We start from the raw sequence: 57,671 nt of genomic DNA, 5'->3' as shown, positions 1-57,671 counted from the left end.
TCGAGTAGGTGAGGCGAGACGAAAGTCAGTAGAAAGTCACCCAAGCTATCTGAAACATTATGTATCAAAGGGAGGTAATTCGTGATGAGCATATCGTCAATATTAAAGAAAGATACAAACATTGATATGCAAGAAAATAATATAAATGATTTAGTTGCATCTGCTAGCCGAGTTATTGCGCCACTTTGGCCTATCTCTACGTTTGCAGCTCACCACCCTTGGATGGGACTTGAAAAGCAATCATTTGAACAAGTCGCAAATTGGTTAAAAGAAGCTCGTAATGTGGATATCTATCCTAGTGCCTCCATGATTCATTCGGCAAAAGCGAAAGGTGAGATTGAGGAATCACTTTTACAAATGAGTTTGTCTCGTTGGCTGGATTCACAATCTTTTCATATTCCGCGAGAGAAAGCAGAGCGATTTTGCCAAGCAGCTTTAAAGTTAGAAAAATTACCTTCTAGTCTATTATCATCGCCAGAAGTAAATAAATTGGCAGAAGAAATGAATTATATAAATACAGCAAGTATGCAAGCCTCTGTTATGCAGCCAATAAGTTCGCTTATAGAGAGTCAAAATAGTGAAAACCTATCTGATGTTCTTAATTATCATATCATTAAATGGTGTAAATTATATCTTGATGAATCCGGATCAAATTGGACGATGCCAAATCGAGAGAAAGGTTTTTATCGCGCATGGCAACACCTTATTAAATTTGATCCAGCGCTCAGTAAAAATGAGCGTAAAGTTTTAAAAAATTGGCCACAAGATGCCGAAGTAGCTTTAGCGAGAGCATTATCTGAACTAGGAATTTCTGAATCTAACATACAATCTTACCTTGAAGGGCACTTACTTTCTTTGCCTGGGTGGGCAGGAATGATACGATGGCGCTCACAACAATCAATTCAGGAACAGGAACTTCTCATAGAATATTTAGCAGTTCGAATTTCTATGGAGCTGGCTATTGTAAAACCTTATTTACCTTTAAAAAATCAAAAGGTTGAGAAAAAAGTTTCGATCGTCCCACTTATAGCTTCTTGGATTTATTGGGGGAATATTTCAACACGGGAATGGTTACAAATGCCTGCTACTGAACAAAGTGAATTATTAGTATTCGCTTATCGTTTTGATGAAAATATTCGCAAGAAACTTTGGCTGGAAGCTTGGGAACAAACGCATGCAGAGCAATTAAGGGAGAAGATTGCTTCTACACAACGTGCAACCAATGATAAAAAGCGTGTAGTAGCTCAATTAGCATTCTGTATTGATGTACGTTCAGAACCGTTTCGTCGCCACCTTGAAAAATTAGGTCCGTTTGAAACATTTGGAATAGCTGGTTTCTTTGGGTTACCAATTGCAACTAGTGAACTAGGTAGTAATAACAACCATCCTTCTTTGCCAGTTATACTCAAACCGAAACATCAAATAAAAGAGCTCACAAATGAAAATGAACTTAAATCTTATGAGCAACGTAAGAGGGTAGGCAGTTCGGTACGTTATACTTTTAAAACGATGAAACAGAACGTACTGACAAGTATGGCGCTACCTGAGTTAAGTGGTCCTTTACTTGGTCTACAGATGGTGACAAGATGCTTTGTCCCAAGAGGAGTTGGTGGTTTCATTCGTAACCTTCGTAAAACTATGTTACAAAAACCTGATACAACATTCTCGCTTAATCATGTTCATGACACAAAGGGCGAGATACCTATCGGTTTTACGAAAGAAGAAAAAGTGAACTATGTGCGTCAAGCTTTAAAAATGGTGGGACTGACAGAAAAATTTGCTCCTTTAGTTGTAATGTGCGGACATAGTAGTCAAAGTACGAACAACCCTTATGCTGCAGCACTTGAGTGTGGTGCTTGTGGCGGAGCAGCAGGAGGATTCAATGCAAGAGTTTTTGCTACTTTATGTAATCTTCCAGAAGTGAGAGAGGCGTTGTTTGCTGAAGGTATTAAAATTCCTGAGGATACCATTTTTGCAGCAGCTGAACATAAAACAACAGTGGACGAATTGGAATGGATTTACGTCCCAGAACTTTCGGAAACTGCGCAAGAAGCATTTGATTGTATCGAATCGATTATGCCAAATGTGAGCCAACATGCAAATAGAGAGCGTTTAACGCAATTACCAAATTTTAAAACGAAAATAAAAAATGCGAGTAAAGAGGCACATCGATTTGCAGAAGATTGGAGTGAAATACGTCCAGAATGGGGATTAGCTCGTAATGCATCTTTTATTATCGGGCAACGAGAATTAACTCAGGATTGTGACTTAGAAGGTAGGGCTTTCCTTCATAATTATGATTGGAAACAGGATGAAAGTGGCGATATATTAGCTAACATTATTGCAGGACCAGGAACAGTAGCTCAGTGGATAAATCTACAATATTACGCTTCAACTGTAGCTCCTCATTATTATGGTAGTGGAAACAAAACAACCCAAACTGTAACGGCGGGTCTTGGTGTTATGCAGGGAAATGCAAGTGATTTGTTGCCAGGCTTACCTTGGCAATCCGTTATGCAGTCAGATAGTGAGACGTATCATTCACCACTTCGTTTACTAATTGTAATTCAAGCGCCTAGTCAATATATAGAACGTTTGCTAAATAATGATTTCACATTTCGAGAAAAAGTTCAAAATGGATGGGTTAGACTTGCAAGTGTTGATCCAAAGGGACGCTGGAAAAACTGGTAACAATCATGTAATGAATTATCAACTATTGTTACTAGCTTAAAAGTTTCATAAATACAATAATGAAGAAGGAGTGCTCCATATGAATTCAAAGAATAAAAAAGTTTTATTGTTAACAGACATTAAACATGAAATAGAGCCTATTATCCAACAAGTAACTAACATTCAACAAGAAAACATGTTGACTATACACAGCTACGATTCTGTAATTGTACATCCTTATGGAGATATAATGAGATCTATTATTATTGCTATTTATCAAGAAAATGTTGAAGAAATTTTTGTTGTAGGAATAGAGGATAAAGAAACTGATGTAGTTAATCTACAAATTCAACGTGATTCCATAAAAAATAACAGGGAACTAGACTATCTCTTTGAAAATTGCATGCCTGAATTTTCAAGTGGTAGCCTTGATGAATGGCTAAGTGGAAAAGAAAATGTTAGTGAAAATATTGAGAAGAGTATAGATATGATTTGTCATCATCCACTAGTACCGTCTGATGTTAAAGTTCATGGTTTCAAGATTGATAGAACAGGGGAAAAAGAAACGGTTGTTAAAGTTTCTGTTAATAAAGTAGTGAAACAAATGCATTCTTATGTGTAAGTTATCGATAGATAAGCAACTTTTATTTAGTAGATACTGTAATATGTTAAATATTTGGAGTTGTTTCCTTTAAAAGAGTAAAAGAAATCTTCTATAAATGGAGATCTTTTGCTCTTTTTATAATAAAAATAAAAAATTATTTGACGTTTTTTCGAAAAAATTTTTAAGACAAGGCTTTTAGGTTTATGAAAACCTTTATTCATGATAGCAAGATAATTTTGATAAGAAGTATATAGTAAGAATGATTTGGAGATACCGATGGGGATATAACTATTTTATTTAGGACGGTGCAATTAAAATGGATTTACAGAAAGGGAAATTATATTGGAACACGACTTTTTCTAATACACCTTCTTATCCTCGTTTGGACGAAGATATAAAATGTGACGTACTAATAATAGGAGCAGGAAGTTCGGGTGCTCAATCAGCATACTATTTGAGTGAATCAGATTTAAATATTGTTATCGTTGATAAAAGAAAGGTAGGACATGGAAGTAACCTTACAAATACAGCACTTATTCAATATTTAGGTGATAAGATGTTTTTTGAACTTGTAAATACATTTGGGGAAGAGTATGCAGTTAAGCATATGAAATTATGTGAACAAGCTATTAATGATATTGAATATGCTGATCAAAACTTGCCTTATTGCTCTGACTTTAAACGACGCGACAGCTTATATTATGCAAGTTATGAAGAGGATATAAAGAAATTAGAAAAGGAACTGTATTATTTACATAAGCATGATTTTAAAGCGGCTTGGTTATCAGAAAAACAAATTGGACAGAGATATCCATTTAAAAAACGTGCAGCTATTTATACGTATAATGATGGTGAAATAAATCCTTATAAATTTACACATAGTTTATTAGAACAAGCCTCTAATAAAGGAGTTCACATTTATGAAGATACAGAGATTGTTGGCAAAAAGTTAGAGAAAGAATGTGCTATCTTTTATACAAAGGAGGGCAATTCTATTACTGCCAATAAAGTAATTGTGGCTGCAGGATATGAAGGATTGGAATTTAAAAAGGAAAAGAATGCTACACTGATTAGCTCATATGCAATTGTTACTAATCCTGTGGAAGATTTATCTTCTTGGTATAAACGCACTCTCATTTGGGAAACTGCGAGACCATATATTTATATGAGGACTACTGCAGATAATAGGATTATTATAGGTGGATTAGATGAAGATACAAACATTGCTCAAGAAAGAGATTCAAAATTAATCCATAAAAAAGAGAAATTAGTGAATGAATTTAATAAGCTCTTTCCTAATATAACAGTTGAACCTGAATTTTATTTAAGTGCTTTTTATGGTGGTACTCATGATGGTTTACCTATAATTGGAATGTATGAAGAGTTTCCAAATTGTCACTTTATCTATGCGTATGGAGATAATGGATTAGTTTATAGTATGGTACTTTCTAAAATTGTTCGAGATATAATTATTAACGGTTCAAGTCCAGATTTGAATTTATATTTACAAACTAGACCAAAACTAAATGAGTAAACTGCATGTATACAAAATCATAGTAGTAAGGAGCTTATTTAGGGTTCCATTATAAAAAAACGCTATTTTAAATGTATTAGTTTCATGTGACTATTTGTTATGTTTATGAATGCTTAAATAAAGCATTCATAAACAATATTATTTGTTAAATCCATTCATTTTACTAAGTTCAGTTATTTGTATAATCCATTCTTTTTTTAGGTAGGGTAGAGTTGCTTGGATATGATGATATTCCCATTCTTCCTCAATGGTAGGGTAAAGATTAAATAAGTATTTTTCTTCATCATTTGTTACACTTGCTTTAGGATTGCCAGTAAGTTTAAAATAAATGTCGCACCATCCGCTATAGTTTGTTAACATGAATAAAAAATTAGGACATGTGAATTCGATGAGGTATATTTCTTTCTCTAATTGAATATCTGATAGTAATTCTCTTGCAGTCTCATAAGTAGGCTTCTTTTGGTAACCATTGCATGAATGCCATGCCCAAATGGGTAAATCTATAATAAAGTCAATACCTTTCTGTTTCATGTGTCTTACAATGTATTTATATGCTGTGCAATCTTCTTTACTAACAAAAATAGGATCGGCTATAAGCTTACCTTCATTCAAAAGTGTATTTATGGCATTTTGGTTTTGAAAAGTCCATAGGATTGTTGAATCTATAGATGTATTTAAGTTTGATTGTTTATAAAATTGTTTTTTCATCTTTCTCTCCATTTTCTTTTTTATTTTATAAGAGTTTAAGATAAGTACAAAGTGCATTATATTTTTATGTTTATTAAGAGTTGGAAAAATCTATTAAAGATAGAAGAGTTTGTTTGCAATTACAAAAAATGATTCTTATAATCATTTAAAAATAACAGAAGTATTTGTTCTAATAAAGAATGAATTTTGCTTTAAGAATGGGAAAGGATAGCCATGCAAAATAAAATTATTGTTATGTTTCAAAAAGATTTTCGTTTATATGATAACCCAGCTCTATTTGAGGCTGTTCAGTCTGGTGAGGTTCTTCCTGTATATATACAAGATGAAACTTTTTCAATAGGAAGTGCGTCAAAGTGGTGGTTGCACCATGCTGTAATAGATGTAAAGAAGCAACTTGAGGCATTGGGCTCTACTTTAATAATTCGTAAAGGACGTACGGAGGAAGAAATACTTTCTCTCATAGAGCAATTAGATATAACGGCTGTATATTGGAATATTTGTTATGATCCGGACAGATTACAATCTAATCAAAAAATGAAAATGATGTTAGAGGATAAAGGTATTATCTGTAAAGAATTTAATTCGCATTTATTATTAGAACCGTGGATTATTAAAAAGAAAGATAACACTGAATATAAGGTGTTTACGCCTTTTTACAATGCATTTCAAAAGCAGGTAATACCTAAACCTTTTAGCAGAGTGCAGAGTATAAAGTGGGGGAACTCTTTACCAGCAAGCTTATCTGTTTCAGAATTACAATTGTTGCCGATTATACCGTGGACATCTCATATGGAAGTAATATGGGATCCGACAGAAGAAGGGGCATATAAAACATTTAAGAAATTTTTCTCTAGCAAATTAGCCTCTTATAGTGAAGGAAGAGATTTTCCAGATCAAAATGTCCATTCGATGTTGGCACCGTATCTTTCATTTGGTCAAATATCAGTAAAGCTAATGTTTCATTACTTAATAAATAAAAGTACCGAAAGACAATGTAGTCTTTTTGAAAAACAAGTTAATAGCTTTATACGTCAATTAATTTGGCGAGAGTTTTCTTATTATTTACTACATCATTATCCATTTACAGTATATAAACCTCTTAATAAGAGCTTTGAAAATTTCCCGTGGGATAAGGAAGAGGCGTTATTAAGAGTATGGCAAAAGGGGAAAACTGGTTATCCGTTTATTGATGCGGGAATGCGAGAACTATGGAAAACAGGTTTTATGCATAATCGGGCAAGAATGGCTGTAGCCTCTTTTCTTGTAAAGCATTTGTTAATTCCGTGGCAAGAAGGAGCAAAATGGTTTATGGATACACTACTAGATGCTGATATTGCAAATAATACAATGGGATGGCAATGGGTTGCTGGAAGTGGAGCAGATGCATCACCGTACTTTCGTATTTTTAACCCAATCACACAAGGAGAAAAGTTTGATAAAAATGGAGAGTATATAAGAAGATGGGTACCAGAATTAAGAGATATCCCAAACAAATATATACATAAGCCTTGGGAAGCACCTGAGCATATTTTACAAAAATCCAATATAAAACTTGGGGATACATATCCTTTTCCGATTGTTGATCATAAGGCAGCACGGGAGAGAGCCCTTTGTGCATATAAAAGTATGAAAGAATTTGTATGAAATAGGTTAAACAATATGTATTTTGAATTTTAATATTAGAATTTTATCCATTACAAGGACATACTAATCATATAAAGTTTCTATAATCTTCTAGTAAAAAGGAGAATGTTTATGAAAAAATCTAGTATTATAGTATTTTTACTAACATATGGTTTGTTTTATGTTTCTAGTGTTTTATTCCCTATTGATCGTACTTGGTATGATGCGTTAGAAAAGCCGTCTTGGACACCATCTGGTATGACAATCGGAATGATATGGGCTGTATTATTTGGACTTATTGCATTATCAGTTGCAATTATTTACAACAACTATGGATTCAAGTCAAAAACATTTTGGTTTTTATTCCTTTTAAATTATATATGTAATCAAGCGTTCAGCTACTTTCAATTTAGTGAAAAAAATTTATTTTTAGCAACAGTAGATTGTTTACTAGTCGCTATTACTACGTTACTTCTCATTATGTTTTCTTCCAATTTATCTAAAGTATCGGCATGGTTGCTAATCCCATATTTTTTATGGTCTGCATTTGCTACATATTTATCTTGGACAATTTATAGTATAAATTAAAGACGTAAATGAAAACTTGAGCACAATGAAAATGCTCGAGTTTTTATGTTTATTAATGATAATCTAAAGTATAGAATATACACATCTTAGGGAGGTCATATGTGTGAAGAAATGGATAAAAATTGTTCTGTACTCTGTATTAGGTATTTTAATGATTGGAAGTATTACTTTTTTAACTTGGTCTCAGTTTACTTATAAACCAACGAAAGAGGCTTTGTCTTTAGTAGATGATAAAAAAGATGAAGATTATATAGTTTTTGGAGAGAAAGATGCAAATATAGGAGTTATTTTTTATCAAGGAGCTAAAGTAGAAGCCGAGGCTTATAGTTACTTAGGAGAAGCTCTTGCAAAAGATGGGCATTTTGTAGTAATGCCTAAGTTGCCATTAAATTTAGCGATATTTGGAATAAATGAGGTAGACAGTGTAATTGAACAGTATCCGGAAGTTCAAAAATGGTATGTTGCAGGGCATTCAATGGGAGGAGCTATGATTTCTAAGTATGCCTTCCAACATGAAGACAAGGTAGACGGGATTATTTTCTTAGGTTCGTATCCTGCAGATGACTTCTCTACTAAGTCGATTCCGATGTTATCAATTTACGGGGAAGTAGATGCTTTAGCAACTGTAGAAAAAATAGAGAACAATAAAAAGTTCATGTCAAAGAATACAACTATGCACATGATAAAAGGGGGCAATCATGCTCATTTTGGCATGTATGGTGAGCAAAAAGGTGATAATGCGAGTTTAATTACGGCAAAAGCACAACGAGATGAAACAGTGAAAGTAATTGAAGAATGGTTATTGAAACAATGATAACGAATTTAATAAATCTACCGAAAGAATTATCCAAACGGTAGATGGGAGAGAGAATAAAGAGCCAAATCGTATGAATTGGCTCTTTTATTTATTTGCTATCTCCAATTGTCCCCTTATTTTCTCCGGAATATCCTCTTTAGAAATAATATCGTAAGAATACACATACTTTCCTTTCACATGAATTTTTAAGTAAGTTTTTCTTATAAAATCATTAGGTGTGTTCGTTCCAACATTATATTCTTTTTCATTGCTTAATTCATCAACAGCTTTTAGTGAGTACATAGCTTTTCCTTTTTGATGATAATCCGGAAAACCATATCCTTTCGCAACGGCATATACATTTTTTTCTTCAGCAATCGGATTAAATCTGTCTAAATCCCCGCGTAATATGAAAGGTAGTAAGTATATAGGAAGGCCTATTCCTAATATGCAAATTACAAACTTCTTCATGGTCATTTCTCCTCTTGTTCATTTACAGGATTCAGTATAGAAAAAAATTCTTATAAATATAGAGGGAAATTTCTTAAGGTTTTCTTAATAAAGTTTAACCGTGTGAAAAAAACTAACTTGAGCATTAAGCTTGCGGAATGAATAACCAAATAACTTTTTTCTTTATTTTTTGATATTTCTTAAGAACCTATCAAGAAATAAGTGAGTTTTAGGATTTAGAATAAATGTATCTTACAGTAATAAGAGAATTATCTAAATAAATTAGAGTGAGAACAATTAAAGAAAGTATCTTGTGGGGTGCTGCTTTCTTTTAGAATAGAGAACCCCATGGGTCAGTTACATGTAATGCAGCGCTGCGCTTCTATGTCACTGAAAAATTCAATGATAAAAAAAGAGGGGGAAGGCATTTTTTATTGAAGTTTGTTAATGATAGATTTTTAACTAGTTAGGGGGGATCGTAAAATAGATTATTAATCTCTTTAATAATTTTTATTTTCCTTATAGTTGGCATGTTCTATTAGAAATTTTAAATTTTGGAAGGAGAATCAATAATTATGGGTAAGAAAAGAAGAATAAGTAATAAGCTATTACTTGTCAGTGCAATTTTTACAATAGCAATTCCTTCAGTCTCATATGCGGAGGAAGTAATTTCACCTAAAAATTTTACGAGTTCTTCAAGTTTGTATGAGGGACGGAATACGGAAGTATTGAAAACAAGCTTATATCCTGATACATATAACTATCCGTTTAACTACCAATTTAGTTCGAAATTAAAGGAAGCAAACACAACTATAAAAAAAGTAGACAATAGTGATGATGAAAATCCTATTATATCTACTACTCTTTCATTTATTCGCCATATGAATAGTGAAGATTATAAATCTGCATTTGATTTAACCTCAAGGTCATTACAGAAAATAATATCCGAAGAATGGTTGAAGAGCTATTGGGAGGGACTGCCAGTTCAATTACAAGCAGGTTCTTTTATAGAAATTGGAGAGGTTACACAAAAAGAGACAAATCCTGTTCATACAAATGTGGAGATTCAATTAGTTTTTGAAAAAATGACTGTACCTTTACTAATTAAACTAGATCCATCTGGAAAAATAGACGATTTTCAACTCAGCATGTCGTTTAGTCCTGTTGCAGAGCGTCCATCATATAGTAAGCCTGAGTCATTTGTTGATAAAGAAGTAGTAGTTGGAAGTGGTGCATTTCCATTACCAGGAACATTGTCGGTTCCAAAAGGAAAGGGGCCTTTTCCAGCGGTTATTCTTGTTCAAGGATCAGGAGCAACTGATCAGGATGAAACAGCGTTTGCTTTAAAACCATTTCGCGATTTAGCTGAAGGTCTTGCATCGAAGGGAATTGCTGTCCTTCGCTATAATAAAAGAACGTATGAACATGGGTTGAAAACACAATTCAGTCCCTTTTATACAGTTGATAAAGAGACAACAGATGATGCTCTTCTTGTAACTCAATTTCTTAAAAATGAGCCTCTAATAAATAAGAATCAAATATATATTCTTGGTCATAGTCAAGGTGGAATGATGCTTCCGAAAATGATTGAAAAAGACCAAAATAAAAATATTGCTGGAGCAATTGTAATGGGAGGGCCAGCTCGTACGATCCAAGACGTTGTTTTAGATCAATTTGAGTACCTTTTCTCTATTGGAGCAATGAACCTGAATCAATATAAATTCTACAAATCGCAATTTGAATTATTAAATGATCCCAACTTCTCTGGTCAGAATCCCCCAAAAGATTTTTACTTAGGGTCAGCAGTATTTTGGGATTCTATACGGAAAATTAAAGCGGCAGAAATGTCAAAAGAACAAAAGACACCGCTTCTTATTATTCAAGGAGAAAGAGACTATCAAGTTCAATCAAAAATTGAAATTCCTCTTTGGAAAGAACAATTAAAAGAACGAGATAACGTAGATTATCGACTATATCCAAAGTTAAATCATTTCTTTACAGAGGGTGATGGGGAAATAAGTAAGCCAGATGAATATTATAGTCCTGCTAATATCCCTGAGTATGTTATAAATGATATTGCTGCTTGGGTGCAAGGCAGATCACAATTAAATTAGCAACCATATGTTTTAATAAGGACTTTCTTTCCGTAATCAAAATAGAAATATTTTGATTAGGTTGTATGTTTTTTTTAAGCACTCTTTGAAAAGGAGTGCTTTTTTATTTTGCTATGATTTCTATAAAACAATGGGCTTACCTTCCAAACAAATCGTTATTTGGAGCGCTTTTATCAAAGCAAAGTGCTTGTGACATTTCTTTGATATTAAAAACATGAATAACCTATTGTGTAAAATTTTTTGAAAATTTAGGTTTAACATCTTTAAAATAGGTGTATTACATATTACATAACAACTAAATAAAAAAATAAAAAATCTAAAGGAGGAAAGATACGATGCATACGAATGAAAGAAAAACGGTAGTTTATGAATATCAAAATGAACAGGAAGTAGTTATGAAAGTAAAAGAGCTAGAATTGCAAGGGGTTCGCCACGATGACATTTATGTTTTAGCACATGAAAAACATATAACAAAAAGGATTGCGGATGATACAAACACAAATACTATTGGAGTAAAAGAACAAGGATTGGGAACAAGTATTATCAACTTTTTCTCCAAAAAAGGGGACGAACTTCGAAATCAAATGGAAGAAATGGGGTTGTCGAAGGAGGAAGCTAACTTATATGAAGAAAAACTAGATCAAGGGAAGATTTTACTCCTAGTAACAGCTGAAGTACCAATGGCGAATGCTAGGCAGCCGCAAAACTATCATTCTCTGTAATAGATTGCAACATCTGATAAATAGGTAAGGGAATTATTTTAGTTTGTAGCATGGAAGAAAATAAAAATAGAAAAGGATGAGAAAAATGAAACATACAATATTTAAATATGCTGTGATTGGAATTACGACCGGAGTCATAGTCTCCCTATTAAAAAAAGAAAATCGGAAAGCTATACAAACAAAAGGAAAAAGCGTAAAAGAAAAACTACAAGAAGGAAACATAAAGGAAACATTAGAGAAGGTAACTGAGACAAGTAAACAATTTTCTGTAACTGCAGCTAATGTTGCAAAACAAACATTACCACAACTGCTTACAGCCACACCAGTTGTCATTTCTACCATTAAAGACTTAACAGAAAACGAAAATAATAAAAAGAAAACAGGTGAAAAGGATTACGAAATAAATGAAAATAGTAAGAACTTAGACGGGGAAAAAACGAAAAATGAAAAGAAATATGTGAAAGAAGGGAAAGAAGAGAAAGAAGAGAGTGCCTAGATTTAACTCTAAAAATAGAAAGTGAGGAAAAAAGTATGAAATCTCTGTATGCAATTGATGTAGGAATTGGCTTTACCAAAAGGGCATATCGACAGGATGTAGATTCTGAGATGACAATCAAGAGTGAAGCTTCCACACTAGCCCCTGTACCTAATCATGCTGAAAGTGAAGATTTAACAAAGGTAAGTTTTATAGACTTAGATTTTGCATACTACATGGGAAATGAAGCACATCAATCTGACGCTTCGTTTCTTCCTCCATTTGACGAAGAAATAGAAAATTATTATGAAAGCGAACGATTTAAACAACAAATATTTGGTTGCATTGCAAAGGATTATAAAGAAAATGTCGTGTTACCTCTAGTTGTTACCGGGCTCCCCGTTACTTGTTTTGGTAGTCAGCATGAGCAATTACAACGTGCACTAAAAAAAGAAACTTCCGTACAAATTGATGGGAAATTTATTCATATTACGGTGGAAAATGCTTTGATTCTTCAGCAACCGGTCGCTTTACATGCCTATTTCTTAAAAGAGGGAATCATTCAGGAACGAGATCGCATCTTAATTATTGATGGCGGATTTCGTACAGTAGAAATAACAGATATGAAACAGAATGTCATTTTAAATCATTATGAGGCGGAACTAGGGTGTAGCAAGCCTTTGAGAAATATTAAGAATATCGTGCAGAATCATGAGGGTGAAAGTAATCAATTGCATATTAACGACATGCCAAACATATTAGAAAAAGGATATGAATGTCGAGAAGAAAATCATGAGGCAAGTCAGGTTCATACTTTGATTCAAAAAGAGTTGGATGCACACTTCCAAGACGTCATGCGTGTATTACAAGAACAATTTAAGTTAGAACAGTATAACACTATTATTTGGACAGGAGGAATAGTAGATCTCCACAAAAAACGAATTGAAAAAATGCAAAGTGAAATTTCTTCTTTCCGTATGGTAGACGCTTCGAAAGAGGCTGCACTCCATGGATACTACATTATTGGGAGTCAAGTATTTGAGGACATCACCAATCAATCTGCATATGAATCCAAATTATAATAACGAATGAAATGGAGTTCGTTGAATAGACGTGCCAAATTATGTAGCTTCTTTTCCACATATAATAAATTCTTTATAAGAAAAGATAAAAAGTGCTTGTATAGAGGAAATGTTTAAAATTGAAAATAAAAATAACTAATATATAGGGGGTCTTCCTTTTAAAAGAATAAGACCTCCTATGATATTTATTTTGTAATTTAGATGATCTAAAAACTCTTCCTCCAAGACATGAATACCTACATACAAATTTCGTATTACGGATATGATTCGATCAAACATAAAACTATTTAGAAAGGAAGAATAATATGGAATGCATAAAAATGACGAAATGGAGTTGGTATCATGTGAAAACTAGTGAGCTTGAAAAACTTTCTTCTATAATCCCTCGTGATGTAACATCTTATTTCGCTCAATTTGTAAAGAAAATAAGTTCTCCTTGTGAAAATGGATTATATGTTTATACGTTATCACCAAGTCAAACTTGTGTATATGGTTCGTTTTTATATGATCAAGATAAAAAGGACGCCAAAATTCAAAAATTTCTTCATTATTTCGTAGCTGATGGAATACTGATAACAGTTCAGGAAAAAGAGGAAGAGGATTTCCAAAAATTAATACATAATTTCCCTATGGATACAAAAAATTGTAATAGTTCCGCTGAAGGATTATGTGCTATCTTATCAATGTTTATATCTCATTATTTGCGAAAGGTTGACTACTTTGAAAACAATTTCAGAAATGTATTATGGGATTTTTACCATCATAATAACATAGCAGTTTTAGAAAGGATTTATCATATTCGTCATGAATTATTTATGAACACACATGTGTTTCGCTTAATACAAGAAGTGTTACAAGGCCTAAAAGAAGCTTGGTTAGAAAAACTAACAAACACCCTTTGTTATAAACAAACACACGTAAAATTAGAGCGTGGATTACAACTTGTTAAAGAGTACCAAGAAGAATTAGACACGATGATTCATTTACAAGAAGTTGTTTCTTCTCATCGTGGGAATGAAATTATGAAAGCTCTTACTGTATTAACTGCTGTGAGTACGCCTTTGACAGCCTTAGGAGCATTATGGGGTATGAATTTTAAATACATGCCTGAACTAGAATGGAAATATAGCTATTTAATCGCTCTCTTATTTATTATTTTCACAACAGCGGGTATGTATATGTATATGCGATTCAAAGGATGGACAGGTGACTTATTACGAGTAAAGAAAAAGAAATCTTTTTTTAAATCTAATTAATCCTGTTTATAAAAAATATGATAGATATATGGTTTGTAATATTTATTAACTGAGATAGCACCATATCCCCATCAAGTTAAAGTTTTGATGTCCTCGCAATGATAAAAATGGTGAATATTTATATGAAAGATTAGAGCTCTCCTTCCTGTAGGAGAGCTCTAATCTTTGTTTAAAAACTATATCATATACATGGGGGCAGACTCATCATCTGAAATTTGTCCGGATTCAATTTAGAATATGGCAAAAGAGAACTTGCCATTAAAAACAAGCTCTCTTTAAAAGAAATAACGTAATTGAGATACTTATATAGTAACAATTGTTTTCTTCTAATTCCATATGTCATATGTTGAGAAATAAATTATAAATGGATTGATAAAGCTAAAATGAATGATTGACATAATATTTTGACGATAATATAATGAATCTCGAATTCAAGATAACTTGTAAAGGATTGGTAATTATGAGCGTGATTAACGATGAGAGCTTATCTTTAAAGTTATTTGTTATATTATCAAGGGCAGTACAGTCAATTACTAAGCGTATTGAAGAGGATATAAAAAGTTATGGACTTAATCCAACTGAATTTGCAGTGCTTGAGCTACTGTATAGTAAAGGCGATCAGCCTATACAAAAAATTGGAGACAAAATATTACTTGCAAGTAGTAGTATCACGTATGTAGTGGATAAGTTGGAAAAGAAGAGGTTCTTAATACGAAAACCATGTCCTAAAGACCGCCGTGTCACGTATGCGTCAATTACTTCAGAAGGTATTGAACTAATGGATATTATTTTTCCTCAGCATAAAGAGGCGATTCAGCAAATATTTGGTGGTTTGGACTATACTGAGAAAAAAATGATAATCGAAAAGTTGAAAAAATTAGGGTATTATGCACTCGAACTATAAATCTTTAGAAATATATCTCGAATTAGTAATGTCCTAATTAAATATAATTTAAATAAATAGGAGGAAAAATTAATAAATGGTAGTAAATTTATTATAATACAAAATGAATAAAGCGTGTAATTTCAATCGGTATAATATGAAATAAAGTTGTTATGTTAATGTATACATATCGTCCTTTAAATTATAAATCTTTCATAAAGCGGAGAGTGGGTATCAAGAATGGAATTACGTCATTTAGAGTATTTTATTCAAGTTTGTAATAATAATAGTTTTACTAAAGCTGCGGAAGTTCTAGGTATTTCACAGCCGACTTTAAGTCAACAAATACGAGTTTTAGAAGGTGAACTTGATACACCCTTGTTTCATCGAGTTGGAAGAGGTATCAAAATGACAGAAGCGGGTAAGCTGCTATTTGATAAAGGAAAATTTATCATGCAACAATTTGATGACGTTTATAATGAAATTTTTGAATTAAAGGGTGTAAAAAGAGGTGTGATTACTATAGGAGGTTTATTAGAGGATCTCACTTATTTAACACCTTATATTATGAAGTTTCAACAACATTATCCCAACATTGTAGTAAAGATTATAGAATCCGAAGTTGCTGTAAATCAAATCGTTGACAAAAATATTGATTTCGGGATTACACGTAGTGCTCAAATTCCAGACACATTAACAAACACCCTTTTGTATAGTGAAGAGCTCGTCCTTGTAATTCCAAAAAATCATCCTTTGAATGAAAAATCATTTGTTTCTTTTCGAGAATTAGTAGGGCTCAGTAGAGTAATGGTTTCATGTAGTTGTCGTGAATCTATTAAGATATATTGTGAGAGTTTAGGGTTATCTTTATCTGAAGCAAATATAGAAACAAAATCTTCTATTTCTCTATTGAGCCTTGTATACAATGGACATGGTGTTGCCATAATACCTCTTTCACTGGTTAACTTTGTTAATAATGATACTTTGAGCATAGTTCGTATTACTGATCCAACACCAAGTCAAGATATTAATCTTATACACTTTGATGATAAATTTTTAAGTTTTGCAGCACGCATCTTTATGCAGAAGTTAAATGATTCTCAAAAAGTATCAGTGTAATAGAAATAATAATGATCCTAGTGTAACAATTGAAAAAATTAAAATCTATATTAAAGTCGAAGGACAGTGGATTTATATGTGTGGTGTAGTCGATCAAAAAGGGGGATACCATTGACTTTTAATTAAGGAAAAAAGGACAGACTTTGCAAGGAGAGAAGGCTATCAAAAACAAGTTAAGTTAATCAATCAATTCTTCGGTCTTATCGCATAGTAACAGATTCCATGTAGGGATATACACTGCTATTTTGAATTTATATATCCTTATTGTAGAAAGAAAACCACCGGCATTATACCGGTGGTTTTGATTTAGAAAGCAAAGCAAGTACAACCAATACCCCATTTAGTTCCATCTTTTCCTATTACGGTATGAGTGTGTTGATGGAGAGGGTTACTACAACTATGTAACTTGTTATCATGGGAATCGTGAGAAAGTATAGTGTTGGCTAGGTTAGCACCACCATAACCATAAACGCCCGTCGGTGACCAATCAGGTGATGCTGGCGGCAATTCAGGTGATAAGTTTTTAAATTCATTATTTCCATAAACAACCTGCCCACCCATAATGGTGAGCAATGATTCAAGGTCTTTGATTTCTTCTTCCGGCACAGTAAAGTAGTCAGCAGACAATACAGCAATATCAGCAAACTGACCTACTGCCAGGGTTCCTTTTTTACCTTCATCGCCAGAGAACCACGCACTTCCTTTTGAATATAATTCCAGGGCTACTTTTCTATCAAGTTTATTTTTTTCATCGTATATGGAAAGCCCACCAATGGTTTTTCCAGCAACCATCCAGTAAAGAGCAACCCAAGGGTTATAGCTGGAAACCCTGGTTGCATCACTACCGGCGCCAACAGGTATACCAAGGTCTAACATACGATAAATCGGAGGAGTATGCTTTGCAGCTTCCTTTCCGTATAAGTCAACAAAGTATTCACCTTGAAAAGCCATGCGGTCTTGGATGGCAATACCGCCATTTAAAGCCTTAACACGTTCCATACTACGATCTGAGATTGTTTCTGCATGATCAAACCACCAGCGTAGCCCATTAAAAGGAATTTCTCTGTTAACTTCCTCAAATACATTTAAGAAACGTGTGATTGACTCGTCATAAGTTGCATGTAAACGGAATGGCCAACGGTTTTCCACCAATAGAGAAATTACTTTCTTTAAGTCGGCTTCCATTACTGTAGCTAGTTCGGGCCGTGGCATTTGAAATTTTTCAAAATCGGCTGCCGAGAATACTAACATTTCTCCGGCACCATTCATTTTATACTTATCATTTCCTTGACCGGGAGAAACAATTTTTGCCCATGAAGCAAAGTCTTCATATTCATGATTAGGATTTTGCGTAAATAGATTATAAGCAATACGCAAAGTTAATTGTTCCTTCTCGGCTAAATGTTCAACAACTTTGTAGTCATCAGGGTAATTTTGGAAACCACCACCTGCGTCGATGGCACTTGTAATACCTAATCTATTTAATTCACGCATAAAATGGCGAGTTGAGTTAATCTGGTCGTCAAGATTAAGTACTGGAGCTTTACCCAAACTTGAATAAAGAATAGAAGCGTTAGGGTTAGCAATTAAAAGGCCCGTTGGATTACCTCTTTTATCCCGCTGAATTAAACAGCCTGGAGGGTCTGGGGTATCTTTCGTGTATCCCAGTGCACGTAGCCCTGCACGATTTACAAGTGCTCTATCGTAAAGATGTAGCACAAAGACAGGCGTGTCTTCAGAAACAGCATTAATCTCTTCTAATGTTGGCATCCGTCTCTCTTTAAATTGAAATTCAGACCAACCTCCAACTACTCTTACCCACTGAGGAGCAGGTGTACGCCTTGCCTGTTCTTTGAGCATTTCTAGAGCAATAAAAAGTGATGGCACGCCTTCCCAACGTAATTCCATATTATAATGCAGACCACCACGAATCACGTGTATATGGGAGTCATTCAGGCCTGGAATAGCTCTCTTTCTTTTAAGGTCTATTTTTTTTGTTTTTTCCGTGGCACTATTAAGAAGCTCATCTCCACCTACTGCAGTGACTAAACCATCAGTTATGGCGATAGCAGATACCTCAGGCTGAGAAGGGTCAAGGGTAGTAATTTTTCCGTTATATAAGATCATATCCGGTAAATTCATGTTCACACCTCGTCTACTTTCTATTATTTTGTAACCATGGATGAAATAATTTACCGAAAATCGGCATGACTACCCATGATAGCAAGGACACTATACATACAGAAACAAAAAAAGCTGACATAATAGGATTCATATGTTTTATAATAGGTCCTATCACTTTAGGAACTAACATGCTAAGAGGCCATACACCCAGAAGGGTAATGATAGACATTTTCCATTTTGGCGGTGGAACTGGCGTTTTCGGAGTAACAAACCAATAAGCCAAACTGCTTTCAGTTTTGTAAGTTGGATTAGTGGCTTGAAATTGCTCCGCCGTTTTTAACAAATCCCGGCGAACATCTGATTCTTGCCAAGTACGTAGATGCTCATACGTATCAAAGCGAAAAATAACAGTATACTCTCTGGATTCGTTACTTGGGACTATTAGATTTACACCTAAATGTCCTGGGAATTTAGTAGCCGCAGCCTCAATTTCATGTCTCCATGTTTCAAACTGTTTTTCTCTACCTTCTTGAATTTCCCATGTAACAATCGTTGTTACTGGATTGCCGGCATCCATCGTGTTCCCTGTATAAGTCTCTTCGACAGCTACTCCTTCTTGTTTCATATTTTCCTGCTTGGAAGCGCGCCATGCACCATAGTATATGCGTATTCTACACCTTGACCATAAGCACCAGTGTGTTCCTTTACAATCTCCATTACAGCATCATAAGTGTCTTTGTGTGCCCAGTCACGTTGGTATTCAAGTAAAACTTGAATTGCTGTCACTGGAATTGCACCAGCTTGTTCTACACGACGCATAGCAGCGTTATGTGCTGTCAAACTAGTACCACCTGAAGCATCATCAACTGCATATACCTCATAGCCAGCTTTAATTGCTTCAAGCACAGGGAATGCAAGGCAAACTTCAGTCCAAAGTGCTGCAAATATTAATTTCTTTCTACCGGTTGCTTTAACTGCCTCAACAAATTTCGGATCTTCCCAAGAGTTCATTGAACTACGTTCTATAATTTCATGGTTTGGGAATATATCAAGAATTTGTGGCCAAAAATAACCAGAAAAGCTGCGTGTTTCAACTGTAGTAAGAATAGTAGGTACGTTAAAAGTTTTTGCTGATTTAGCAAGTAGCATAACGTTATTAATCAATGTTTGTCTATCAATACTTGCAACTCCAAAAGTCATTTGAGGTTGAAAATCAATTAAAATTAAGGCACTGTTCTCCGGATTTAACAATTCTAAATTACTCATAATAAAACGCTCCTTTTTCAATTGTTTATTGAAAGTAATGTATCTTCTGTCAATTGAAGCTCTACTATACTTTTTAATTTAAATTTAGTGCTGATTTAATCAGCACTAAATTTATACTATCTACTTTAAAAAAGGTGATTTAAAGCTATTTCCTTGAGATACATTTATGCATTTTGTTTACTAAGATCTCGCTGAGCTCCTCTATAGCTTCCAATTATATTTTGATAGCCTGGAAGATTGCTAGCAAGCAAATTGCCAAAACCTTCGACATCGTTGCGCCAATCGCGTTGTAATTCGCAAGCTACGCTAAACCAGTTCATAAGTTGCACGCCACTATGTGCCATACGTGTATTGGCAGCATCTGCAACTTGTTTACTGAAAGTTCCTGAAGCATCAGTAACAGCAAATACTTCATATCCAGCTTTTATAGCGGAAAGTGCCGGGAAAGCAACACAAACGTCCGTAACTACGCCTGCGATGATAAGTTGTTTTTTTCCAGTTTCTTCGATTGCTTTTACAAAATCATCATTATCCCATGCGTTAATTTGTCCAGGTCGAGCTATTTTTGGTGCATGAGGAAAGAGATCAACCAATTCTTGCATTAAAGGTCCATTAGGCCCGTTTTCAAAACTTGTTGTTAAAATAACTGGTAAATTAAAAAACTTAGCAGTATGAGCAAGAGCTAAAACATTGTTCTTGAATTCATCAACACCATAGTCACGTACTAGTCCGGACATAAGACCAGTTTGATGATCTACTAAAAGCACAACAGCATCATCTTTGTTAATACGAGAATAGAGATCAGTCATTATGTATTCCTCCTAAAAATTAAGTAATCGAAGAAAGTTTAAATAGTCGGATACTATCATAAGTTTCTTCGTTTATAACTAAGCTGACCAATAATATTGGTTATAGCAGCATTCACAGAACATGAAGTGCTATACAAATTTATAGTATTTGAAAACTGATTCGTTAATCAATTCTAAATTATCTATAATTTGTATAGGTCGTAACTATAGTTGTTTTCACTATAAAATAGATTGGTTTTACCTATACATCCTATAGATAGAACGATATTGATAGTCACCTATTTTTGTTATTACAATTGAATAGGAGTAATGTTCAGTAATTATTTTATGATGCAAAAGGTATTAGAGGGGGGATTGTTCCAAAAGGAGAAAATGAATGCATTGGAACAATAGAGTTTCATACTTAGAATTCACAACATAAACGTGCATGAATAGGTTATGACGTTCATCCAGATTATTGAAGAAAAGGATACATATTGGAATATTTTTAGGAGGTAGAAGCATGGCTAAAATTACTGTAGGAACCGAAAAGCAAGAACCAATTGAGATATATTATGAGGATCATGGCACAGGAAAACCAGTTGTACTCATTCATGGTTGGCCGTTAAGTGGTCGATCTTGGGAATACCAAGTTCCCGCTCTTGTTGAGGCTGGATACAGAGTTATAACATATGATCGTCGAGGATTTGGACAATCATCTCAGCCGTGGGAAGGGTATGAATATGATACCTTTACTTCTGATTTACATCAACTATTAGAACATTTAGAGCTTCAAAATGTCACACTTGTTGGTTTTTCTATGGGTGGAGGCGAAGTAGCCCGGTATATTAGTACGTATGGAACAGATCGTATTGAAAAGGCTGTTTTTGCTGGGGCAGTTCCTCCGTATTTATACAAATCAGAGGATCATCCTGAAGGGGCCTTAGATGATGCAACAATTGAAGCATTCAAAAGTGGTGTGATAAATGACCGCCTTGCATTTCTTGATGAATTTACTAAGGGATTTTTCGCGGCTGGTAATCGAACAGATTTAGTTAGTGAGCCATTCCGTTTATATAATTGGGATATTGCAGCCAGTGCATCACCTAAAGGAACACTTGATTGTATTACCGCCTTTAGTAAGACAGATTTTAGAAAAGACTTGGAGAAGTTTAATATACCTACTCTTATTATTCACGGTGATTCTGATGCAACTGTACCATATGAATATAGTGGGAAATTAACACATGAAGCAATTCCTAATTCTAAAGTAGCCTTAATAAAGGGTGGTCCACATGGGCTAAATGCAACGCATGCTAAAGAATTTAATGAAGCACTCCTATTATTTTTAAAGGACTGATTACAACTATATAATTGTTAGTTGATAAATTATAAATAAGTAAAAAATAAAGATTTATAAAAGATGCTCTTGGATAAATCCAGGAGCATCTTTTTAAATGGTGGTATTGATATGTTAGGTTGATAAATCTTCATTAGTTTCGAATTGAATATTCTTCTTAACAGCAAAAATTTATTGTTTAGAGTTTTTTAGGTCTTTTAGATGTATTGCTATATTACTATCAAGATAATATTTTGAATAATCCTCAAAACAAAGAAATATACATTTTTTTGAGGAAGAAATATCTTGTCAGAAAACAATAAAATCTTATTAATTTTTATAATTGGTAGAATTTTTATGGAAATAATTCTCTTAATATATTAAAATAACATCGTATTATGTCAGATTTTAATTAGGGGAGAGAAATTTTATGTTGAAAAAAATTATTCCAGTTGCTTTAGCATTAAGTACAGTTACTTTTACTAGTGTATTTGCTGCGCCTTCAATCCAAGCAAGTACAGAACAAAATCGCTACATAGATGTACAAATGCTCGGTATTAACGATTTTCATGGGCAACTAGACACTGTAAAAAAAATTAACAATAAAGATGCAGGGGGAATTGAGTACTTAGGGGCTTATTTACGTGATCGTGAAAAACAAAATCCAAATACATTAAAGGTACATGCTGGAGATGTTGTTGGAGCAAGTACTCCTGTTTCAGCATTATTACAAGACGAACCTACAATTGAATTTCTAAATGATTTGAAATTCGATGTTGGAACGATAGGAAATCATGAATTTGATGAAGGTGTTGAAGAAATGAACCGCCTTATTTATGGTGGATACCATGAGAAAACAGGAAATTTTAAAGGAGCAAAATTCCCATATGTTGCTGCAAATTTCTATAATAAATCCACCGGTCGTTTATTTTTACCACCATTCACTATAAAAAAGGTACAAGGAGTTCCTGTTGGCTTTATTGGAGTCGTAACAACGGATGTTCCTAACCTTGTTATGCCTACTATGCTAAAGAATGTAGAAATTACAGATGAAGTTGAAGCTATTAACAAATCCGTAAAGCAATTAAAAAAACTAGGCGTTAAATCTATCGTTGTTCTTGCACATAACGGAGGTATAACAGATGGGAACGGCGTAACAAATGGTGATATCGTCCGATTAGCAAATGAGACTGATCCAGAAGTCGATGTTATTTTTGGTGGCCATAGCCACACCTATGTAAATGGAACTGTTAATAATAAACTTGTCGTACAAGCAAATTCTTATGGTATGGCTTTTGCTGATGTTGATGTAAAGATTGATCGTAAGACACAAGATATTGTTGAGAAAAAAGCAGAAATTGTTACAACTTATCATGAAGGCATAGAGCCTGATAAAAAAATAAAGAAGAAGATGGAGAAATATCAAGCAAAAATCGCACCTCTTGTTAATGAAGTTGTAGGTAAGTCTATCGCTCCACTAGATCGCAAACAAAATATGGCTGGTGAATCTACTCTTGGAAATTTAGTTGCTGATGCTCAGCGTACAACAATGCAATCCCAAATTGCACTTATGAATCCTGGTGGTATTCGTAATGACTTAGATGCTGGTGATATTACATGGGGAGAGATATATGGTATTCAACCATTCGGAAATCAATTAATAAAAGTAAATTTAACAGGTCAAGACATTCGTGATATTTTAAATCAACAATGGCAAAAAGACATAACAAGAATGCTTCAAATTTCAGGTATCCAATACACTTGGGATGCGAACAAGCCTAATGGAGAAAAAGTAACAAGTATTCGCTTAACAAATGGAGAAGAAATTATTCCTTCTAAAACTTACAGCGTCGTTGCGAACGCATTTCTAGCTTCAGGTGGAGATGGATTTGTATCCTTTAAAAACGGTAAAGATGCTGAAACAGGACCAACTGATTTTGAAGCATTAGTAGATTATATAAAAAAATCAAAAGAACCAATTCAGTCTATTATTGATGGAAGAATTCAAAAGATAAATTAGTTTTTTATTAATCTCAAAAACAACTAGATTACCTGTGCGCTATACTCTTTAGTGTGCAGGTAATCTATTTTTTTGATTTGAAATAGTCTAACTGTGGCCAATGGGTATACCGTCTAGATGCAGAGTGCCGAAAAAAATGAAGTGAACAAAAAATAACCCCTAAATTAACTCTATGATAAAGAGACTACAAACAATCAAAATTTGGAACTTCATATTAACCATATATTAACTACGTTAATAATACATACTGAAATTGAATACTTTAGATAACATCATTTATAACGAATATCTGTACATTATAATGTTATGCAATGAGGAATTTACAATACAATGAATTGAAGCTTATTTAGTTTTATATTCGTATAAGTGAATTAAGAATTTCTTAAGAACCTATTAAGAAATAAGTGAGTTTTAGGAACTAGAATAAATGTATCTTAACAGTAATAAGAAAATGAATGTTTTAAACGGAAGTTGGCAGAGTATGTCAAAAAGCTATAAGTAAATATTTCAGGAGGTTTTTTATGAAAAAGAAAATGATTATTGCAATTGTTGTTTCTGCTATAACAATGACTCATTTTGTAGGAAATACTTATGCAGATTCGAAAACAGAGGTTTCTGTTACAGCTCCCTATAATACAAATCAAATAGCGAAATGGTTAGAAGCACATGCAAAGCCTTTAAAAACAACTAATCCAACTGCATCTCTTAATGATTTGAAACCACTTAAGGATATGGTAGGTTCAGCTTCAATTGTAGGTTTAGGTGAAGCTACGCATGGGGCTCATGAAGTTTTTACGATGAAACACCGCATTGTTAAGTATTTAGTATCTGAAAAGGGCTTTACCAATCTAGTTTTAGAAGAGGGATGGGACAGGGCCTTGGAACTTGATCGATATGTTCTTACTGGTAAGGGAAACCCAAGCCAACATCTAACACCTGTATTTAAGACGAAAGAAATGCTAGATTTACTTGATTGGATTCGGCAATATAATGCTAATCCAAAACATAAATCGAAAGTACGTGTCATCGGGATGGACATTCAATCAGTAAACGAAAATGTTTATAATAATATAATAGAATATATTAAAGCAAATAATTCAAAACTATTGCCTAGAGTAGAAGAGAAGATAAAAGGGCTTATTCCTGTAACAAAGGATATGAATACTTTTGAAAGCCTTACGAAAGAAGAAAAAGAAAAGTATGTTTTAGATGCTAAACAAATTAGTGCTTTATTAGAGGAAAATAAAAGCTATTTAAATGGGAAATCTAAAGAGTTTGCATGGATAAAGCAAAATGCTCGTATTATTGAACAGTTTACTACAATGTTAGCGACACCTCCTGATAAACCAGCGGATTTTTATTTGAAACATGATATTGCAATGTATGAAAATGCGAAGTGGACTGAAGAACATTTAGGAAAAACCATTGTATGGGGACATAATGGACACGTTTCGAAAACAAATATGCTTTCTTTTATATACCCTAAAGTAGCAGGGCAGCATTTAGCAGAATATTACGGAAAACGGTACGTATCTATTGGAACGTCAGTTTATGAAGGACAATACAATGTGAAGAATAGCAATGGTGAATTTGGCCCCTATGGAACATTAAAATCGGATGATCCAAACAGTTATAATTACATTTTTGGACAGGTCAAAAAAGATCAATTTTTTATTGATTTACGTAAGGCGAACGGCGTGACAAAAACTTGGTTAAACGAACAACATCCAATTTTCGCTGGAATAACTACCGAAGGGCCTGATATACCAAAAACTGTTGATATATCATTAGGTAAAGCGTTTGATATACTTGTTCAAATTCAAAAAGTGAGTCCATCTCAAGTACATCAATAAATTTAGAATCATGTGCCTTAATGACAAATTTCATAGTGTTTCATATAACACAATGAAATTTGTTCTATATAGCAAGCAGAATAATCGCATTAGAAAAAATTAGCAGTTTAACCTGTTAAGAGTAAAACGAATCTTCAATATGTAAAGCGCAAAAACACTGAAGCGAAAAGCATCGGTGTTTTTTGCGCTTTCGGGCACAGATGCTACTTCAATCCTATTGTAGAAGTGATTTTGTATGTAAGGAATTTGTAAGGAATAGGTAAGAAAAAAGAGATTTTCATTGTGTAGGATAAAAATATAAGGAGGCATGAAGGGGGGGGAAAAGTACGGCCTACATATAAAACAAATAATCAGTAACAAGAGTGTTTTAAGGAAAAGAAGTAATTTCTATGGTTAATATGTATGTGGAAAAAGAGTGATTTAGAGATTGTTAGAACACAATGGTGTTTGTGAAAATAATGATTAGTACGTTGATTGCAAATTCAGTGTTGACTTTTATCATTGGGAGAGTTGATAGCTGTGTGGTTAGCATATGACATAGTTATTAACCATCAATACGATTTTAATAGAAGAGAGGAATTCTTTATGAAAACAAGCAGTAAAATTACATGTGCAAGTCTAGCACTTTTAATAGGTGGAAGTTCCCTGTTATACATAACACCAACATCAATTGTAAAAGCAGAATCTACGCAAAATGTATCTAGTTCGTTACAAACAAGTACGAAAAGCGATCGTACTTCCGTTAAGAAAGCAATGCGAGATGAACTGCAACTTGGATACCCGGGAATACTCGCTAAAATTTCTAAGGGGGGTAAAACTTGGAGTTATAGTGCTGGGGTAGCAGATCTGAAAACTAAGAAACCAATGAAAGCAGATTTTCGCTTTCGCATTGGCAGTGTGACGAAAACGTTCATTGCAACAGTTCTACTTCAATTATCTGGAGAGAACCGTTTGAATCTAGACGACTCCATTGAAAAATGGTTACCTGGTGTTATTCAAGGAAACGGATATGATGGTAACCAGATTACGATCCGGCAAATATTGAATCATACAAGTGGTATTGCTGACTATATAAATTCAAAAGACTTTGATATTACGGATATAAAAAAATCGTATACGGCTGAAGAATTTGTAAAGATGGGGATTTCACTTCCCCCAGACTTTGCCCCAGGAAAGGGTTGGTCTTATTCAAATACAGGATATGTAATACTAGGAATCCTTATTGAAAAAGTAACAGGAAACAGCTATGCGGAAGAGGTTGAAAATCGGATTATTGAACCGCTTGATTTGTCAAATACATTTCTACCTGGTAATTCAAGCGTGATTCCAGGCACCAAGCATGCCCGTGGCTATTTGCAACTAGACGGAGCGAGTGAGCTAAAAGATGTTACTTATATTAACCCAGGTAGCTCGGATGGAGATATGATTTCTACTGCTGACGACTTAAACAAATTCTTCTCTTGCTTACTAGGTGGCAAATTATTGAAGGAACAGCAACTAAAACAAATGCTTACTACAGTCCCTACAAATAGAGAGGGAACCGGATATGGTCTTGGAATACTTGAAATTAAGCTTCCGAACGGTGTCTCGGTATGGGGACACAGGGGGGCCGTTCCAGGGTTTTCCACTTTTGCTGGTGGAACACTTGGAGGTAAACATACACTCGCTATCAATTCGAACAGTTTAAACCTTAATAACCCGGAAGTTTTTAAAAACATTTTACTTGCTGAATTTAGAAAGTAGGAAAAACGGATAAATTTTGTCATTTGTAATTTCCATCGGAATGGATTACCGCTTGAAAGAGTATAGAGGGATTAAGTATCTAGAAACAATCAAGTCAATCATGAAGGATGGCTAAGGGGTTACATTGGCCGGTTAAAAGAGCAACACATATAATGAGTGATTATTATATATACTATTGTATTTGTATGGGTATTGTCACTAATTGTAAATTTATATAAGGTGGGAAGTCTAATTTAAGACTTCCCACTTTTTCCGTTTAACAGCTTTTATTGTGAAGCTATTAACAATAGAAAAAGGAGAATGTAACTAGTTATGCAGATGAATCTTGGTACATGCGCTATGTAGGATTTTTTTTGGGGATATACAAAAAATAAATTTAGAAGAATATATGAATTAGAGACAAGAAAGCTCAAGTGAATTGAAAACCTTTACTTTTTTGTTTTGGAAATAGTATTTAATTAAACAGTATGGTACTTTATTTTAATAATTGAACAACTGCCTACTAAAAAATTTGATAGGCAGTTGCTTTGCTTTTGGGTGAAAAAAATGATTTTTCTTTAATCTGTAATAACAGTTATAAATTAATTTTAATTATCTTATGAAATAGGGAAAATCAATATAAGTTATAATTATTACTTGTTTTTTTGTTTTACTTGTTCTTTTAATTCATCAAGGGTCTTACCGCTAATATTGTCAGTAATAGTTTCATGTATTTCATTTTTTAATACAATTGTTTTTCCTGCAAGTTGTGCTTTGGAAGACATTTTACTTTCATTAATAGTTTCTATGTTTGTCTGAAGGTCTGCTTTGTTATTTTCATCAAAGGTAATTGCGAATGGTTCAATTGCTCCGTAGTAGTTACCAAATAATTGATCCTTCTTCAAAAACATCATATATTTTTTATTAACCATAGGTTCGATATATAAAGGATCCTTATTTTGCACCTCTTTAGTAGTTATCTTAGTAGCCTTTTTTGTAACTGTGCCATCTGGTGCAACAACTGCATTAGAATCTTCAAGTTTTACAGTTTCAGCGAAACGATGATTGATTTTTATTTGTTTATTTTCATTCACACCTTTAATTGTTTCGGAAATGTTGAAATTATATAGATGTCCTTCAACGTAATTTTCTTTGTCCTCTTCCGATGGATTACTTGGATTACGTGCCATATTCCACTTAGAGTCAAGACCTTCATATTCACCGATTACAACTAGATCTGCTTCATTAATCATTTGATTTAAATCACTTGTAGCAGGGAAATCTTTACTGAGAATAACAGTTTCGGTATTCTTATCTTCTTCAGCAACAGGGGAGAAGTGACTATTAAATGCTGAATATCCTCCCAAACCAATTACTGTAGCCAAAGGTATTGCAATTACCATAGTTTTTGCTTTTTTACTTAACATTAAGAAATCATCTCCTTTTTCTGTTAATAGATTGCATTTACACCATTTTTATCGTCAGTTTGAGGGACATGCATAGTAGTACGATTACGATTGCTGTTCATAATTGAAGTACCACTGTTGTGACCTATTCCTATTGCATGACCAAACTCATGGACTCCTGTACTTTTAGCAACATTTGATTTTGTAATATTTGTATTACCTGCGTTAATATCACCAGCAAATTTCGTTACTTTTTTAGTGGATGTATTATAAGATGTCTTCATTCTTCCATAATAAGTAGAGGAACTTTCAAACCAAGAGTTTAATGTGTTCACAGAAGAAGAGGAAACTGTAAAATTAATACGAGAAGCAGTGTACCAGGCTGAATCGGCAGCTTGCCAACCAGATTTGATGATACTTGAACCATCGTCTAATCTGTCTCCCCATTTATATGTAGCTGATTTTGAAGGCAGCTTCCATCCTTCTTTTACATAAGCCTCTGAAACGCCAACGCTTGAAAAAACAAACACAGTACCTAATAAAAATGCAGTAATCCCTTTTTTAAAATTCATATTATCCCTCCAAAGATTATTTTTAACAAGAGAATTATAGCACCATTCTCTTCTTTTGGATTAATATTTAATTAACATTTAGAATATTTTGTATTGAGAAAATATAATTTAGGGAGACTTTATTATAATGTATAAATATAAAGCAATGAAATGGTGTCTATGTTTATTCATATTTACTTTTTTAATTATTATTGGTAAAACAATTTGGTCCAGTATAGATGTGGCAGGAGTGTCTAGCGTGTCATCGAATTCTGAAACTATAGTATTAAATAAGACATTCAAAACTACAAATCATTTAAGCGAAATGGTTGAAGAAGCAGACGTTATTGTACTAGGTGAATATGACGGCTTATACTCTAAATGGAATATGGCAAACAGTTCATCACATGAGATTCAAAGTGAAGATGTTGAAGGCCATTTGTTTAGTTTTCATGTCAAAGAAATCTTAAAAGGGGACTATGTAAAGAATGAAATCTTAATAAATCATAGATATTCAGAAAATCTCGTATTAGAGGAAAGTAATGAAATCATTGATAAAAATGGAATCATTCTGAAAGGTGCTACGAAAGTGTTTACTAAAAAAGTAGAAAATAAAGATCCATTGTATATAAAACCAAAATCCGAGGAGACATATATAGTTTTTTTAAAAGAAAATAATAAACTTGGACATTTTTATCCAGCTTTAGAACCTTTTATGATTGAATTTGATGTAAGAAATATTGCACACCTAAAGAGCAATCTAATAAATTGGGATAAAAATAAATATAAATTTGAAACAAAGGTTAAGAATAAAACTTTTTATATTGAAAATGACATAGATTCAACGATCAAAGATAATATTAGCGGAAAAAAATTGAGGGACATTAAGGATTTTGTGAAGAGGACTTCAAAAATGAAATAACATTGTAATAAGTTATATTTCTATTATTAATTGAAAGTTATTACCCTATAAATTCAGTCATTTATTATATAACTGAGTACATAAAAAATGAACTGAATTCTAATAAATAACGTAAAAGCTAAAAGATTTTCGCTTTGAGAACATCTTAAAATATTAAATTGATGGTAACTTTGTTGTAGCTCTTTAAACATACCTATATTAAAACCCAAATTTCTCAATTTAATGCTGAGATATTTGGGTTTTTTTAAAGTAATCAATTTTTTAAAAAATTTTTAGAAATTTAAAGATAAAGTATTGTATACATGTAAGTATGATTAAAAATGAAAAGTTGTAAATGCTAAATTTAATTAAATACGCTTTACTCTCTTTACCATTGGCCTGAGTGAATAGTTTATAGGAAATTACACTGGCTAAAGATGCGATAATTGTTCCAAGCCCTCCAATATTTACTCCTAGTAATAAAGCTTTCCAATCAGAAGTAAAGTTTGATAGAAGAATTGAAGTAGGAAAATTGCTAATCAATTGACTCAAGAATATGGAACTAAAGAAGACTGAAGTATCTCCTCTTAAATTAGCGCGAGCAAATGTCTCCAGCGCATCGGAATGGGAAATGTTTCCGATAAAAATAAAAAAACAGACAAAGGTTATTAGAAGAAAGTAATCGATCTTAAATAGTAAGTTTCTATCTAACGTAAATGCTGCCATCAATGTAACTATTAGCGCAATGTAATAATTAATGACACCAAAAATAGATGCAATGATAGTGATAAGTATCAAAATCCAGATGGTAGCTTTTTTTCGATTCTTCACGGTAATAACAGGTAGTTCTATTTTTAAATCTGTTTTTTGAAGTTTTTGAGTACATATAAATAACAAACTGATTCCAAGTACAGCTAAAAGCAGGATTGAACCTAAAAATGGGATGAGCTTAATTCCATAGTAAGAATATAAGTATAAATTTTGTGGGTTTCCCATAGGCATCAAGCTACTGCCGATGTTTGCCGCAATTGTTTGCAGGATGATTGTATCCATCATGTTCATTTGTGTTTTTTTACTAATGACAAGTGTTATTGGAACAAAAGTGAGGAGAGCGACATCATTTGTTACAAACATGGAGCAAATAAAGCATAACAAAATTAGAATAATAGATATTGACCTGCTGTTATTGCATTTATTTAAAATCGCAACGGCAAGTTTGTCTAATATTTTTAGCTGTTCCAAGGCCTTAATGGCCACCATTAGATTAAATAAGCTAATTAACACTTCAAAGTTAATATATTCGATCTTTGGCGAATGTATTAAGCAGCTTACAATTGCTAGTATCAGTGAAATGGTAAGTACTAAATCCTTTTTTAAAAATTCGAATTTCATAAGGAGTCTTTTTTTACTTTGAACGAATACTATTTCTTTCACAATACACCACCTGTAATCTATGTTAGTAGAATGAAACGCAAAGGAAATATACATTTAATAATAGATATTCAACAAATCTCACTAGGGGATTAATTGAGAAAACAAATGTTTTTTGTATGATACCATAAATAAATTAAATGCTTTATTTTTTTAATATTCTTATAATATTCTATTGATTCTTGATTTCAAATACTTTATATGAACTTCTAAAAGAGAAAAAGTATGCATGTTTTTATGAAGAAAATAGAGGCTTGTCAAAGGATAGGTAGAACAAAATCTGTGACGTTTGGATACTGTATAAAATTCACAAAATCTAACTGTTTTTTTAGATGAAAAATCTTAAAATATTTTTTTGTTTTTATAAAAATCTGTACTTTTTCGTAACATTCTGTACTTTTAATTATAAATTAAAGACAAGCTTCTCTTAGTTAAAGATTGAAAGCGCTTTATAGGTTTTCGTGAAATTTTTACCTAGCCTATTTTTGAGATTAGTAGTAAGAAAGGAGATATTTCCATGTTCTTAAGAAAATTAACAAAAAACCAGTTAATCACTATTGATTATTATGATTTAAATGTAAATCACCGGTAAATGAAACAAACATAATAGTACAACAACATTAGTGGATAAGAATATTAGTTTTGCAGAAGGGGATAGAGCATCGTGTGTATAAACGGTAAGTTTTTAGAAGATTCAGTTTTGTAGTTGCGTGTTGCGATGTTTGTTTAAACAGGCCAATTCTATTCATATAGAAAATTTTTATCCTTGTTGTATTTGAATATGAATGAGGTATTTATGCCAAGGAATATAGGTGATTTTATATAGATTATGATAGATAAATTTTTGGTATGGAGTGATAATATGGAAAGATTTTTTGTAGAGTTAGTCGGATCAACAAATGATTTTTTATGGTCTAAATTGTTAATTATTATGCTTGTTATTTGCGGAATTTATTTTACATTTAAATTGAATTTTGTACAGTTTCGAATGTTAAAAGAGATGGTCCGTGTATTAATGGAGGGAAAAAGTGGTGCTAAAGATCAAGTCTCTCCTTTTCAAGCGTTTTGTATTGGTATGGCAGCCCGCGTTGGAACAGGGAATATTACAGGAATTGCGATTGCAATTGCATTAGGTGGTCCTGGAGCTGTATTTTGGATGTGGATTATTTCTATTATCAGCTCGGCATCTAGTTTTGTCGAAAGCACATTAGCACAGATATATAAAGTAAAAGATAAAACTGGTTTCCGCGGTGGTCCATCCTATTATATGGAAAAAGGGTTGAATAAACGTTGGATGGGAGTATTATTCTCTATTTTAATCACAATTACTTTTGGTCTTGTATTCAATTCAGTACAATCAAATACAGTTACAATTGCTTTTCAAAACTCATTTGGTACAGATCGTCTAACAGTTGGGATAATCATGGCCATTGCTTTCGCTGCGATTATTTTTGGTGGTGTACAACGTATTGCAAAAATGGCTGAATACAAGGTGGTATTTTTAGCGGTATTATACATTGGAGTTGCATTATTTGTTGTAGTTACCAACATATCAAAAATGCCGGAAGTTCTTTCTCTTATTGTTCAAAACGCATTTGGTTTTAAACAAATAGCAGGCGGTTCAATTGGTGCAGCACTTATGAATGGAGTTAAACGTGGTTTATTTTCAAATGAAGCTGGTATGGGAAGTGCACCAAACGTTGCCGCAACAGCAACAACAAGTCATCCGGTGAAACAAGGACTGATTCAAGCATTTGGTGTATTAACGGATACACTGATCATTTGTACTAGCACTGCCTTTATTATTTTGCTGTCTGATGCATATAAACAACCGGGATTAAATGGTATTGCACTTACACAAGCAGCATTAAGTGAACACATAGGTCCTTGGGCATCGGGTTGTCTTGCTATCTTTGTTTTTTTATTTGGATTTGGTGCGTTAATTGGCAACTATTATTATGGTGAAACAAATATTCGCTTCTTACATACAAGTAAAGTGTGGTTAATGATATACAGAATAAGTGTGTTGGCTATGATTGTATTTGGTTCTGTTGCAAAGATTCAAATTGTATGGGATTTAGCGGACTTATTTATGGGCTTTATGGTTATTATTAATTTAATTGCTATTACCTTACTTTCAAAAGTAGCATTTGCGGCGTTACAAGATTATATAAACCAGAAAAAAGCTGGTAAAGATCCTATTTTTTATAAAGAAAACATTAAAGGGCTTGAAAATATTGAATGTTGGGATAGTTATGAGAAAACTTCAAAAAAGAAAAGTGTGTAATAAGAAGGATATTCAGACTGCAATATGTCTGAATATTTTTCTTGGTTCTAGTGCAAATATTATTGATTATAGTAAAGAAAAAATTATTCTATATAAAGTTAATAGTACGGGGGAATATGATTAAATGATAAAGGATTCTAGCGTTCAAGTTGAGAGTCAAGAAAAAGTTTGCTTAGATCAATGGGTAGCTCATTATCGAACGTATGCAGCTAAGGGACGAAGCGCCAGTTATATTCCTGCTCTGAGGGAAATAAATGTATCGCAGTTAGGTATTTGTATAGTAAAGCCAGATGGAACAATGATAAAATCAGGAGATTGGGAGATACCTTTCACATTACAAAGTATATCAAAAGTAATCGGTTTTATAGCCGCTTGTTTAAGTCGCGGTATTTCTTATGTATTAGAACGAGTTGACGTAGAGCCAACTGGAGATGCCTTTAATTCAATTATTCGTTTAGAGATACATAAACCAGGAAAACCTTTTAATCCTATGATCAATGCTGGAGCAATTACGATAGCTTCACTTTTGCCAGGGACATCGGTGCAAGAAAAATTAGAATCTCTATACGTATTAATTGAAAAAATGATAGAGAAGCGTCCCGCTATTAATGAAATAGTATTTCAATCAGAATGGGAAACGGCTCATCGTAATAGAGCATTAGCATACTATTTAAAGGAGAATGGTTTTCTAGAATCAGATGTGGAGGAGACACTAGAGGTTTACCTAAAACAATGTTCGATTGAAATAAATACAGAAGATATTGCCTTAATAGGGCTTATACTAGCACATGATGGATATCATCCTATTCGCAAAGAACAAGTGCTCCCTAAAGAAGTAGCTAGGTTAACAAAAGCTTTAATGCTTACTTGTGGAATGTACAATGCTTCCGGAAAATTTGCTGCTTTCATTGGATTACCAGCTAAGAGTGGGGTATCGGGCGGAATTATGACACTTGTTCCCTCAAAATCTAGGAAGGATTTATCGTTTCAAGATGGATGTGGTATTGGTATTTACGGACCAGCCATTGATGATTATGGGAATAGTTTACCAGGAATTATGTTGTTAGAACATATTGCAAAAGAATGGGATTTAAGTATATTTTAAAAAGGAGCACAGATATTTTGGTGTTAGAGCGAGTCCAAAAGTGTTCAGACCTTATATTGTGTCTGAACATTTTTGAGTTATAAAGTATCTTTCTAAAGTAGAAGGGTGTAATGAATACTCACAATCTATAATGCTTTCGTTTATATCTTATTTATCAGTTTTTGAAAAAAATAGAGTAAGTATTGTATTAATGCAAATAGGTTTGTATACTGACTGTTAGGCGAAAGTGAGAAGTGATTATTTTGAATCTTAGTAATTTAGTAAAAAAAGACATCTATATTCTCGTTTTAATGATACTTACAGTACCCTTAGTAGGTGAAATAAAGTCATTTCCTTTAAATGAAACATTTAGAATGAGCTTTGGCGCACCAACATTTTTCTTTTTTTTGTTATTGTTTCGACGAATTCCAGCATTTTTACCGGGTTTTTTAACAGCGATAGTCGTGGTAGTATTTCGTATCTCAATGGATGTCATTATAAAGGGAAATATGGATTGGCTAGCCGCTTTTCATACTCACTATCCTAGTTTTTTCTTTTATTTTACTTATTCGTATCTCTTTCATTTAGCAAAAATCAAACGTTTTTATCATCAACCACTAATGATTGGTTTTATTGGTTGCATGATTGAAATACTGTCAGACTGTGTGGAATTAATGATTCAATATTTCGTATTAAAAACATCGATCACATCCGAGGCAATAAATGAGATCATTGTTATCGCATGTTCCCATAGTTTTATAGTTCTAAGCTTTTTCAATATGATGAAATTGTATGAAGCACAATCAAGGGAGAGACATATAAAGAAGCAAAATGAACACATGCTCATGCTCATCTCTAATTTATATGAAGATGCTGTTCATTTAAAGAAAACATTACAAGATGCTGAGAATATAACAAAAAAATCCTATGATTTATATAAAACCTTAGACTCCTTTGAGCACAAACAGATGGATTTTCAGTTTGAGGATTTAAGGCAACAGGCATTACAAATTGCTGGTGAGGTCCATGACGTTAAAAAGGATAACCAACGTATTTTTGCGGGACTTTCAAAATTAATTTCTGATGAAAGTTTTACAGATTATATGTCTGTGCATGAACTAGTAAATATCATTATACGGGCAAATACGAAATATGCACGGTTGCTAGAGAAAGACATCCAATTTGTGTATAAAATTGATGGTGTGCATCCTCATTATCATATTTACACAATCTTATCTATTATAAATAATATCGTTACAAACGCTGTAGAAGCTATCCAAGGTATGGGAACCATCACAATTGACATTAATAAAGACCACCATTTTGTTGAATTTCAAATAGGCGATAATGGTCCTGGTATTTCTTCAAAATATAAAGATTCAATTTTTGAGCCTGGGTTTACTTCTAAATATGATGATTTAGGCAACCCATCGACAGGTATCGGATTATCGTATGTTAAAGAAATGGTCGAACAACTTGAAGGTGATGTTACGCTTGAGGACAGAACCGAAGGAAAAGGATCAATTTTTATAATTAGATTAGGGATTGATCATATAATTTCGAAAGGGTGATTCTATGTATTTTTATATAGTAGATGATGAAAAAGCGGTTCGCTCAATGTTGGCTCAAATTATCGAGGATGAAGATCTTGGGGAGGTTATAGGGGAAGCTGAGGATGGTTTATCTTTAGAGCAACAAATGGTAATCCTTAAAAATATAGACATTTTATTTATCGATTTGTTAATGCCGAATCAAGATGGAATAAAAACAATTCGTCAAATAAAGCCTTCGTTTAAAGGGAAAATCATCATGGTCTCTCAAGTAGAATCAAAAGAATTAATTGCTGAAGCTTATTCGCTTGGTGTTGAATACTATATTATTAAGCCAATTAACCGGATTGAAGTATTAACAGTTGTTCGGAAAGTCATTGAACGAATTCGTTTGGAAAAATCAATAAAAAACATTCAAGAATCGCTTAATATGGTACTAAAATTGGATAGTAATTTAAGTACGCAAGAAAAATACCGTAGTGAAAAATATTTAAATACTTTCAATCATTTTCAAAATTCCATTCATTTTCTTTTGTCTGAATTAGGAATAGCCAGTGAAAGTGGAAGTAAAGATTTAATGGATATGCTAGATTATTTATATAAATATGAACAAGATAACACGTTGGAGCAAGGCTTTCCCTCACTAAAAGAGATTTTTATGAATTTGGCTCAAAAAAAACTTGGGGATTCAGCTGAAGATGCCGAATTAAAAAGGTTCATAGAAGCTTCCAAACAACGGATTCGGAGAGCAATTTATCAATCATTAAACCATTTAGCATCCCTTGGACTTACTGATTTTTTAAACCCGAAGTTCGAAAATTATGCTTCTAGATTTTTTGATTTTACTACCGTAAGGAGAAAGATGACAGAATTGAATAATGAACCAACATTACCTGCTCGTATTGATACGAAAAAATTTATTCAAGTTCTTTATTTTGAAGCAAAACGAATACACCTGGAGTTAAGATGATAAACTCTTGCTAATTATTATTTTCAATTGATAGATTGATAATTGTTTTAATGTTATTTTTTTATATAATTTTTCTTTTTATTCTCCTTTATTTCATATTAGTTTTAAAATCAGAAAATTCCGTATCGATTCGGTAGAAGTGTAGGAACTTAGAACAAAAGAATATGTAGTTTTTATTTTTTTCAACATTAATATTCATAAAAAAAACGAGTATTTTCACAATAAAATATAAATACATAGTAAGTTGAATTGAAAAAAAGATGCTATCTTCTAGCATCTTTTTTTCTTTAAGAGGAAATATCATTGATCCTTATATTATTTGAAATTCAAATGCGGGCATATAAATAAGGGAAAAGGAGATAATATTTAACAAATTATAATTGGAAATGGTATTTTAGGTCAGAAATGTTTTTATACTAATTAGGTTATTGGTACTAAAAAAGCATAATGTCTCGCTTTTCTGCTCTTTAATCTTATTGTTATTTTTTATTAAGTACATATCGTTTTTTAGAAATCTCAATCCTAGCAGAGTATATAAATTGGGTGATAAAAATGTGGAACATAATTACTTCTTATCTTCCAGATTGGAAAGTCTTTGTACAAGCGTTTATCTTGTTTTTAATTCCGTATACTATCTCAAGATTTTTTCATTGGGTTCGTATGTCAGAGAAAGAGTGGGAAGAATGAGTTGGTGGAAGTCAAGAGACAAACAAGTGAAAAAAAATAATATTCAAAGTAAAACGAAACAAGAGCATAAACCATCTCAAAATGCAAACGTTCATTTCACAAATGATTTTGCCTCTAACTTAGAACTTATAAAGCAACAAATCGGACATAATTCTGATGTTCGCTTTCGGAAGTTTAATATTGGACGCACAGATATTCAGGCTGGGATCGTTTTTGTTGATGGTCTATCAGATAAAGAGATAATTGACAAACATATTATGAAATTACTAATGGATGATTTTTCTGATGAATATAAAAATGAATCTTCTTATGTGGAGGGGACTGTTTCAAAAGAATATATTAAAAATAAAGTTCTTACAATTAGTGAAGTAGCAGAAGTCCATTACATAAAAGATTTAATACCCAAAGTATTGATAGGTTCAACAGCTCTTTTAATTGATGGTTTAGCAGATGTGTTTATTCTTGGTACAACAAAAGCAAATAAACGAAACATGGAAGAACCAGTATCGGAGGCATTAGTCAGAGGGCCACGGGTCGGTTTTACTGAAGTATTAAGTGATAATACCTCACTTTTGCGACGACACTGTGCGGATGAGAGCTTATCATTAGTAAAGCTACCAGTAGGAGAGCGTGCAAAGAAAGAGCTAGTTGTCGCATTTATTAAAGATCTTGCTAGTACAGAATTGGTGGAAGAAATAAAAAACAGAATTCAGAAAATTGACATAGATAGTGTACTCGAATCTGGTTATATAGAGCAACTCATTGAAGATAATTATCTAAGTCCTTTTCCGCAGATTCAAAATACAGAACGACCTGATCGTGTTATTAGTGCTTTGATGGAAGGTCGAGTAGCTATTTTGTTAGATGGAACACCATTTGTTTTAATTGCTCCAGTTACATTTAGTATGCTACTGCAATCACCAGAAGATTATTATGAAAGGTGGCTTCCTGGTACGCTTCTCCGCTTATTACGCTTCATGACAGCTTTTGTTTCATTATTTGCTCCAGCACTGTATATTTCTTTCATTTCGTTTCATCCAGGATTAATTCCCACTAAGCTCGCTATTTCTATTCTCGGATCGCGAGAAGGAGTTCCTTTTCCCGCTTTAATAGAAGCGTTAATTATGGAAGTAGCTATCGAAGTTTTACGAGAAGCGGGTTTACGTCTGCCTAAACCAATTGGACCTGCAATGGGAATTGTGGGCGGTTTAATAATTGGTCAGGCTGCCGTAGAAGCAGGAATTGTTAGTCCAATAATGGTTATCGTTGTTGCGGTAACAGCTATTTCTTCTTTTACTATTCCGCAATATAGTGTGGGAATTACGTTACGCATTCTTCGTTTTGTAGCTATGTTTTGTGCTGCGATATTTGGCTTGTATGGAGTTATTCTCTTCTTTCTTTTACTTTGCAGTCATTTAGTGAAACTGAAAAGTTTTGGCGTTCCTTATACTAGCCCTGCTGTTCCGTACCGATTTAGTGATTGGAAAGATTTTATGGTTCGCATGCCATTAAAAATAATGAGACGTCGACCGAAAATAATGCATACCAAAAAAACTAACCGCAAAAGGTAGCTGATGACGAAAGGAAGTGGCCTTCAGTGATTACTATACCTAAAGACCGAATAACAACTGCACAAGCAGTTGTTATTATTGTAAATTACATACTGGGAACAGGAATCCTCACTCTGCCCAGAGCATCTGTAGAAAAAGTGAAAACACCAGATGTATGGTTAAGTGTGATATTAGGTGGGATACTCGCAATGGTTTCAGGAGTAATTATGGTCAAACTAAGTCAGCAGTTTCCAGATAAAACATTTTATCAATACAGTCAAGATATTGTAGGGAAATGGATAGGCAGGTTGCTTAGTTTTCTTATTATAGGGTATTTTCTTACAACTTCAGCCTTTCAAATTCGTTCAATGGCAGAAGTAATAAGCTTTTTTTTGCTAGAAGGAACCCCCGCATGGGCTATTGTTATGCCTTTTATGTGGATAGGTCTCTATTTGATTATGAGTGGTATTAACTCGATTGCACGGATGTTTGAAATAATATTTCCTATTACTTTCTTTATTTTTTTACTCATTTCTTTTATGAGTATAGGGATATTCGAGATAGATAATCTCCGTCCCGTATTAGGTTTGGGAATTAAACCGGTGTTAGATGGGGTAAAAACAACGTCTCTCGCATATACAGGTCCAGAAATTATGTTAATTCTTTTGGTGTTTATGGAACAACGAAAGAAAGCAGTGAAAGCTATTTTAGTTGGAATTTCTATTCCGTTAATCTTTTATGTAATAACTGTTGTAATGGTCATTGGTGCATTATCAATTGATGGGGTTGTAACAAGAACATGGCCGACAATTGACCTTATGCGCAGTTTTGAAATTTCTGGTTTAATATTTGAACGTTTTGAATCTTTACTGCTTGTAATATGGATTATGCAAATATTTGCTACCTATACAATTAGTTACTATGCAGCTGCATTAGGATTGGCACAACTCTTTAAAAAGAGTATTCATCCGTTTATTTTTGCTTTGATTCCAATCATTTACATCATTGCTATGACTTCGAAAAATATAAATGATTTGCTTAAACTGGGGGATATGCTCGGTAATGCTGCTTTATTTTTATTTGGTTTACTGCCACTGCTTCTTCTTATTATTAAGCGATTAAAAGGAGGAGTAGCGTGAAAAATAAATTTAATTATATGCGGTTCTATTTGGTTTTGTTATGTACGCTTTTGCTTCTATTTTTAACAGGATGTTGGAGCAGTAAAGAAGTAGAAGAGTTGAGTTTAACTGCAGGTATAGCACTAGATAAAGGGAAGGATTCAACAATTGAGAAAGAGGATGAGGAAGGAGGTTATCCTAAAAGAAATCTTATAAAAGCAACTTATCAAATTGTCAGTTCGCAAGCACAAAGTAAAGGAAACGGACAACAAAAACGTTATATAAATGTTTCTGAGACCGGTGATTCCATTCATCAAATTGTTCGTGAGTTTTCATTGAAAAGAGAGAGCGCAATGTTCAGCCCACATTTAAAAAACATTGTTATTAGTGATAGTCTTGTACGTACATACAGTTTAGAACAATTACTTGAACAGTATCTCCGCGACAATGAAGTTCGGCTTAGCTGTATGATCTTAATTAGCAAGGGTCTAGCGAAGGAGGTACTGGAATCAAACAAAAAAGGAGAAATCCCAGCATTTCGTTTGTCTGGAATTGCAGATAATCGAAAGAGAACAACAAGGATTTTACCTCCTGTATCACTCGCTAAATTGGAAGGAAAGATGCGGTCAGGGTCCAGTTTTCTATTGCAAAATGTAATCTCGATAAAAGGAGAAACGAAATTTGCAGGAGCTGCTGTAATTAAAGGGAAGACAAAAAAGTTGATGGGCTTTTTAAATGAACAGGAATTGGAAGGAGTAGTATGGATAAACGGAAAAAGGAATGGTGGTGTGGTAAAAACTTTTGATAAAGAATCAAAGAAACTCATTATATACGAAATAAAGTCAATAAAAAGCAAAATCATACCACATGTTAACGGAAATAATATTTCCTTTGATGTAAACATTGAATCAGAAGGGCGTTTGTCTGAAAATTGGATGCAATCAGGAAAAGATTTTGAAAATGAATTTTTAAAAAGGGAAGAAAAAGCTATTGAAAAAGAGGTAAAGCACTTAGTACATCATGTTACAAAAAAAATACAAAAAGAATACCAAGTCGATATTGCGGGTTTTGGCAACCAATTAAGAATTAAACACCCGAGAACATGGGAGAAAGTCAAAAAAGATTGGGATCGAACATTTAGTAAGGTACCGATTAAATATCATATAAATGTAACTATACAAGATTATGGAGCGTCAAGTTTAAAACGGTGAGATACCTTAATTGAAATTATATTTGCATCAAAACAAAAAGTTACAAAAATTTTAATTTAAAAACTTTTGTAACTTTTTGTTTTTTTATGTCCTTCTTATTATAAATTAAAGAAATGATTTTACCCTATACATTTCTTTTGCGTTATAAAAGTAAATCACAATAGTTACTATTGGCGTGTTATTTAACGTTAGGAAAGAGGAATCGCTATATGTCTTGAATAGGAGGGAGTTTGAAGTGCAAGCGAAAGCAGTGCAAATAGAAGAAATCTATCAAGAAATATTAGACGGTAAAAGAAGTAGGTTTCCACCGAATACATGGAAAGAAGATAGCAATAGAGAGCTATCTAAAAGGGTCACAAAATATTTAATTGAAACAATTTTAAAATGGAATGAAGAGGATATTAAACAAAAATGGAATACGCCTTTAATTATAAAATATCGATTACTCGGCGCGCTCAAACATAGTTATGATAATAGTCCCTATAAGATGATTGAAGACTTATATCCCAATAGATTTAAAGAGTGGGAGTTTGGTATGGCACCATTAAATTTTTGGACTAAAGAAAAAGCTCTTGAAGCATTAAAATGGACTGTTGAAGAAAAAGAAAAACTAAGTAAAGTAGAACTATTCAAATTCTATAGTAAAAAATGGTTAGAGAAAAATAAACTCAGTGCACCATTAGTTATGTATTGGAATGGTAGTCCTTATGCAATGATAAATTCTTTATATCCTAATAAATTTAAAGAGTGGGAATTTAGTATGACTCCTAACAATTTTTGGACTAAAGAAAAAGCATTGGTAGCATTAAGGTGGACTATTGAAGAAAAAGAAAAATTAACTTCTTTTCAATTATTACAAGTTTACAGTGTAAAATGGCTTACTATTCATAATTTAATTTCTCCTTGTCAAATATTCTGGAATAACAGTCCGTACGCCATGATCAATGACTTATATCCTGGTCAAAATAAAGAATGGGAATATAAATTCACACCTACCGGATTTTGGACTGAAAAAAAAGCATTAGAGGCGCTGAAGTGGACTATTGAAGAAAAGGAAAAACTAACAGAGGGGCAATTACTATCTATTTACACACAAAGATGGTTAATTAAACATAAGTTATGGACACCATTAAGAAGATATTGGAAGGGAAGTCCATACAATATGTTAAATACTTTATACCCCAATCGTTATGCAAAAGATATGTTAAAAGGTTATAAAAATAAATAATGATTATATTAGAAGTCTTACTTATATCATACAATATCAAGTTTAAGATAGAGTTAATGAACTCTTAACTTAATTATAGGAGCGAAATTATATGTCACCTTTACGAGATGAAGCATTAAAAATGCATAAAGAAAAACAGGGGAAGATTGGTGTTTATTCTAAAGTTAAAGTACAAAATTCAACAGATTTAAGTCTCGCTTACTCACCAGGTGTTGCTGAGCCATGCTTAGAGATTTATAAAGATGAAAGCAAAGTATATGATTATACAATGAAAGGGAATCTAGTTGGAGTTATATCTGATGGAACTGCAGTATTAGGTCTTGGGAATATTGGACCTAAAGCAGCTATGCCAGTGATGGAGGGAAAAGCTTTACTTTTCAAATCATTTGCTGAGATCGATGCTTTTCCTATTTGTTTAAACACTAATAATCCGGATAAGATTGTTGAGGTTGTTAAATTATTAGAACCAAATTTTGGTGGGATAAACTTAGAAGATATTGCAGCACCACAATGCTTTGAAATTGAGGAGCGCCTAAGAAAATCTTGTGATATTCCTGTTTTCCATGATGATCAACACGGTACAGCTATTGTAACGATTGCTGGCCTAATTAATGCACTTAAGTTAACAAATAAAAAAATTGAAGATGTGCAAATCGTTGTGAATGGTGCTGGTGCTGCTGGGATAGCGATTGTTAAGCTGTTACTTCATATGCATGTAAAAAATGTTATTTTGTGTGACACAAAAGGGATAATATATGAACAGCGACCTATTGGAATGAATGCGCTTAAAGAAGAAATAGCTCGTATTACAAATATAGAACAGAAGCGGGGAACATTAGCAGAGGCCCTTATTGATGCTGATGTATTTATTGGAGTATCAGCTGCAGATGTAGTTGATGAGGATATGATTCGTTCTATGAATCATAATCCTATTATTTTTGCCTTGGCTAACCCTACACCTGAAATTATGCCTAATAAAGCAAAAATAGCAGGAGCACTAGTAGTTGGTACAGGACGTTCTGATTTTCCTAATCAAGTAAATAATGTACTAGCTTTCCCCGGAGTTTTTCGTGGAGCTTTAGATGTACAAGCAAAAGAAATTAATGAAGAAATGAAGCTAGCAGCTGTTTATGCAATAGCTGAGTTAATTTCAGAAGAAGAGCTTCATGTCAACTATGTCATTCCAAATCCGTTTGATCCTAGGGTGGTGCCACATGTAGCATATGCTGTCGCACGTGCTGCAGTGGAAACCGGTGTTTCAAGAAAAAATATCAGCATGTCTGAAATTAAAAACAATCTATTCAGGTTAACAAAAGAGGTAAATATATTAAAATAAATATTTTTCTTAAGAAAATATTATGTAGTAAAGGTTATCTACTTAGTTCTTAGCGTATAAAAAGTTAAATTATGTATATCTCCCTTTCTGATATTTGTAAAACGCATATATTTATTCCTTGTGAAGTATGAAAATTAACAAAGTCTTAAAAGGAGCGAGTTTAAATGATGATTGTTCTTCAGGTAGTTTTAGCAATTTTTATTGTAGTAGGGGGATTCATAAAAATTTTCCGTATATCTTTTCAGGTAGAACATTGGCGACAATATCAATATTCATTATGGTTTATGTCTATAATTGGTTTTATTGAAATTATTGGAGCAATAGGTATAATCGGTGGTATTTGGAATCAATACTTAGCGCTAGGAGCAAATACGTTATTAGCAGTTCTCATGGTCGGAGCCATTCATGCTCATATTTTTCGAGCAAAACAATCTATTTTAATGGCAATTCCTGCATTACTTTGTTTCATATTATCTATGGGGATAATTATTTGGAATTTAAATACATTTTCTTGAGCGTAACTATAAATTTTGAAAATAAGTAATTATTAGAGGAATATGTAAGCTCTATTTAAAATGGTGAATAGTTAAAGAATATTAATTCCGAAAAATTATCACCATTTTACTATTGTTTTTAATAGTTCTATGAATAGAAAGTCGCTTCATTTTTTAAAATGCATGCTTGTAAAGTACATACGAAAACATAACTCATTATAGGAAGGAGAATTTTTAAATTCTATTGATAAACCCAGTAATTGTAATAGCCCTAACTTAGAATAATAATTTCAAAATCAATAAAGTTTAGAATAGAAGGAGCAAGATCAAATTATTATGAATAAACAAATAGGATTTATCGGATGTGGAAACATGGGTATTGCTATGATAGGTGGGATGATTAATAAAAATATAGTGTCTCCAAATCAAATAATTTGTTCAGATTTAAACGTCAGTAATTTAAAAAATGCTAGTGATAAATATGGCATAACTATAACTACTAACAATAATGAAGTTGCTAACAGTGCCGACATTTTAATTTTATCAATTAAACCAGACTTATACACATCGGTAATTAACCAAATAAAAAACCAAATAAAAAATGATGTAATTGTTGTAACTATTGCTGCAGGAAAAAGTATTAAGAGCACTGAGAATGAATTTGATAGAAAGTTAAAGGTTATTAGAGTAATGCCGAATACACCGGTACTTGTTGGGGAAGGAATGTCTGCATTATCTTTTAATGAAATGGTTACAGAAAAAGATATAAAAGAGGTACTAAATATATTTAATAGTTTCGGCCAGACGGAGGTCGTAAATGAAAAATTAATGGATGTTGTTACATCTATTAGTGGTTCTTCTCCAGCATATATGTATATGTTTATAGAAGCCATGGCAGATGCTGCTGTACTTGACGGTATGCCGAGAAAACAGGCTTATAAATTTGCGGCTCAGGCTGTATTAGGTTCTGCAAAAATGGTATTGGAAACGGGAATACATCCAGGTGAATTGAAGGATATGGTTTGTTCTCCAGGGGGAACGACGATAGAAGCTGTAGCAACATTAGAAGAAAAAGGTTTAAGAACAGCTATCATTTCAGCTATGAAACGTTGTACGAAAAAATCTATGGAAATGTCTCGTTTAACTAGTAAGTGAGAAGCGAATTTATATAATATTTCAAATCTATTTAACGTAAAAGAAATATTATAAGACTATCTAATAACTAAGTAAATTTATACACAACAATAATGAGAAGAGCAAACCTTATTTTAAAGGGGATACAGAAAATATGAGTAATTTACTAAAAAAGAAATCCGTTACACAATTGTTAGAGCATAATCAAAGCAAGACTTTAACGAAAACATTAGGAGCATTTGATTTAATTATGTTAGGGGTAGGCTCGATAATTGGAACGGGGGTTCTTGTGTTAACTGGATTAGTAGCAGCAAGAAATGCTGGTCCAGCAGTTGTTTTTTCATTTATACTTGCAGCAATTATATGTGGATTTATAGCATTATGTTACGCGGAAATTGCTTCTACACTCCCGGCGTCTGGTAGTGTATATACGTACTCATATGCAACAATTGGTGAGTTTGTTGCTCATCTAGTAGGTTGGTCATTGCTGTTAATATATATCGTGGCAACAGCGGCTGTCGCTGCTGGATGGACAGGCTATTTCCACAATTTAATAAAGGGATTTGGATTAGAGATACCTAAAGCTCTAGTAACGATTCCTTCGCAGGGTGGTATTGTGAATCTACCAGCAGTAATTATTACATTGATATTGGCATGGATGTTATCTCGTGGTACGAGAGAAAGTAAACGAATCAATAATATAATGGTATTGATTAAAATTGGAATGATTTTGTTGTTTATTACGGTTGGTATATTCTATGTAAAACCAATGAACTGGATACCAATTGCACCATACGGTTTAAGTGGAGTTTTTACGGGTGGAGCAGCTATTTTATTCGCTTTTACGGGTTTTGATATATTAGCAACTTCAGCAGAAGAAGTAAAAGATCCGAAACGTAATCTTCCCATCGGTATTATTGCATCATTAATCATATGTACAATTATTTATGTTATGGTATGCCTTGTTATGACAGGAATGGTTTCCTATAAAGAATTAAATGTTCCTGAGGCAATGGCGTATGTAATGGAAGTTGTAGGACAAGGAAAAGTCGCTGGTGCAATTGCTGCAGGTGCTGTAATTGGCCTTATGGCTGTTATTTTTTCCAATATGTATGCGGCAACACGAGTATTCTTTGCAATGAGTCGTGATGGATTGTTACCGAAATCATTTGCGAAAGTTAATAAGAAAACTGGAGCACCCACTTTTATAACTGGATTAGCAGGAATAGGGAGCTCTATAATAGCTGGGTTTATTGATTTGAAAGAATTAGTTAATTTAGTTAATATCGGTAGTTTGGTGACATTTGCGTTAGTTTGTCTATCAGTTATTATCCTTCGTAAATCACACCCAAATTTAAAACGTGGATTTATGGTACCTTTTGTACCTGTATTACCATGCGTTGCAATTGTATGCTGTGTGTTTTTAATGCTAAATTTACCGTTAAGGACATGGGTGTACTTTAGTATTTGGATTACTATTGGGGTAGTAGTATATTTCCTTTATTCGATAAAACACAGTAATTTAAATGAGGAAACGATCTCGAAATTACATGATAAAATTGCGAGATAATAACGATCGAAAATTTTATTAATAATCATATTGATAATTGAGTAACATAGAAACAGTTTTTTGACATTTAGCAAGAGATAAAATAAGAGATACTAGGGCAGCTAAGTACTTTTTTAGAAACCTTGCTTGTTTTTTACGATTTAAAACTGCTAAGGAGAGAGAAGTATGAGTGAATTGCATTTTATGAGTATAGAAGAATTGGATAATAAATTAAAAAAATCTGACAGTGGTATTTATTTCATTAAAGATTATAATGACAATATTATTTATGTAGGCAAGGCTTTTAGTATAAAAAGTAGAGTATTAGCTCATTTTAATAGTTATTCCAATATTGAGGAATATGTACATTTATTTTATAAAGTAGCGTATCTCATTGAAGATAGTTTGTTAAAACGCTCTTTGTTACAAGTTACTTATATGATTAAATATAAACCAGTATTAAACAAAGAAGTACAAAAAGAATTCCCAGAGTTGTATACTCAATACATTAAGCAGACAAATAAAAAATCTATGTTGTTAGAAATTGATAAAGCTAAAGAAAAAGGGGATGAGTTAAAGAATAAATTAGTAAAATTAGTGGGTGGAAAAGCTATGTTTTATGACATAATTTCTCTGTTAAATAATGGATATAACTATCATGTCCTCGCAAAAGTATTGAGCATAGAACTTCAAACTTTAATTATAATAAAAGAACACCGAAATAAATTCCCGATACCACATAATTATAAGAGGACAATAAAACATCAAGATATAATGTATGCTTTATCTGGAAAAAAGAATTTAAGTACTTAAAGGTTAAACACTTAACTTTAAAATAGTAAATTCGTTGCTTTTGTAGCTTTTATTGTTATATTGAAATGCAATGTACATTTGTGTTTCAAATTTAATTGGTGGAATAAGGGGAGGGAAAGGGTTCCTATAAAAATACTGGAATAAATTAGGTTGCTCATGCGAAAGTAATACAAATGAAATTCTTATTTCTGCTACTACAAGTACTATTGAGCAAATGAAGTATGAAAGTGCTTTTGAACTAGGGGTCACACTGGGACCTGATACATCACATCATCTGCAAATGGTTCGGATCGGTGGAGAGATTACAAAACGCTTAGTTTGAATGGCTGAAAAACAGTTAACAGGTCAATACAGACTACACTAAGAAAATAATCCGTATATATATGGATTATTTTTCCTTTAATTTACAAAAAAATAAATTTCGAAATTGAAAAAACCTCTCAGATTTCTTTGTAATGATGTTTTTTAGTTATGTTAATGACGTAGGTATCGAAAGGTGATAAATTCGATACGAGTGATGTATGAACCCTTTAAATAGTTTTGGTGTTATTTACAATTTTAATTCCATAATACTTAAGCCGATATAATAAAATGTTTTATGTCTAAATCGATATAAAGGAATAGTTTTTAAGTGATATTTCTTTTTTTATAGAATAAGCAAACCCTGATATTGTAGTAAGAATTGTTTTGATGTCAATTTACTGTGCATCTTGGTTATTGAAGTTTTTTGTTGATTAACAACTATTGTATTTGGAAATTAATAATAAGTTTATCTCGCTATTTGCCGGGCAGTAAGACCCCCACCTCAAAATTCAGCGGAAGCAAAGAAGTTAGGTGGGGGGCGGGCTGCCCGTAAAAGCCCGATTGGTGTGGGCTAATAATCAGTGGGGATGAACAAAACCCCCACTGATTAAAGTTTCACTTTATGTGATGCGGTACTAAAACTATCTAGTTTGCTATTTTTAGTATTTGTAAAGTCTATATATATTTTCCTCTTTTGTGGAAAGTAAACTAATGTTGCGACCAGTAATATAGTGTCATTTTTTTGAAAATTCCATTCGTTTTTTTATTTTTAGTTGATGAAAAGACCTTTCTCTCAATTAAATGTTTAGTTGAGTACTTGAATTTCCTCCACCTTGTACTTTTCAAAGCATAGTGCTTCAAAAATAGCCGTATCGCTTTCATCTGTTTCCAATTTCACAACTTCTTTATTATCTTTTTTTAAAATTTGGAGCAAAATAGTTTTTCAGTTTCATATTTAAATTAGCAGTATGTATTTTTTGAATTAAATTTGTATAAATGATTGAATTGGAACTTTGACTGTTACCTCTTGCGGTGGTACAGTATCTCCTGTTACTTTCGCTTTATTTTAAATCTTTTTCCAGCTTGGTCCTCGCATTGACTACCACTGTATTTTGTAGTACTTCACTGTTTTTTCAAGTTCAATAATTATATTTTGTAGAATTAAGAAAAGAACTTAGCTTATTTCCTTTACTTATCTACTCTGATATTTAGATGCTAACTACAATTAAATAATATATGATTTTTATAAAAAAGATATAGTAATATTTTGTTGTGAATTGTACTAATTTGATATTTTATAGTATTATTTGTCGTGAATTATATATAACAGAATATATTTTATGGATCTATAAAGGAGAATGTAATGAATACTTCTATCGATATACAACACTTGTGTGATCTTGCACATAAAGCATTTAATGCCCCTGTACATATTTTATCTGCAGACAGAAAAATTTTATATCATTCTACATCTGATAATGTTTGTAGTCCTTTTTATTCTTCAAAAGAAGAACATCTTACTGATATTTATCAAGAAAACGATCCCTTTAACTTGCCACTTTTCCGAAGTAACAACTATCTTGAAAATTTTGTTCTAATTCATATAGAAAATCATGATGATATTAAAGGGACTATTATAATCGGTCCTACTATACATCCAAAAGATTCAGATGATATGATCATAAAATTTCAGAAAGAATTTAAATCAAATGATAACATTCAAGAAAGACTTGCCTATTATCAGTGTTTATCTGAGATTAAAAAAACTACATTAATTGATATGGGAATTTTATTACATTACATGATTTTCAATGAAAAGTTAGATGTAGATATTGTTTTGGAAAAAAATAAAGTACTAGAGGAAGTTCCTAATAAAATTGTGAAACCGGATTTATATATTTTAAAACGCCGACAAAACAAACCTAAAACGCACAATATGGCATTAGTAAATGATTTTTTTTCGACTATTAAAGAAGGAAATAAAAAAAAGTTAATACAGTATATGTATGCGGTTTCGCAAGAAGATGTTGAACTTATGCTAATAGAGGATCCGCTCAGGAATCAAAAAAACCTTGGAATTATTGCGATTACCTTAGCCACTCGATATGCAATAGAAGGAAACCTGCCACCAGATATTGCTTTTGCTCATAGTATTTTATATATACAAACCCTGGAACAATTAGATAATGTAGAATCTGTAAAGCGATTGTCAGGGGATGCTTTACGTACTTTTGCAGATCGTGTGAAAGAATACAATGCAAAAAAGTATTCTTACGCGGTTACTACATGTATAAAACATATTAATAAAAATGTTTACGATGGAATATCTCTGAATGAACTTGCTAATCATTTAGAAATTACGCCTACTTATCTGTCTAAACTATTTAAAAAAGAAATGGGAATTACTTTAAGCGAATATATTCAAAGGGAACGAGTGGAAGAAGCAAAGAAATTATTAACACTCACTACTTATTCGTTATCAGATATCTGTGCTTGGCTTAACTTTAATGACCAAAGTTATTTTATAAGAGTTTTCAAAAAAATCACTAGTATGACTCCTAGGCAGTACCGTGAAAAATATACAGTAATATAAGCTTGTTATCTGCTGTCTCCAATGTAAAGACTTAAACATGGGTATAAGTATCCAAAAAAATGAAAATTCACTAACCATTATTTTGCTAAAGAAAACAAAAAGACAGAAGGCTGCAAAGTGTTTCAAGTAAGCTTTGCAGCCTTTTTGTAATTTAAAACCTACGTTTATAACGAAGATAAGTTTATAGACTAATATCTTCATACTGGATATTTGTTAATAATGATATTAGGATGTTTTGTGAAAAAATCAACAATATAACATATATTACTAAATATATCTACATTTTATGCAATTATACATAACTAAATAAAGGTAAAAAAGTATAAAAAGACCTATTATATTATTCTATAAGTATTTTTTCTAAAATAAAATTTCTTGGTTGAGCTAAAATAGTTATTTTTAACCGTATACACATTAATTTGTAATCATTACAATTACAGAAATGAAATTTATGAATAACTATATTTATATAATTTTTTTTAGGACATATTTTTATTTAACAGTAAATTATCGAGCTTAATCGACAAAATTTTTCTATTTACGCATTAAAAATTTAATGTTTTAATGAACAACATAACTGGTATGACCAGACAGAAAGGAGAAGGCTATGCTAATAGGAATTATAGTGAAGTTGTAAGTAACGTTATGTTGAAAATATTTTTCTGAATAGTGTATTTATTTACAAGAGGTCAAGAATCAAATTTGTAATAAACGTGTCCTAAGTTTCTGCATAACAAAAGTGAAGTTATTCCGCAATAAAAGTATAAGCGATGTACAGTATAATTTCACCTTGTGTTATCTAGTAAGGAGTTTGCTGACAAAACTAAGAGATATATTATTAAATTGAAATTAAACAATGTTATGGCAAGATTAACTGTAAGCATTGGTTTATTGATTCTCGCGGTTCTGTAGGTTAAACCGCAATTCTAGGGAAGAATTAATAATTTACTATTCATAGGGTGCTTGATTCAAATATAGTTAATAAATTTTTGTTATTTATATTTGAAAAAATAGAGTATCGAAATGAGAGATAAGTAAAATCCTTACATCCTATTAGAAGTAAAAACTAACGATATTACCCTATCTGAAAGATTTCTCCTTCTTAACTAGTTTACAAAGAGAGAGGTCGTACAAGTTATATGAATTAAGTTATAAAAACAATGGTAAAGGAGTGTACAGAATGAAAACTAAAATAATTACAGGATTATTAGTCACATCCATTGTAACTGGAGGAAATATTCCTATCAATACTCTCGCAACACCAATCGTTCAAGCGGAAACTCAACAGGAAGGCATGGATATTTCCTCTTCATTACGAAAATTAGGTGCGCAATCTAAATTAATTCAAACGTATATTGATCAATCTTTAATGAGTCCTAATGTACAGTTAGAGGAAGTGACAGCTTTAAATACAAATCAATTCCTAATCAAACAAGATATGAAGGAATGGTCATCGGAACTCTATCCACAGTTAATTCTATTAAATTCAAAAAGTAAAGGATTTGTAACAAAATTTAATAGCTATTACCCGACATTAAAATCGTTTGTAGACAATAAAGAAGATAGAGAAGGGTTTTCGGATAGACTTGAAGTACTTCAAGAAATGGCTATGACGAATCAAGAAAATACGCAACGACAAATCAATGAATTAACAGATCTTAAATTACAGCTTGATAAAAAACTAAAAGATTTTGATACTGATGTGGCAACTGCGCAAGGCATACTAAGTACAGATGGAACAGGAAAAATAGATCAGTTAAAAAATGAAATATTAAATACCAAAAAAGCAATTCAAAATGATTTACAGCAAATTGCATTAATACCAGGGGCTTTAAATGAACAGGGATTTGCTATATTCAAAGAAGTTTATAGTCTTTCAAAAGAAATTATTGAACCAGCTGCTCAAGCAGGGGTGGCAGCATATAACAAGGGAAAAGAAATTAACAACTCTATTCTAGAAGCTGAGAAAAAAGCAGTGCAAGAAGCAACAGAGCAAGGTAAAACGGCTCTAGAGATTGAATCAGCAAAAAAAGCAGCTCGTGAAGCAATTGAGAAAAGCAAACAAGGTGAAATAGCAGCCGCAGCCGCAGCAAAAACACAAGAGTATGACCTGATGAAGGTCATTGATACCGAAAAGATTAAGAAAACATTTGGCGTTTTTGCTGAAGTAAATAAATTAACAGCAGAACAGCGAGCATATTTAGATGATTTAGAGAAACAAAATCAAAAGATATATGATTTAACAACGAAATTATCAATAGCTGATTTACAAAAATCAATGCTTCTTCTTACACAAAATGATTTGCATACGTTTGCAAATCAAGTAGATGTAGAACTGGATCTACTAAAGCGCTATAAAGAAGATTTAAATCTAATAAAAAATAGCATTACAAAATTATCTACTAATGTTGATACAACTAACGAGCAGTCTCAAAAAGATACATTAAGACAATTAAAAAATGTAATAAGTTACCTTGAAGAACAAGTATATAAATTTTAATATTTCGTTTTTGGGGAATTCATAAAGATTATAAGCATTTAGCGAAAGAAGGAGAATAGTTATGAAAAAATTTCCATTCAAAGTATTAACTTTAGCTACATTAGCAACTGTTATAACTGCTACTACCGGTAACACTATTCATGCATTTGCACAAGAAACGACCGCTCAAGAACAAAAAGTAGGCAATTATGCATTAGGCCCCGAAGGACTGAAGAAAGCATTGGCTGAAACAGGGTCTCATATTCTAGTAATGGATTTATACGCAAAAACAATGATTAAGCAACCAAATGTAAATTTATCTAATATCGATTTAGGCTCAGAGGGGGGAGAGTTGCTCAAAAATATTCACCTTAATCAAGAGCTGTCACGAATCAATGCAAATTACTGGTTAGATACAGCGAAGCCACAGATTCAAAAAACTGCTCGTAATATTGTAAATTACGATGAACAATTTCAAAATTATTACGACACATTAGTAGAAACTGTACAAAAGAAAGATAAGGCAGGTCTAAAAGAGGGTATAAATGATTTAATTACTACAATCAATACAAATTCAAAAGAAGTTACAGATGTGATTAAGATGCTACAAGACTTCAAAGGGAAACTATATCAAAATTCTACAGATTTTAAAAATAATGTTGGTGGTCCAGATGGGAAAGGTGGATTAACTGCAATATTAGCAGGTCAACAGGCAACGATTCCACAACTTCAAGCTGAAATTGAGCAACTTCGTTCTACTCAGAAAAAACATTTTGATGATGTATTAGCATGGTCAATTGGTGGTGGATTGGGAGCAGCTATTTTAGTTATTGCAGCTATTGGGGGAGCGGTAGTTATTGTTGTAACTGGCGGTACAGCAACACCGGCTGTTGTTGGTGGACTCTCGGCTCTTGGTGCAGCTGGTATCGGTCTAGGAACTGCGGCTGGTGTCACAGCATCTAAGCATATGGACTCTTATAATGAAATTTCTAACAAAATCGGAGAATTAAGTATGAAAGCAGATCGTGCTAATCAAGCAGTTCTTTCGCTTACTAACGCGAAAGAAACATTGGCATATTTATATCAGACTGTAGATCAAGCGATATTGTCTCTAACAAATATTCAAAAGCAATGGAATACAATGGGCGCAAATTATACAGATTTACTGGATAATATCGATTCTATGCAAGACCACAAATTCTCTTTAATACCAGATGATTTAAAAGCCGCTAAAGAAAGTTGGAATGATATTCATAAAGATGCAGAATTTATTTCAAAAGATATTGCTTTTAAACAGGAGTAGAACTGAAATATAAAACCTAAATTGGAGGAAAATGAAATGATAAAAAAAATCCCTTATAAATTACTCGCTGTATCGACGCTATTAACTATTACAACTGCTAATGTAGTTTCACCAGTAACAACTTTTGCAAGTGAAATTGAACAAACGAATAATGGAGATACGGCTCTTTCTGCAAATGAAGCGAGAATGAAAGAGACCTTGCAAAAGGCTGGATTATTTGCAAAATCTATGAATGCCTATTCTTATATGTTAATTAAGAATCCTGATGTGAATTTTGAGGGAATTACCATTAATGGATATGTAGATTTACCTGGTAGAATCGTACAAGATCAAAAGAATGCAAGGTCACATGCTGTTACTTGGGATACGAAAGTAAAAAAACAGCTTTTAGATACATTGAATGGTATTGTTGAATACGATACAACATTTGACAATTATTATGAAACAATGGTAGAAGCGATTAATACAGGGGATGGAGAAACTTTAAAAGAAGGGATTACAGATTTGCGAGGTGAAATTCAACAAAATCAAAAGTATGCACAACAACTAATAGAAGAATTAACTAAATTAAGAGACTCTATTGGACATGATGTTAGAGCTTTTGGAAGTAATAAAGAGCTCTTGCAGTCAATTTTAAAAAATCAAGGTGCAGATGTTGATGCCGATCAAAAGCGTCTAGAAGAAGTATTAGGATCAGTAAACTATTATAAACAATTAGAATCTGATGGGTTTAATGTAATGAAGGGTGCTATTTTGGGTCTACCAATAATTGGTGGTATTATAGTGGGAGTAGCAAGGGATAATTTAGGTAAGTTAGAGCCTTTATTAGCAGAATTACGTCAGACCGTGGATTATAAAGTAACCTTAAATCGTGTAGTTGGAGTTGCTTACAGTAATATTAATGAAATGCACAAGGCGCTTGATGATGCCATTAACGCTCTTACTTATATGTCCACGCAGTGGCATGATTTAGATTCTCAATATTCGGGCGTTCTAGGGCATATTGAGAATGCAACTCAAAAAGCCGATCAAAATAAATTTAAATTCTTAAAACCTAATTTAAATGCAGCGAAAGACAGTTGGAAAACATTACGAACAGATGCTGTTACATTAAAAGAAGGAATAAAGGAATTAAAAGTGGAAACTGTTACTCCACAAAAATAGGGAAATATTAATTCTGTTGTAAAGTGAACTAAAACATGGAAAGTCTATGATTACACTGTTAAACAGAAAAGTAATAATTAATAAATCCTTATATAACAGAAAGGCGGAGTCTCATTAAAGACTTCGCCTTTCAATTATATATAAGTATGATTCGAATAAAAAATAACCTTGTAGTTTAATTGCTTTTTTAAAATTTGCAACAGAATCGGTTAATTTGAAGTAGATTATATACATTTTCTTTAATACTTAATGATTTGAAGGCTGCTAAAGAAAGTTCAAACGATACTGATAAAAGATGTAGAACTCATTTTGAAAGACATCGCTTTTTAATAAGATTAGAACTTGAAACCATACCTTATATAGGAGGAATACGAAATGATGAAAAAAATCCCTAATAAACTACTCGCTATATCAGCGTTTTTAACTATAACAACTACTTATGCAGTCATACCACTAGAAACTTTTGCAATTGAAATTGAACAAACGAACATTGAAAATATATCTCTTTCAGCAAATGAAGAACAGATGAAAAAAGCTTTGCAAGATGCTGGTTTATTTGCAAAAGCTATGAATGAATATTCTTATTTGCTAATTCATAATCCAGATGTGAGTTTTGAAGGAATAACTATTAATGGAAATGCGGATTTACCTAGTAAAATTGTACAAGATCAAAAGAATGCAAGAGCACATGCTGTTACATGGAATACACAAGTAAAAAAACAGCTTTTAGATACATTGACAGGCATTATAGAATACGATACAAAATTTGAAAATTATTATGAAACATTAGTAG

49 protein-coding genes (2 of these 49 cut by a window edge) are annotated in these 57,671 nt (G+C 32.7%); 39 read left to right on the top strand and 10 right to left on the bottom strand.

The annotated features are described in order from the left end of the window. From ACTFO4_RS13040 to ACTFO4_RS13025, 4 genes are all read left to right on the top strand, one after another. Positions 1 to 85 carry the 3' end of an NADH dehydrogenase subunit 5 gene (locus ACTFO4_RS13040; RefSeq protein ID WP_000908940.1) on the top strand. 1,448 nt of this gene lie to the left of the window's left edge, so only the last 85 of its 1,533 coding nucleotides appear in the window; its start codon lies off the left edge, out of view; its stop codon occupies positions 83 to 85. Continuing rightward, the gene (locus tag ACTFO4_RS13035; RefSeq protein ID WP_061457426.1) at positions 85 to 2,691 is read left to right on the top strand and encodes a DUF2309 domain-containing protein; all 2,607 of its coding nucleotides are present in this window, start codon (positions 85 to 87) and stop codon (positions 2,689 to 2,691) included. Before ACTFO4_RS13040 ends, ACTFO4_RS13035 begins: the two co-directional genes overlap by 1 nt. A gap of 79 nt (positions 2,692 to 2,770) precedes the next feature. Further along, positions 2,771 to 3,292 (top strand): carbonic anhydrase, encoded by a 522-nt coding sequence (locus tag ACTFO4_RS13030; RefSeq protein WP_001086255.1) that lies wholly within the window; start codon positions 2,771 to 2,773, stop codon positions 3,290 to 3,292. Positions 3,293 to 3,590: 298 nt separating this feature from the next. Next, positions 3,591 to 4,808: an NAD(P)/FAD-dependent oxidoreductase gene (locus ACTFO4_RS13025; RefSeq protein ID WP_000365631.1), complete on the top strand. Its 1,218-nt coding sequence runs from the start codon at positions 3,591 to 3,593 to the stop codon at positions 4,806 to 4,808. Positions 4,809 to 4,946: 138 nt separating this feature from the next. Here ACTFO4_RS13025 and ACTFO4_RS13020 read toward each other — a convergent pair whose 3' ends face one another. After that, positions 4,947 to 5,516, bottom strand: a complete 570-nt coding sequence (locus ACTFO4_RS13020; RefSeq protein WP_000743889.1) for a DUF3841 domain-containing protein — start codon at positions 5,514 to 5,516, stop codon at positions 4,947 to 4,949. A gap of 213 nt (positions 5,517 to 5,729) precedes the next feature. Here ACTFO4_RS13020 and ACTFO4_RS13015 point away from each other — a divergent pair, with 213 nt between their 5' ends. The 3 genes from ACTFO4_RS13015 (at position 5,730) to ACTFO4_RS13005 (ending at position 8,541) form a co-directional block, all read left to right on the top strand. Continuing rightward, complete coding sequence (locus tag ACTFO4_RS13015) at positions 5,730 to 7,160, top strand: cryptochrome/photolyase family protein (protein ID WP_410987913.1); 1,431 nt, start codon at positions 5,730 to 5,732, stop codon at positions 7,158 to 7,160. 111 nt (positions 7,161 to 7,271) lie between these two features. Then, the gene (locus ACTFO4_RS13010) at positions 7,272 to 7,727 is read left to right on the top strand and encodes a TspO/MBR family protein (RefSeq protein WP_000749756.1); all 456 of its coding nucleotides are present in this window, start codon (positions 7,272 to 7,274) and stop codon (positions 7,725 to 7,727) included. A gap of 103 nt (positions 7,728 to 7,830) precedes the next feature. Further along, on the top strand, positions 7,831 to 8,541 hold the full coding sequence (locus ACTFO4_RS13005) for an alpha/beta hydrolase (protein WP_000758852.1): 711 nt from the start codon (positions 7,831 to 7,833) through the stop codon (positions 8,539 to 8,541). An 87-nt stretch (positions 8,542 to 8,628) separates the two neighbouring features. On the opposite strand, the gene ACTFO4_RS13000 is transcribed toward ACTFO4_RS13005, so the two are convergent. Next, positions 8,629 to 8,994 (bottom strand): YxeA family protein, encoded by a 366-nt coding sequence (locus tag ACTFO4_RS13000; protein WP_000714885.1) that lies wholly within the window; start codon positions 8,992 to 8,994, stop codon positions 8,629 to 8,631. Between the two features lie 554 nt (positions 8,995 to 9,548). Between ACTFO4_RS13000 and ACTFO4_RS12995 the strand changes: the two genes are divergently transcribed. The 7 genes from ACTFO4_RS12995 to ACTFO4_RS12965 all read left to right on the top strand — a co-directional run bounded on the left by ACTFO4_RS12995 (position 9,549) and on the right by ACTFO4_RS12965 (position 16,624). Next, positions 9,549 to 11,087 (top strand): alpha/beta hydrolase, encoded by a 1,539-nt coding sequence (locus ACTFO4_RS12995; RefSeq protein WP_410987914.1) that lies wholly within the window; start codon positions 9,549 to 9,551, stop codon positions 11,085 to 11,087. A 335-nt stretch (positions 11,088 to 11,422) separates the two neighbouring features. Next, positions 11,423 to 11,809, top strand: a complete 387-nt coding sequence (locus tag ACTFO4_RS12990; RefSeq protein ID WP_000557320.1) for a general stress protein — start codon at positions 11,423 to 11,425, stop codon at positions 11,807 to 11,809. A gap of 85 nt (positions 11,810 to 11,894) precedes the next feature. Then, on the top strand, positions 11,895 to 12,305 hold the full coding sequence (locus ACTFO4_RS12985; RefSeq protein ID WP_410987915.1) for a peptidase U61: 411 nt from the start codon (positions 11,895 to 11,897) through the stop codon (positions 12,303 to 12,305). A gap of 35 nt (positions 12,306 to 12,340) precedes the next feature. Further along, on the top strand, positions 12,341 to 13,366 hold the full coding sequence (locus ACTFO4_RS12980; RefSeq protein WP_017673629.1) for a ParM/StbA family protein: 1,026 nt from the start codon (positions 12,341 to 12,343) through the stop codon (positions 13,364 to 13,366). A 305-nt stretch (positions 13,367 to 13,671) separates the two neighbouring features. Then, complete coding sequence (locus tag ACTFO4_RS12975) at positions 13,672 to 14,622, top strand: magnesium transporter CorA family protein (protein WP_410987916.1); 951 nt, start codon at positions 13,672 to 13,674, stop codon at positions 14,620 to 14,622. Positions 14,623 to 15,082: 460 nt separating this feature from the next. Continuing rightward, on the top strand, positions 15,083 to 15,526 hold the full coding sequence (locus ACTFO4_RS12970) for a MarR family winged helix-turn-helix transcriptional regulator (protein ID WP_000111425.1): 444 nt from the start codon (positions 15,083 to 15,085) through the stop codon (positions 15,524 to 15,526). 219 nt (positions 15,527 to 15,745) lie between these two features. Beyond that, positions 15,746 to 16,624: a LysR family transcriptional regulator gene (locus ACTFO4_RS12965; protein ID WP_000423188.1), complete on the top strand. Its 879-nt coding sequence runs from the start codon at positions 15,746 to 15,748 to the stop codon at positions 16,622 to 16,624. 306 nt (positions 16,625 to 16,930) lie between these two features. Here ACTFO4_RS12965 and ACTFO4_RS12960 read toward each other — a convergent pair whose 3' ends face one another. The 4 genes from ACTFO4_RS12960 to ycaC all read right to left on the bottom strand — a co-directional run bounded on the left by ACTFO4_RS12960 (position 16,931) and on the right by ycaC (position 20,823). Then, positions 16,931 to 18,766: an amidohydrolase gene (locus ACTFO4_RS12960; RefSeq protein ID WP_001052854.1), complete on the bottom strand. Its 1,836-nt coding sequence runs from the start codon at positions 18,764 to 18,766 to the stop codon at positions 16,931 to 16,933. 13 nt (positions 18,767 to 18,779) lie between these two features. After that, positions 18,780 to 19,373: an antibiotic biosynthesis monooxygenase gene (locus ACTFO4_RS12955; protein WP_078421379.1), complete on the bottom strand. Its 594-nt coding sequence runs from the start codon at positions 19,371 to 19,373 to the stop codon at positions 18,780 to 18,782. After that, positions 19,370 to 20,014 carry a hydrolase gene (locus ACTFO4_RS12950; RefSeq protein ID WP_000067162.1) on the bottom strand — a complete coding sequence of 215 codons (645 nt, stop codon included), beginning with the start codon at positions 20,012 to 20,014 and terminating at the stop codon, positions 19,370 to 19,372. Before ACTFO4_RS12950 ends, ACTFO4_RS12955 begins: the two co-directional genes overlap by 4 nt. A 164-nt stretch (positions 20,015 to 20,178) precedes the next feature. After that, entirely contained in the window at positions 20,179 to 20,823 is a 645-nt protein-coding gene (gene ycaC, locus ACTFO4_RS12945; RefSeq protein ID WP_000131227.1) for an isochorismate family cysteine hydrolase YcaC, read from the bottom strand. A 502-nt stretch (positions 20,824 to 21,325) separates the two neighbouring features. Here ycaC and ACTFO4_RS12940 point away from each other — a divergent pair. From ACTFO4_RS12940 to ACTFO4_RS12925, 4 genes are all read left to right on the top strand, one after another. Next, complete coding sequence (locus tag ACTFO4_RS12940; protein ID WP_001074300.1) at positions 21,326 to 22,162, top strand: bromoperoxidase; 837 nt, start codon at positions 21,326 to 21,328, stop codon at positions 22,160 to 22,162. Between the two features lie 409 nt (positions 22,163 to 22,571). Next, positions 22,572 to 24,161, top strand: a complete 1,590-nt coding sequence (locus tag ACTFO4_RS12935) for a bifunctional metallophosphatase/5'-nucleotidase (protein WP_000913780.1) — start codon at positions 22,572 to 22,574, stop codon at positions 24,159 to 24,161. A gap of 521 nt (positions 24,162 to 24,682) precedes the next feature. Next, entirely contained in the window at positions 24,683 to 26,014 is a 1,332-nt protein-coding gene (locus tag ACTFO4_RS12930; RefSeq protein ID WP_332284291.1) for an erythromycin esterase family protein, read from the top strand. Positions 26,015 to 26,599: 585 nt separating this feature from the next. Next, entirely contained in the window at positions 26,600 to 27,757 is a 1,158-nt protein-coding gene (locus tag ACTFO4_RS12925) for a serine hydrolase domain-containing protein (RefSeq protein ID WP_098583007.1), read from the top strand. 632 nt (positions 27,758 to 28,389) lie between these two features. On the opposite strand, the gene ACTFO4_RS12920 is transcribed toward ACTFO4_RS12925, so the two are convergent. Together ACTFO4_RS12920 and ACTFO4_RS12915 are read right to left on the bottom strand one after the other, a co-directional pair. Continuing rightward, the gene (locus ACTFO4_RS12920; RefSeq protein WP_000949362.1) at positions 28,390 to 29,163 is read right to left on the bottom strand and encodes a hypothetical protein; all 774 of its coding nucleotides are present in this window, start codon (positions 29,161 to 29,163) and stop codon (positions 28,390 to 28,392) included. 23 nt (positions 29,164 to 29,186) lie between these two features. Then, the gene (locus tag ACTFO4_RS12915; protein ID WP_001009605.1) at positions 29,187 to 29,714 is read right to left on the bottom strand and encodes a matrixin family metalloprotease; all 528 of its coding nucleotides are present in this window, start codon (positions 29,712 to 29,714) and stop codon (positions 29,187 to 29,189) included. 127 nt (positions 29,715 to 29,841) lie between these two features. On the opposite strand from ACTFO4_RS12915, the gene ACTFO4_RS12910 reads away from it, so the two are divergent. Further along, the gene (locus tag ACTFO4_RS12910) at positions 29,842 to 30,615 is read left to right on the top strand and encodes a hypothetical protein (protein WP_000280045.1); all 774 of its coding nucleotides are present in this window, start codon (positions 29,842 to 29,844) and stop codon (positions 30,613 to 30,615) included. 261 nt (positions 30,616 to 30,876) lie between these two features. Here the strand turns inward: ACTFO4_RS12910 and ACTFO4_RS12905 are convergent, their stop codons facing one another. Then, positions 30,877 to 32,028 (bottom strand): anion transporter, encoded by a 1,152-nt coding sequence (locus tag ACTFO4_RS12905; RefSeq protein WP_000659305.1) that lies wholly within the window; start codon positions 32,026 to 32,028, stop codon positions 30,877 to 30,879. 859 nt (positions 32,029 to 32,887) lie between these two features. Between ACTFO4_RS12905 and ACTFO4_RS12900 the strand changes: the two genes are divergently transcribed. The 15 genes from ACTFO4_RS12900 (at position 32,888) to ACTFO4_RS12830 (ending at position 49,358) form a co-directional block, all read left to right on the top strand. After that, a complete protein-coding gene (locus tag ACTFO4_RS12900; RefSeq protein ID WP_000439281.1) occupies positions 32,888 to 34,312 on the top strand; it encodes an alanine/glycine:cation symporter family protein in 1,425 nt (474 codons plus the stop codon). Between the two features lie 124 nt (positions 34,313 to 34,436). Then, entirely contained in the window at positions 34,437 to 35,417 is a 981-nt protein-coding gene (gene glsA, locus ACTFO4_RS12895) for a glutaminase GlsA (RefSeq protein WP_000588662.1), read from the top strand. A 233-nt stretch (positions 35,418 to 35,650) separates the two neighbouring features. Then, positions 35,651 to 36,967: a sensor histidine kinase gene (locus tag ACTFO4_RS12890; RefSeq protein WP_000584790.1), complete on the top strand. Its 1,317-nt coding sequence runs from the start codon at positions 35,651 to 35,653 to the stop codon at positions 36,965 to 36,967. Positions 36,968 to 36,971: 4 nt separating this feature from the next. Next, positions 36,972 to 37,916 (top strand): response regulator, encoded by a 945-nt coding sequence (locus ACTFO4_RS12885; protein ID WP_440014396.1) that lies wholly within the window; start codon positions 36,972 to 36,974, stop codon positions 37,914 to 37,916. A gap of 552 nt (positions 37,917 to 38,468) precedes the next feature. Then, the gene (locus ACTFO4_RS12880) at positions 38,469 to 38,603 is read left to right on the top strand and encodes a hypothetical protein (protein WP_000267088.1); all 135 of its coding nucleotides are present in this window, start codon (positions 38,469 to 38,471) and stop codon (positions 38,601 to 38,603) included. Continuing rightward, positions 38,600 to 40,174, top strand: a complete 1,575-nt coding sequence (locus ACTFO4_RS12875) for a spore germination protein (protein WP_440014395.1) — start codon at positions 38,600 to 38,602, stop codon at positions 40,172 to 40,174. Before ACTFO4_RS12880 ends, ACTFO4_RS12875 begins: the two co-directional genes overlap by 4 nt. A 26-nt stretch (positions 40,175 to 40,200) precedes the next feature. After that, positions 40,201 to 41,292, top strand: a complete 1,092-nt coding sequence (locus tag ACTFO4_RS12870; RefSeq protein WP_440014394.1) for a spore germination protein — start codon at positions 40,201 to 40,203, stop codon at positions 41,290 to 41,292. Then, complete coding sequence (locus tag ACTFO4_RS12865; protein ID WP_000790805.1) at positions 41,289 to 42,482, top strand: Ger(x)C family spore germination protein; 1,194 nt, start codon at positions 41,289 to 41,291, stop codon at positions 42,480 to 42,482. The genes ACTFO4_RS12870 and ACTFO4_RS12865 overlap by 4 nt, the downstream gene beginning before the upstream one ends. A 235-nt stretch (positions 42,483 to 42,717) precedes the next feature. Further along, positions 42,718 to 43,710: a DUF4046 domain-containing protein gene (locus ACTFO4_RS12860; protein WP_001148033.1), complete on the top strand. Its 993-nt coding sequence runs from the start codon at positions 42,718 to 42,720 to the stop codon at positions 43,708 to 43,710. Between the two features lie 91 nt (positions 43,711 to 43,801). Next, entirely contained in the window at positions 43,802 to 45,046 is a 1,245-nt protein-coding gene (locus ACTFO4_RS12855; protein WP_000074778.1) for an NAD(P)-dependent malic enzyme, read from the top strand. 164 nt (positions 45,047 to 45,210) lie between these two features. Beyond that, positions 45,211 to 45,561 (top strand): DoxX family protein, encoded by a 351-nt coding sequence (locus ACTFO4_RS12850; protein ID WP_000973725.1) that lies wholly within the window; start codon positions 45,211 to 45,213, stop codon positions 45,559 to 45,561. 315 nt (positions 45,562 to 45,876) lie between these two features. Then, positions 45,877 to 46,695 (top strand): pyrroline-5-carboxylate reductase, encoded by an 819-nt coding sequence (gene proC, locus ACTFO4_RS12845; protein ID WP_440014393.1) that lies wholly within the window; start codon positions 45,877 to 45,879, stop codon positions 46,693 to 46,695. Positions 46,696 to 46,828: 133 nt separating this feature from the next. Further along, positions 46,829 to 48,244: an amino acid permease gene (locus ACTFO4_RS12840; RefSeq protein ID WP_440014392.1), complete on the top strand. Its 1,416-nt coding sequence runs from the start codon at positions 46,829 to 46,831 to the stop codon at positions 48,242 to 48,244. 165 nt (positions 48,245 to 48,409) lie between these two features. Beyond that, entirely contained in the window at positions 48,410 to 49,036 is a 627-nt protein-coding gene (locus ACTFO4_RS12835) for a nucleotide excision repair endonuclease (RefSeq protein WP_440014391.1), read from the top strand. A 178-nt stretch (positions 49,037 to 49,214) separates the two neighbouring features. Continuing rightward, a complete protein-coding gene (locus ACTFO4_RS12830; protein WP_078421629.1) occupies positions 49,215 to 49,358 on the top strand; it encodes a small, acid-soluble spore protein, alpha/beta type in 144 nt (47 codons plus the stop codon). 786 nt (positions 49,359 to 50,144) lie between these two features. On the opposite strand, the gene ACTFO4_RS12825 is transcribed toward ACTFO4_RS12830, so the two are convergent. Beyond that, positions 50,145 to 50,273 (bottom strand): hypothetical protein, encoded by a 129-nt coding sequence (locus ACTFO4_RS12825; protein ID WP_003288606.1) that lies wholly within the window; start codon positions 50,271 to 50,273, stop codon positions 50,145 to 50,147. Between the two features lie 429 nt (positions 50,274 to 50,702). Between ACTFO4_RS12825 and ACTFO4_RS12820 the strand changes: the two genes are divergently transcribed. The 5 genes from ACTFO4_RS12820 to hblB all read left to right on the top strand — a co-directional run. Next, positions 50,703 to 51,932, top strand: a complete 1,230-nt coding sequence (locus ACTFO4_RS12820; RefSeq protein WP_001097913.1) for a helix-turn-helix domain-containing protein — start codon at positions 50,703 to 50,705, stop codon at positions 51,930 to 51,932. Positions 51,933 to 53,112: 1,180 nt separating this feature from the next. Continuing rightward, complete coding sequence (gene hblC / locus ACTFO4_RS12815; RefSeq protein WP_000850149.1) at positions 53,113 to 54,432, top strand: hemolytic enterotoxin HBL lytic component L2; 1,320 nt, start codon at positions 53,113 to 53,115, stop codon at positions 54,430 to 54,432. Positions 54,433 to 54,493: 61 nt separating this feature from the next. Further along, positions 54,494 to 55,714, top strand: a complete 1,221-nt coding sequence (hblD, locus tag ACTFO4_RS12810; protein WP_000714435.1) for a hemolytic enterotoxin HBL lytic component L1 — start codon at positions 54,494 to 54,496, stop codon at positions 55,712 to 55,714. Positions 55,715 to 55,750: 36 nt separating this feature from the next. Continuing rightward, the gene (gene hblA / locus ACTFO4_RS12805) at positions 55,751 to 56,878 is read left to right on the top strand and encodes a hemolysin BL binding component B (protein ID WP_440014390.1); all 1,128 of its coding nucleotides are present in this window, start codon (positions 55,751 to 55,753) and stop codon (positions 56,876 to 56,878) included. Positions 56,879 to 57,253: 375 nt separating this feature from the next. Beyond that, positions 57,254 to 57,671, top strand: the 5' end (the start) of a protein-coding gene (gene hblB / locus ACTFO4_RS12800) for a hemolysin BL regulatory component HblB (RefSeq protein ID WP_078421656.1). It continues 983 nt past the right edge of the window; 418 of the gene's 1,401 nt are visible here — the first part of the coding sequence; it begins with the start codon at positions 57,254 to 57,256; the stop codon falls past the right edge of the window.

Origin of the sequence: Bacillus cereus group sp. MYBKT14-1 (genome assembly GCF_051915185.1) — a bacterium.
GTDB classification, from domain to species: Bacteria; Bacillota; Bacilli; order Bacillales; family Bacillaceae_G; genus Bacillus_A; species Bacillus_A cereus.
Note: the sequence above shows the minus strand (reverse complement) of the source record. Positions and strands in the feature narration are given on the sequence as shown.

Coding starts and splice junctions, on each gene's coding strand:
- ACTFO4_RS13035 (WP_061457426.1), top strand. CDS start 85: ATGAGCATATCGTCAATATTAAAGAAAGATACAAACATTGATATGCAA.
- ACTFO4_RS13030 (WP_001086255.1), top strand. CDS start 2,771: ATGAATTCAAAGAATAAAAAAGTTTTATTGTTAACAGACATTAAACAT.
- ACTFO4_RS13025 (WP_000365631.1), top strand. CDS start 3,591: ATGGATTTACAGAAAGGGAAATTATATTGGAACACGACTTTTTCTAAT.
- ACTFO4_RS13020 (WP_000743889.1), bottom strand. CDS start 5,516: ATGAAAAAACAATTTTATAAACAATCAAACTTAAATACATCTATAGAT.
- ACTFO4_RS13015 (WP_410987913.1), top strand. CDS start 5,730: ATGCAAAATAAAATTATTGTTATGTTTCAAAAAGATTTTCGTTTATAT.
- ACTFO4_RS13010 (WP_000749756.1), top strand. CDS start 7,272: ATGAAAAAATCTAGTATTATAGTATTTTTACTAACATATGGTTTGTTT.
- ACTFO4_RS13000 (WP_000714885.1), bottom strand. CDS start 8,994: ATGAAGAAGTTTGTAATTTGCATATTAGGAATAGGCCTTCCTATATAC.
- ACTFO4_RS12995 (WP_410987914.1), top strand. CDS start 9,549: ATGGGTAAGAAAAGAAGAATAAGTAATAAGCTATTACTTGTCAGTGCA.
- ACTFO4_RS12990 (WP_000557320.1), top strand. CDS start 11,423: ATGCATACGAATGAAAGAAAAACGGTAGTTTATGAATATCAAAATGAA.
- ACTFO4_RS12985 (WP_410987915.1), top strand. CDS start 11,895: ATGAAACATACAATATTTAAATATGCTGTGATTGGAATTACGACCGGA.
- ACTFO4_RS12980 (WP_017673629.1), top strand. CDS start 12,341: ATGAAATCTCTGTATGCAATTGATGTAGGAATTGGCTTTACCAAAAGG.
- ACTFO4_RS12975 (WP_410987916.1), top strand. CDS start 13,672: ATGGAATGCATAAAAATGACGAAATGGAGTTGGTATCATGTGAAAACT.
- ACTFO4_RS12970 (WP_000111425.1), top strand. CDS start 15,083: ATGAGCGTGATTAACGATGAGAGCTTATCTTTAAAGTTATTTGTTATA.
- ACTFO4_RS12965 (WP_000423188.1), top strand. CDS start 15,746: ATGGAATTACGTCATTTAGAGTATTTTATTCAAGTTTGTAATAATAAT.
- ACTFO4_RS12960 (WP_001052854.1), bottom strand. CDS start 18,766: ATGAATTTACCGGATATGATCTTATATAACGGAAAAATTACTACCCTT.
- ACTFO4_RS12955 (WP_078421379.1), bottom strand. CDS start 19,373: ATGAAACAAGAAGGAGTAGCTGTCGAAGAGACTTATACAGGGAACACG.
- ACTFO4_RS12950 (WP_000067162.1), bottom strand. CDS start 20,014: ATGAGTAATTTAGAATTGTTAAATCCGGAGAACAGTGCCTTAATTTTA.
- ycaC (WP_000131227.1), bottom strand. CDS start 20,823: ATGACTGATCTCTATTCTCGTATTAACAAAGATGATGCTGTTGTGCTT.
- ACTFO4_RS12940 (WP_001074300.1), top strand. CDS start 21,326: ATGGCTAAAATTACTGTAGGAACCGAAAAGCAAGAACCAATTGAGATA.
- ACTFO4_RS12935 (WP_000913780.1), top strand. CDS start 22,572: ATGTTGAAAAAAATTATTCCAGTTGCTTTAGCATTAAGTACAGTTACT.
- ACTFO4_RS12930 (WP_332284291.1), top strand. CDS start 24,683: ATGAAAAAGAAAATGATTATTGCAATTGTTGTTTCTGCTATAACAATG.
- ACTFO4_RS12925 (WP_098583007.1), top strand. CDS start 26,600: ATGAAAACAAGCAGTAAAATTACATGTGCAAGTCTAGCACTTTTAATA.
- ACTFO4_RS12920 (WP_000949362.1), bottom strand. CDS start 29,163: ATGTTAAGTAAAAAAGCAAAAACTATGGTAATTGCAATACCTTTGGCT.
- ACTFO4_RS12915 (WP_001009605.1), bottom strand. CDS start 29,714: ATGAATTTTAAAAAAGGGATTACTGCATTTTTATTAGGTACTGTGTTT.
- ACTFO4_RS12910 (WP_000280045.1), top strand. CDS start 29,842: ATGTATAAATATAAAGCAATGAAATGGTGTCTATGTTTATTCATATTT.
- ACTFO4_RS12900 (WP_000439281.1), top strand. CDS start 32,888: ATGGAAAGATTTTTTGTAGAGTTAGTCGGATCAACAAATGATTTTTTA.
- glsA (WP_000588662.1), top strand. CDS start 34,437: ATGATAAAGGATTCTAGCGTTCAAGTTGAGAGTCAAGAAAAAGTTTGC.
- ACTFO4_RS12885 (WP_440014396.1), top strand. CDS start 36,972: ATGTATTTTTATATAGTAGATGATGAAAAAGCGGTTCGCTCAATGTTG.
- ACTFO4_RS12880 (WP_000267088.1), top strand. CDS start 38,469: ATGTGGAACATAATTACTTCTTATCTTCCAGATTGGAAAGTCTTTGTA.
- ACTFO4_RS12875 (WP_440014395.1), top strand. CDS start 38,600: ATGAGTTGGTGGAAGTCAAGAGACAAACAAGTGAAAAAAAATAATATT.
- ACTFO4_RS12855 (WP_000074778.1), top strand. CDS start 43,802: ATGTCACCTTTACGAGATGAAGCATTAAAAATGCATAAAGAAAAACAG.
- ACTFO4_RS12850 (WP_000973725.1), top strand. CDS start 45,211: ATGATGATTGTTCTTCAGGTAGTTTTAGCAATTTTTATTGTAGTAGGG.
- proC (WP_440014393.1), top strand. CDS start 45,877: ATGAATAAACAAATAGGATTTATCGGATGTGGAAACATGGGTATTGCT.
- ACTFO4_RS12840 (WP_440014392.1), top strand. CDS start 46,829: ATGAGTAATTTACTAAAAAAGAAATCCGTTACACAATTGTTAGAGCAT.
- ACTFO4_RS12835 (WP_440014391.1), top strand. CDS start 48,410: ATGAGTGAATTGCATTTTATGAGTATAGAAGAATTGGATAATAAATTA.
- ACTFO4_RS12820 (WP_001097913.1), top strand. CDS start 50,703: ATGAATACTTCTATCGATATACAACACTTGTGTGATCTTGCACATAAA.
- hblC (WP_000850149.1), top strand. CDS start 53,113: ATGAAAACTAAAATAATTACAGGATTATTAGTCACATCCATTGTAACT.
- hblD (WP_000714435.1), top strand. CDS start 54,494: ATGAAAAAATTTCCATTCAAAGTATTAACTTTAGCTACATTAGCAACT.
- hblA (WP_440014390.1), top strand. CDS start 55,751: ATGATAAAAAAAATCCCTTATAAATTACTCGCTGTATCGACGCTATTA.